The sequence below is a fragment of the Stenotrophomonas sp. 63632_Sma genome (assembly GCF_056482875.1).
The window spans coordinates 617,723-674,799 of record NZ_CM151220.1 but is presented as its reverse complement, the minus strand read 5'-3'; the positions used below and the strand labels follow the sequence as shown (position 1 = coordinate 674,799).

Here is a 57,077-nt window from a genome sequence, read left to right as displayed (position 1 = left end):
GCCCTGCTGAAGGATCATGCCGACAGTGTTGCGGTCGGCCTGCGCACCCGCTGGCTGCTGGCCCGCGCCCAGGCCCTGCAGGGCACCGGCGATGCCTTCGGCGCCGCCACCGAACGTGCACGCGCCCATGCCAGCCTGACCGGCAGTGCGCGCAGCGAGAACCAGGCCGCCATCGCCGGCCTGCTCGGCACCCTCGACGACGCCACTTTGCGCAGCCGTGCCGCCGCCCTGCCGGCCAACGACCCGCTGTACAACTTCGCCGGTCGCGCGTTGATCGCCCGCGGCCTGCCGCTGCCGCGCCCGTTCGACCGCGATGGCGCGGCTCAGTTCGACACCAGCAAGCGGCCGCCGGCGATGAGCGACGGTTACCGGCCGCCGGCCAAGCTGGCCGTGCTGCTGCCGCTCAGCGGCCGCCTGGCCACCGCCGCGCAGCCGGTTCGCGATGGCCTGTTGAGCGCCTACTACGGTGAAAGCCGCCGCCGCCCGGACATCAACTTCTTCGACACCGCCGGCACCCCGGCCGGTGCCCTCGCCGCCTACGACAAGGCCGTCGCCTCCGGTGCCGACTTCGTGGTCGGCCCGCTGGGCCGCGACGAAGTGGACGCCGTGTACGGCCGCCAGCAGCTGCAGGTACCGGTGCTGGCCCTGAACCGCGGCAAGGATGCACCGCCGGCCGGCAGCGCTGGTTTCTCGCTGGCACCGGAAGACGACGGCATCGTCGCCGCCGAGTACCTGCGTGGCCGCGAGCGCAACCGCGCGCTGGTGATCAGCAGCAACGACGACACCGGCCGCCGTTCCGCCGCCGCCTTTGCCCAGCGCTTCGCACAGCGCGGCGGCCAGGTGGTGGCCACGGTCAATGTCAGCGAAGCCGTCGGCGATGTCGGCGCGCAGGTGCGCAATGCCGGTCAGGTCGATGCCGTGTTCCTCGCCGTGCGCGCCCCGCAGGCCCGGTTGCTGGCGCCGCAGCTGGCGTTGGCCGGTGCCGGTGGCGCGACCCGCGTCGGCACCTCGCAGCTGACCGTCGGCAGCGGCAAGGTGGAAGAAGACGTGGCGCTGGACGGCATCGTCTACCCGAACGAAGCCTGGAATGTGCGCAGCGTGTCCGGCCTGCCGTCGGCCAGCCAGGTGGCCAGCGCGCTGCCCAGCGCTCGCGGCGCCGCTGGCCGTCTGTTCGCCTTCGGTGCCGATGCATGGAAGATCACCGCCTACCTGGACAAGCTGTCCAACGAAGGCGGCCTGGACGGTGCCACCGGCACCCTGTTCCTGGACAGCAACGGCAACATCCTGCGCCAGCCGGCATGGTCCACCTTCAATGGTGGCCGGCCGATGCCGATCGTCGGTGGTCGCTGAGCGCAGCCAACGTGGCTCGGCGGTGGAAGCCGCCGCCGAGCTGCATCTGCAACAGGCCGGACTGCAGCCGCGTGCGCGCAACGTGCGCTATCGCGTCGGTGAACTGGACCTGGTGATGGACGACGCCGGCACCGTGGTGTTCGTGGAAGTGCGCTATCGCGCGCGCTCCGATTTCGGTGGCGGCGCCGCTTCGGTGGATGCGCGCAAATGCCGGCGCCTGGCGCATGCCGCGCAGCTGTACCTGCAGGACAACCCGGCACTGGCCAATGCGCCCTGCCGTTTCGATGTGGTTGAAGCCAGTGGTGAACCGCCGCAGCTGCGGTGGCTGCGTGATGCGTTCCGGCTGGATGACTGCTGATGGTTACCGTCCGCTCTGGTAGAGGCCGACTTTGGTCGGCGCTTCTGTGCCAACCAAGGTTGGCACCTACCAGAGCGCAGCCTGGCCGGCACGACCACGGTGCGTGACTGATGCCTTCGATCATCACCCATGCCGCTGTGCCGTTGGCGCTCTGGTGCGCCGCTGACCGTGGCCGCATCCCTCCGCGCCTGCTGGCGGCCGGTGTGATCGCTGCGATGCTGCCCGATGCGGACGTATTGGCCTTTGCACTGCACATTCCCTATGCCGATGCCTTCGGCCATCGCGGTGCCAGCCATTCGTTGCTGTTTGCCGGCGTGCTGGCGGCATTGGCCGCGGTGTTGGCGTTCTTTGGTAGTCGCCGACCTTGGTCGGCGGTTTCGTGCCAACCAAGGTTGACACCTACCAAGGCAGGGCCAACGGTGGCATCGACCCTACAAGCGGCGGTGTTCGTCTTCGTCTGCGCCGCCAGCCACCCGCTGCTGGATGCGATGACCTCCGGCGGCCTCGGCGTCGCCCTTGCCTGGCCATGGAGCGAGCAGCGCTTCTTCGCGCCGTGGCGACCCATCCGCGTTTCTCCGTTCGCGCCGCAGTTCTTCAGCGCACGCGGCGTGGCCACCCTGCTCTCTGAACTGCGCTGGGTGTGGCTGCCACTGGCTACCGCCGTTGTTGCCTGGAAACTGATCCAACCCGCTCCCGTTGCCCCACGAGATCCGTCATGAGTCCTGCCCTGCCTGCTGCCCTGGTTGCCGAACTGTCCACCCTGCTGGGCGCGGAGGGCTGGCGCATGGATGACAGCGCGCTGGAGGCGAACGCGCAGGACAACTCGTGGCGCCACCAGCGCCCGGCGGCGGTGGCGCTGCCAGCCGACATCGAACAGGTGCAGGCTTTGGTGCGGGCCTGCCGTGCGCATGGCGTGGCCTTGGTCGCACGTGGCGCTGGTACCGGCACCACCGGCGCGGCGGTGCCGCTGCCCGGCAGTATCGTGCTGTCGTTCACCCGCATGGACCGCATCGTCGAGATCCGCGCCGGTGACCGTTGCGCGGTGGTGCAGCCGGGCGTGCTCAACGGTACCCTGCAGCAGGCACTGGCGCCGCATGGCCTGTTCTGGGCACCGGACCCTTCCAGCGCCGAGATCTGCAGCATCGGTGGCAACCTCGCCTGCAACGCCGGCGGCCCGCGCGCGGTGAAGTACGGCACCAGCCGCGACAACGTGCTGGGTCTGGTGGCGGTGACCGGCACCGGCGACGTCATCCGCTGCGGCGGCGCCTACACCAAGGACGCCACCGGCTACGACCTCACCCATCTGCTGGTAGGCAGCGAAGGCACGCTGGCATTGATCGTGGAAGCCACGCTGAAACTGACCCCGCTGCCGGTCAGCCAGGCCGGGCTGCGCGTGCTGTACCGCGATGCCGATGCCGCCGCAGCCGCGGTATCGCGATTGATGTCGCAGCCGGTAGTACCCACCCGCCTGGAGTTCATGGACGCACGTAGCCTCGAGCTGCTGCGGCTGAACGGTGCCGACGTGCCGGAGGCCGGTGCAATGCTGCTGGTGGAAGCCGATGGTGACCACGACACCCTGCCCTATCTGCTGCAGGCCCTGGCCAGCGCCGCTGAAGGCGATGGCATGATCGAACTGGATGTGGCGATGGAAGGACGCGCGCGCGACCAGCTGTGGGCCGCACGCAAGGCGTTGTCGCCTGCGCTGCGCAGCGTTGCGCCGGGCAAGATCAATGAAGACGTGGTGGTGCCGGTATCGCGCATTCCGGAGCTGGTGGCGGGCGTGCAGGCACTGGCGCGCGACTACACGCTGACCATCGTCACCTTCGGCCATGCCGGCAACGGCAACCTACACGTCAACATCCTGTATCACCCGGACGATGCCGACGAGAACGCGCGCGCACATGCCGCGCTGCCAAAGATCTTCGCGCTGACGCTGGCGCTGGGTGGCACCCTGTCGGGCGAACACGGCATTGGCCTGGCCAAGCGCGATTTCATGGCGCAGGCCTTTACCCCGGAAACGCTGGCGACGATGCGCGCGATCAAGGCCGCGCTGGACCCGGACGGCATTCTCAACCCGGGCAAGGTGCTGCCGCCGGTGTGAACGCCGCCGGGCATGCCCGGCGCTACCGGGGCGCGCTGCCTACGCTGTCGATAAGGGTCTGGCGGAAGCTGGGCAACAGCACGCGATTACCGTGCCCGCTCAGATGGTCATTGTCGAAGAACAGGGGTTCACCGTCTTCCACCGCCGAACAGGTGTCTGGCCCGCACAGCAACGGCAGCGGGTCCCACACCGTCAGCGATGGATAGCGTGCTGCCAGCTCGGCCAGCAGCGCCATCTGCGGTGCGCGCAGCCTGTCCAGGTCAGCGCGCGGCATGCTCAGACCTCCCGCGCATGCCGGGTTGTGGCGGTTGAACCAGTCCGAACAGCGGTACGCACCGGCCTTGAACAGCGGTAGCGGTGCGTCGATCACCACGTGTACGCCCAGCGTCTGCAAACGCCCAAGAACATGATCAGCCTCATCGCGCGCGGCCTGCGCATCGGTCGGGGTACGCTCGGCAAGCAATTGACGATAGACCTGCTGCGCATCCTGCTGTTGCCAGTCGAATCCGCGCAGCTCCGGCATGCGCAATGCCGCAAGCAGCACGATGTCACCAGGACGTGCCTCGCTCTCGATGGTCGACAGCGCGTCCTCAATGAAGTCCTGGCAGTCGGCCGGGCTGGCCCGCAGCAGATTGACGAAGCTGCAGCCGCCGCGATCCTGCTGGTGCACCTCCATGCCGGTCTGCCGCGCGACCATGCTGGTCATGGTGCGATACGCCGCCGCGTGCGAATCGCCAGCCACGAACAGGCGCCGCCCTTCAAGCGCCGGCGCACTCACCGGCTCCAGCGGGCGCCAGGCCGGGTAGCGGCGCGCCTGCCATGCATAGCTGTTGCGGGTGACGCTCAGCGAGACCTGCTCGTGGTACTCCACGGCGGCCCAGGCACCCGCACCACAGAGCGCCACCAGCGGCAGCGCCATCGCCAGCACCTTGGCCGGCGCCAGGCGCAGCAGTGGTGCCGCATTCCGCAGTGGACGCTCGATGAAGTGATACGACACGGCGGAGACCGCCAGCAGCAGCGCCGGATACAGCCACAGCGCGACGCCATGCAGGCCATACGTCCAGCGCAGCAGCACCAGCAGTGGCCAATGCCACAGGTACAGCGAATAGGACAGCCGGCCCAGGTGGGCCAACGGTGCGCAGCCCAGCGCGCGCGAAATGCGCGATGTACCCGGTGCCGACACGCTCGCCAACAGCATCAACGTACCGGCCACGGTGGCCAGCACGCCCGGAACCGGCATCGCCAGCTGCGGTGCGGTCACCACGCCTGCACCCAGCAGCACCAGACCGATCACTGCAACCGCATCACCGTTCTTGCCCGGCGTGCGCGCATGCATCCACTGGTAGAGCAGCGCGCCCGCGGCCAGCTCCCAGAACCGCGCAGGCAGCAGATAGAACGCTGCCGCCGGTGCCGTCTGCGCCTGCCAGCCTGCCCATGCCATGGACAGCAGGGTGAGCACCGGCAGCAACCAGCGCGACCACGGCCAGTGCTCACGCCCGCGCAGCCACACGAAGAACAGCAACGGGAAGACCAGGTAGAACTGCTCTTCCACGCCCAGCGTCCATGTATGCAGGAACGGATTGAGTTCAGCACCGGGTGAGAAATAGTCGTCCTGCTGGCCGGCCAGCACGATGTTGCTGAAGCCGACCAGCGCGGCCCAACCGGTCTGGTCGAACTGCTCATTGCGCCACGCGCGGGGGATGAACAGTGCCGACAGCACGAAGGTCGCCATCAGCATCACCAGCAGCGCCGGCAACAGACGCAGCACGCGGCGCCGGTAGAAGTCGAGCAGCATCGCGCCCAGCGACGCGTGGGTGCGCAAGGCCAGCGACTGGCTGATCACGAAGCCGGACACCACGAAGAACAGGTCTACCCCGGTGAAGCCCCCGGGCAGCCACGTCGCGTTGGTGTGGAAGACGACGACGGCCAGCACCGCCAATGCGCGCAGGCCATCGATGGCCGCATTGTGGGAACGTTCGGGAGGGAACATGCAGGCAACGGGTGGAGAACGATCCGACAGCATCACCACCGCTGCCGCAGTCATTCAATGGACGATCGCGACAGGCAAGGACATCGTTCAGGTCCGGTCATAGCCCGACGCAGTTGCAGAGTCGAGCATGGCTCGACTCTGCAGGGAATGTCGCATTCGGCAGGCAACTCCCTGTGCCGCCTGCCAGCCAAGAAATTCCAACACTTTCGAAGTTTCCAACAATTCTCATTGGCAGCGTGGGCGCTTCATGCAAATCACGTAGCGCCACCGACAACAGGTGGCACGGGCTTCCAATCCCGTTTGGTTAATGTCGTTTACGCTTGCCTGCCGGCGTCGCTCTTTCCTTGTTGGGTGGCGTCGGCAGGCAATCTGTCCGTGCATCTATGGCGGGCGGTGCGTGGGGGCCTCGCGCCCGCCGGCATTTGACGACGTTAACCACCGGTATTGGAACCACGCACCGTCCGCCACCCTCGCTGTTAAGCGGGGTGGCCTCTTGCCGCTTGCACAAGGACGCCGCCATGACCGCTTCCCCCTACCCGCACCTTTTCGCCACCCTGGGCGACGCTGCCACGCGCCTGCCGGATGACCTGGCACGCACGCTGGAAGACACCTTCGTTGCGCTGCAGAGCGGCAACAACGCTGGCACCATCACCCTGCAGGCCTGCCTGCAGCACATCCGCTAGGGCGATGCGGCTGATGGCCAGCCGTGGCCCGGCAGCAACCGTACACCCGGGCAGCGCGTGGCGTTGGCGCGCATCGACCGCGCCAATGCGGGGCTGAGTTTCCTGCTGGAACTGCTGCACGCCACCGAACGCGTACGCGTGGACGGTGAAATCGATCAGGAGATGGGCGATGGTGCGCGCGAAGGGGTGCTGCTGGCCTGCCGTGGGCTGGCCGAGTATGTGGATGTGTAGTTGCTGGCGGTATGACAACCCGCAACCGCAGCCCGCTCAATCGTAGAGCGCGGTAACCGTAATGGCCGTCTGAACCGCACCCGCGTTGACGCCACTGGTCGTGGGCAGGTAATAGCCCGCACGCAGCGTGTAGCTGGCGGTAGCACCGGTCACGGGCACTTCAATGCCGGTGTCACCCTTTTTCAGATAGACGTTGCCCGTGGCGCCGGCCAACAGGGCGACCGAAACGCCTCGTGCCGGATCAGTGCTGGCGGTGTTCTTCCAGCGCTGCGCATCACCATCGGCTGCGGTGCCGTCGAAGGACAGCGTGGCTTTGGCAACGCCGATGCAGCCCGTGAAGTTCAACGTACTTTGCTTCAGCAGGTTGTCACCCACCTTCAGCTCATCGGCCTTTACGTTGTCCAGCGTGATGGCCGGTGCCGTCAACGTACAGGTGCCGGGCAGAACGCGGCCGGAAATGGTGAGCGTGGCGGCCGCTGCACTGCCGATGGGCAATGCCAGTGCCAGAAGGGTGAATGAGGGGAACATCAAGCGTTTCATCGGGTACTCCAGAAGGTCAATGGATGGATGGGCCGGCGCCAGCCAGCTCGGGTGAGACAGCGAAGGGCTGGCAGGTGGCGTGGGCCCAGGACAGGCCATAGGCATCGGGCGCGTCAGGCAGTTGATAGGCCAGGCGGCAGCGTTGCGGCCCGTCCGGGTCAACGATCAGCGCGCCTTCGGGCTGCGCGCCACGCAACTGGATGACACCGCCCTGCCCCACCGCGCCTGCGGGCGTGCCGTCCTCGCGCTGCACACGCGCCGCAAATGGCAAGGGCTGGCCCAATGCATCGGTGGCATCGATGAACAAGGTGCGCTCGCGGCGTACTTCGAACGGTACGCGCACGACGCCACCGGCGGTGGGTGCAACACGTTGCGAGGTCTGCAGCATTTCCACCTCCAACGGCAGGCCCGAAGGATCCAGATCAATGCGGTTCCAGCGGTAGGGGCTGACGTGCGGCAACAATGCGTAACCATTGCGTGCCACACGGATATCCACACCCGTACCCACCTGTGCGCCCTCTGCGCCCGGTGCATGCACCAGCGCGAAGCCCTCGCCCGCCGGCGGCCCCATATTCAGGCCGCCTGCGTGTACCACCAACGCGCCGGAAGCACTCAGGGTCTGGCTGCTGTGCCCGGTCGCGCGGCTGTAGGCGGCGTTGACGTTGGCGTAGCGCCCCTGGTAATCCAGATAGGCACTGCTGCTGTTGCCACCCTCGCCTTGAGTGCTGGATACCGAGTAGTTCATCGCGCGCCGCTCGCCCAGGTAGCCGCTCACCCCCGCCTGCACCTGCTGCCCAGCACTGGCGTGACTGATCTGGGTGCTCGCCCTCGGCGCATTCTCGCTACGGCCCAGCGGCACTGCGAAGGTGAAGGTATAGCGTGTGTCAGGGCGGCCATTGCCCAGCCGGTAGCGGAACACCGAAATTCCGTAGTTCGCGCGCCCCACGGTGCTGCTGAAGCCGAACTGGAAATCGGTCTGGCGCTGCGCGGTATCCCAGAAAGCCACGTGTCCGCCATTGAGGAACAGCTGGCTTGCCGACCCCAGGCGCTGGGAGAGATTGGCCTGGTAGCGCTGTCGCGCGCGGCCGGCGTAGCCCCAGTCGTCGGACGCAGCACGGGCCACGTCGTTCAGGGTAAGGAATCCGCGCGTACTGTAGCGGTACGCGGCCAGACCCACGTTGGTTCCGGTACTGGCTACGTAGCGCTGGTAGTTCAGCCGCAGGCTGTTGCCGGCAACGCTGGGGCGTCCCGGCAGCTCGGCCTGCGAGTGGGTGATGTCGATGCCGACGGCACCCACAGGCGTATTCACGGCGGCACCGGCAATCGCCGCGCGATAGCCCTGCGCGATTTGAATACCCCCCAACGCGGTGAGGTGATTGCTGAGACCGCGCGCGTAGGTCCCCTCGGCGAAACGGAGATGGGCCAGACGGCCTCCGGCGTCGCGCAGCGTTCCCGCGCTCGCGCTGAACCTGGACGTACCTGCGCGCAATGCCTGTGGCACGGCGGAGAAGCTCACGTTGAACCGCTGGCTGCGCCCATCCGCCTCGGTAACCACCACTTCCAGGTCGCCACCGGAGTTGGTCGGGTACAGATCGTCGATGACGAACGGCCCGGGCGCAACGTTGACTTCATGGATGACGATGCCGTTCTGGCGGATGCTGACCACCGCGTTGCCCTCGGCGATGCCGCGCACGGCCGGAGCATAGCCACGCAGCGAGTCGGGCAGCATGCGTTCGTCGGTGTACAAACGAGCCCCCATGAACGGGACACTGTCGAACAGCTCGCCACCGGTGTTGCCCTCGCCCAGCAACAGCTGGCTGTTCAGCGCTGGCAGATCCCTTTGCAGATGGCTGCTGATGGTTCGGTAGCGGGAGCCTTGGCTGCTGTGATTGAACGAAGCGCGATGGCGCAGGCGCCAGTCGCCCATGTTGAAGCCGGCACTCACGCCTACGTAGCTGCTGTCGCGACGGGTGCTCCGGTAGTGGTTGGCGGTGTAGTTGACGAATCCAGCCGTGATTCCGGAGTCGCGGTGTTCAGCCGGCACATGGCCACGCGCACGTCGTGCCTGCATCGCCTGCGGAACGGTCAGCTGCAATTGCAGCGCACTGTCGTCGAAGTTTGCGGTGGCCCCCTCGATGGCGGTTGGCAGATCGATACAGCCGATGTCGGCCACCTGTGCGTGAAGGGCCTGGCGGTGATCCTCACGCAACTGCAGTGCATCCAGTAGGTCCGCAGGCAGGCACGGGCGCGCATGGGCTTCGCCCTCTGACGCCTTGAACGTGATGTCGCGGGTCTGGTGGAACTGTCCATTGATCCACACATCCACCCGGTGCTGGCCTTCCTCGATCGGATTGCCCTGCGCGTAGCGGCGCATATCGATGGACTGCCCGCCGATCAGGAATCCTTCGCTGAACTCGATGGCCGGAGCGGCAGCGGCTGCAAGCGGAAGCGAGATGGAGAGCACCCCTGCAATCGCGCACGGCAGATGGGAGAGGGCGAGTGCGCGGGGACGCGCGCAGGAGCGAACGGTGGTCATGACAGGGGACGCATGAAGGCGCGAAACGAGATGCGGCGCGATGGCAGGAAAAGGAAGGCGTGCGCAGGCATCAGTAGTAGTCCGCCAGCAGCGAGACCTCGCCAAGGATGCTCCCGGTGCGAAGTTCCGCAGGCGTGCGCAGATAGCGGGCGCTGAACGGCACGGACATGACCGTTCCGGTGGTGGTGCCGTAGCTCCAGGACTGCTGCATGCGCACCGGCGTACCGTCCTGCAGGACCTGCAGTGCCACGCCGGTTGTGGTGGTGCCCGGTGCGGGAGACAGAACATCGCCGGTGTTGGCCAGGTCGTGCACGTCATTCATTTCCAGCACCAGCGGGCGACCGCTGGCGCCGCAGTTGACCGCGACGTTGAAGGCCTTCTCGCCTGCAGTCTGCTGCAGATCCAGCGTGCGGGCATCGATCGGATCCAGCGTTACGGACTGGGGAGTGACCGCGCAGGTCTGGGCCTTGAAGCGCACCCCGATGTTCAGATGATGGCGTCCCACGTTGCCTGACTGCGTTGTTGCCATCGATCCGATCGAACGCTTGGGCGTGGGCTCCATCTGACCGCCCCGCGAATAGACATCCACCCAGACCAGAACCTCACCCTCGCGTCCGTTGCCCATGCGGTCCAGCGGCTCACCACGGCCATCGCGCAGGGAGTAGCCACCCGCTTGACCCTCTTCAATGGGACAGGCATCGCCTGGGGGGCATTCCATGTATGACCGCGACTCGAAACGGAACATCAGCAATGCGGATTCCGGCCCCATCGCGTACGCCGCTGTCATCGTCGAATTTGCTTCGTTGTAGACGTCGCCGACATAGGACAGCCCCAACAGACTGGGCACGATGGTGCCGTATGTCTCACCTGCCAAATCGCAGGCGAACTTCAAAGTTCCATCAACAGTGCCCATCCAGCGATGAAGATCGGGCACGAAAGCCACATCGAACTCGTGGTCGATGAACGCATCTCCGCCCAGGAGGCGGCAAGCGGCCTGAGTGTCGAATACGGCACATGACAGGAGCAGTGCGGGAAGCACCAGCGGTCGGGGGAGAGGGAATTTCATGCGGAACTCCTGCAGGGCGCCGCATCAATTGCGCATGCGCCGCTAGGGGTTGAGGGGCTTTCAAGGGCATGCACGATAGTTCGCCCCCTCCTCCGACCCCATACAACAAATTGCATTCGGCGCTAAGAGGAAATCGTTTGCAACAAGTTGCATGGTGATGCGGCTGCACGACATCGACACTGCGCATCGTTCGGTGGCCCTCGGCTGCCGGCGCCTCCCATTCCGCAACGAGAACACTTCGATGTCGATCAAGCTGAACCTGCTGGCGCTGTCCGCGCTGGCGATCATGGCCGCGCCTGCGGCCCACGCCGAACAGCTGGAAATCACCGGCGAACTGATGACCTCCACCTGCAGTGTCGGCTCCGCCGGTGGCACCATCACCGTGCCGATGGGCAAGGTGGACCTGGCGTCGGTCAATGCCGGCGCCCGTGCCGGCCAGAAGAACTTCAGCATTGCCCTGGACTGCACCGGCTCGGGTGCGGCGCAGGAAGTCGGCGTGCGCTTCGGTGGCACGCCGGATGGCAGCACCGGAAATCTGGCCCTGACTGCTGCGTCGGGCGCGAGCAATGTGGGCGTGGCGCTGTATGACGCAGCGGGCGACCACCAGAAGATCGGTGACGACCCGACCCAGTGGGTGACCATCGCCGCCGGTGGCAGTGGCCAGCTGGATTACAGCGCGTGGTACGCCTCGCCGGCCCAGAACGCTACGGCCGGCACCGCCAACGCGTCCGGCGACTTCGTGGTGCTCTACAAGTAAACGGTATCCGGCGTACGCGCGCACGGATGCGCGCGTGCACCTCCTGCATGAGGTATTCCATGAAACTCCGCCCATCGTTGTGGTTGCCGGCCCTGCTGGCCACCGCGCTTGTGCTGCCGGCGCAGGCCGCGGTCACCCTGCAAGGCACGCGCATCGTGCACGACGCCAGTAAAAGCCGCGATGTCACGGTCAAGGCCAGCAACGTGGGTGAGCAACCCGCGATGACGCAGGTCTGGATCGACGCTGGCGACAGCCATGCGCGGCCGGAGAATGTGCGCACGCCGTTCCGGTTGACGCCGTCCGAGCCGCGCTTGTTGCAGGCCAAGCAGGGACAGGCCTACCGGATCACCTATGCGCCGCGGCCCTCAGAGCCGCCGCTTCCGACTGATCGCGAGTCGGTGTTCTACTTCAACCTGCTGGATATTCCGCCCAAGCCCGCCAATGCCAGCGACAAGAACCTGCTGCAGTTCGCGGTGCGCACGCGGGTGAAGCTGTTCCATCGCCCCGCTGGTCTGCCGGGCCAGGCGCGCGATGCGCCGGGCCAGTTGCAGTGGCGTATGGCGGCAGGGGCATTGCAGGTGAGCAATCCGACTGCGTATCACGTGACGCTGGCTTCGTTGACCTTGCCCGATGGCAGTCGGGTACCGGCGGACATGATCGCGCCCGGTGCACAGGTGCTACTACCGCTGCCAGCCGGTGCACCGATTCCGGAGAGCCTGGCATTCCAGTGGCTGGATGACTACGGCACCGCGCGCGATGCCCAGGCAAAGGTCGTTCACTGATTGACGCCGGGCAATGGCTCGGCGCTACTTGATGAATGAAACACGCAACATGAAGAAGATGATGATTCCGCTTATCCGCTATGCGCAGTTCAGCGGGCGCGCCAGCCGCAGTGAGTACTGGTGGTTCCAGTTGTTCATCGTGATCGTTTCGATCCCGCTGTACGTGCTGGGCTTCTATGCCGGTTACAGCGGTTCGCAGGGTCTGGCCCTGGTATCAACCAGCCTGAGCGTGGTGATGTGGCTGGTGTTCGCCTTGCCGTGCATTGCGGCGACCATTCGCCGCCTGCACGATACCGATCGCTCGGGCTGGTGGTTGTTGCTGGCGTTCGTGCCGTTCGTCAGCCTGGTGCTGCTGGTGTTCCTGCTGCTGCCCAGCACGCCGGGCGACAACCGTTTCGGTGCGCCAGTTCCGCACGTGTAGTCGCCCCGCTTTGGTAGGCGTCGACCTTGGTCGACACGGTGTTGCCACGCGCGGCTGACACATCCGTGCCAACCAAGGTTGGCGCCTACCAGAGCAATGCCGAGGCACCTCCGCTACCGTACGGGCACGGGTGGCTGACACCTTCGTGCCAACCAAGGTTGGCACCTACCAGAGCGACACCGATGTGCCTCCGCGACCGTGGGGCACGAGCGGCTGACACGTTCATGCCAACCAAGGTTGGCACCCACCGGAGCAGTACAGCTGCGGCTACGCGAAGTGCTGGTATCCACCGTCGGCGGCTTCGCCATCCACGTGTACGCCCTGCCCTTCGGCGATGCGGCCGATGCGGGTGAGCGGCACGTCCAGCGATTCCGCCAGGTAGTGCAGCGCGTCGCGCTGGTCGGCGGCGGCGGTGAAGCACAGTTCGTAGTCGTCGCCACCGCGCAGTGCGCAGTCGCGCGCGCCATCGCGGCCGAGCAGCTCACGCAGCGCGTGGGAGATCGGCAACGAATCGGCATCGACATGTGCGGCCACGTTGCTGCGCGTAGTGATGTGACCCAGATCGGCCAGCAGGCCATCGGACACATCCACCGCCGCGTGTGCGAACGCACGCAGGCGCAGGCCCAGGGTCACACGCGGCGTCGGCCGCAGCAGACGCAGGCGCAGGCTTTCGTAGTCGGCCAGCAGCGTGGCGGTGGCGATGCTCAGCGCAGCTTGCTGCCACAGGCGCAGCGCACCGGCGGCATCGCCGAGCGTGCCGCTTACCCAGATGTCATCGCCCGCCTGCGCGCGGTCGCGACGCAGCGCCTGGCCACGTCCCACCTGGCCCATCGCGGTCACCGACAGCGACAACGGACCGCGCGTGGTGTCACCGCCGATCAACGCAATGTCGTGCTGATCGGCCAGGGCGAAGAAGCCATCGGCGAACGCATCGATCCAGTCTTCGGAGGCTTCCGGCAGCGACAACGCCAGCGTGCACCACGCCGGGCGCGCGCCCATCGCAGCCAGGTCCGACAGGTTGACCGCCAGGGTTTTCCAGCCGATGTCGAAGGCCGGGGTTTCCACCGGGAAGTGCACGCCGCTGTTGAGCGTGTCGGCAGTGACCACCAGTTGCTCATTGGCACGCGGCTGCAGCAGCGCAGCGTCGTCGCCGATGCCGAGCAGGATGTCGTCGCGCTCGAGGGTACGGGCGCGGATGCGGTCAATGAGGGCGAATTCGGCCAGGGACATGGGGCGCTCCCGCTGTTGTACGTGCCGCGCAGGGCGCGGTGGGCGGTAGTGCCGGCCGCTGGCCGGCAACCTCAGGACCCCTGCAGCTGTTGAGCCGGCGGCTACGACCACAGGTGGGTCAGTGACCCGATTCGACCTTGCGCCATTCCACGGCGGCACGATCCAGCACGCCGTTGACGTAGGTATGACCATGTTCGGAACCGAAGCGCTTGGCCGATTCGATGGCCTCGTTGATCACCACGCGGTACGGCACGTCCAAGCGGTAGCGCAGCTCGTACGCCGCCAGGCGCAGCACCGCGCGTTCGATCGCGTCCACTTCTTCGATGCCACGGTCCAGGTACGGGCCGAGCGCTTCGTCGATGTCGCGGCGGTTGTCGAGCACGCCGTGCAGCAGCGCCTCGAAGTACGCCAGGTCGGCGATTTCGCGGGCCTGCTCGTGGGCGAACTGGGCGATCAGCGACTGGGCGTTGCCGCCGGAGATCTGCCAGGCGTAGATGGCCTGCACAGCACGACGGCGGGCGCGCGAGCGCAGCACCGGATCGACGCCATCACGGCGGACGGGTTTACCGGAGGGCTTGCCCTGGGTGTTCTTGTTCATGGCAGCTGCTCCAGAAGATTGACCATTTCCAATGCGGCGAGTGCGACTTCCTCGCCCTTGTTGCCGTGGCTGCCGCCTGCGCGGGCCTCGGCGTCTTCAACGCGTTCCACCGCCAGCACGCCGTTCAGCACCGGCACGCCGAAGTCCAGCTGCACGCGCATCAGGCCTTCGGCGCAGCGATCGGCCACGTGCTCGTAGTGGCGGGTATCGCCACGGATCACGCAGCCCAGGGTAAGGATGGCGGCGTGTTCGTGGGCGGCGGCCAGGCGCGCGGCCACCAGCGGCAGTTCCCAGGCACCCGGCACGCGGATCACGTCGATGTTGGCTTCGGTGATGCCGTTGCCAGCCAGGCTCTGGCGGGCGCCAGCGACCAGCGTGTCGGTGATGCGGGCATTCCAGCGGCTGGCCAGGATGGCGAAGCGCGCCGATTCGGGAGTGCGAAGATCGCCTTCGAAGTGGCTCATATGCGGCTTGGGGGACTCGATAAGGGGGTAATTCTAGCGTGGATGGGCCCCGGTCGTGGCCGATGGGGGCCCGGGGCGTGCCGACCAACGGTCGGCACCCACCGGTGGCACGGGGTCGGCACCTGCCGGTAGTGCCGGCCGCTGGCCGGCAATCCCGGGGATGCGGTTGCCGGCCAGCGGCCGGCACTACCCATTACAGGGTGACCGTCTCCACCACTTCCAGGCCGTAGCCTGCCAGGCCGATCTGGCGACGCGGGGTGCCCAGTACGCGCAGCTTGCCCAGGCCCAGGTCGGACAGGATCTGCGCGCCAGCACCATTGCGGCGCCACTGGCTCACGTCCTTGTCCTTGCCCGGCACCACCGGCGCCGGCTGCTGGCGCAGACGCGCCAGCAGGGCCTCACCGTCGCGCGGAGCCGACAGCACCACCATCACACCGGCGCCTTCGGCATCGATGGCACGCAGGGCATCGGTGGCGGCCACGCCGAAGTCGTCACGGCGCCAGTGCAGCAGGTCGGCCAGCGGGTTTTCCACCTGCACGCGCACCAGGGTCGGCGTTTCGGCATCCGGAGTGCCGCGCACCAGGGCGAAATGCACGTCGTGGGCGATGCGGTCGCGATAGGTGACCAGCTTGAACGGGCCGAATTCGGTATCGATGTCGCGTTCATCGACGCGCTCGACGGTCTTCTCGGTGGCCAGACGGTAGGCGATCAGGTCGGCGATGGAGCCCATCTTCAGGCCGTGCTCGCGGGCGAACACTTCCAGCTCCGGGCGGCGCGCCATGCTGCCATCCGGGTTCAGGATCTCCACCAGCACGCCGGCCGGTTCCAGCCCGGCCAGCATGGCCATGTCCACGGCGGCTTCGGTGTGGCCGGCGCGGGTCAGCACGCCGCCCGGCTGGGCGATCAGCGGGAAGATATGGCCCGGCTGGTGCAGGTCCGACGGCTTGGCGTTGGGCTTCACCGCGGTGCGGATGGTATGCGCGCGGTCATGCGCCGAGATGCCGGTGGTGACGCCCTCGGCGGCCTCGATGCTGACCGTGAAATTGGTCTGGAACTGCGCGGTATTGGCCTGCACCATCGGCGCCAGGCCGAGATCGGCGGCGCGGGTGCGGTTCAGCGGCAGGCACACCAGGCCACGGCCATGGGTGACCATGAAGTTGATGTCGCTGGCCTTGACCAGCTCGGCGGCCATGATCAGGTCGCCTTCGTTCTCGCGGTCTTCGTCATCGACGATGACGACCATGCGGCCCAGGCGGATGTCTTCCAGGATCTCCGGAATCGGGGCGAAATTCATGCTGCATCTCCATGCGGGTGCTGACCGTTGGCCGGCACACTGATCAGGCGCTCCACGTATCGGGCCACCAGGTCGATTTCAAGGTTGACCGCACTGCCCACGCCTGCGGCGGAGAAGGCGGTGTTGGCCACCGTGTGCGGGATCAGGGCGACTTCAAAACCTTCATCGTCCACTTCGTTGACGGTGAGGCTGACGCCGTCCACGCAGATCGAGCCCTTCTTGGCGATGTAGCGGCGCAGCGAGGCCGGCGCTGCGAAACGCCAACGCTGGGCACGCGCGTCTTCGTGGATGGACAGCACCTGGCCGAGGCCGTCGACGTGGCCGCTGACCAGATGGCCGCCGAGGCGGTCGGTCGGGCGCATGGCGCGCTCCAGGTTGATGACGGCCCCTTCGCCCAACTGGCCCAGCGTGGTCAGGCCCAGGGTCTCGGTGGACGCATCGGCCTGGAAGCTGGCCGCGTCGAATGCGATGACGGTGAGACAGACGCCGTTGATGGCGATGCTCTCGCCCATCTGCACGTTGTCGAACGGCAGATTCCCGACGTTGAAGGTAAAGCGGACATCGCCGCCGATGGATTCGCGTGCGGCCAGACGGCCGACGCCTTCGATGATTCCAGTAAACAAGAAACGTTCTCCGCGAAAAGTGAGCGAAAAACGCCGCAAGGCAAACAGGCGGGCGCAGGGCATGAGCCCTGTGGCACCGTCTTCTTTCATCCGGACTATGACCGTCGGCTCCGGCATTGGACCGGATCTGCTGACCCCCGGCCGTGGGCCGGGGCGCTCGCGGGCTCGTGCTTGCGCACCTACCGCCGGTGGGGAATTGCACCCCGCCCTGAAGACGTTTGTGTACCGGCGAACCGGCGTGGCTAGTGTACCAGCCCGTGCTGAACGGGGTCGGATGCCACAGCTGTGACGGCCGTCGCTCGCAATTTGTAAAACTTTCATTAAAATTCTGCCCCGGACGACATGAGGTCGCCACGGGCAGCCCGCTGGGCAGGCCCGCCAAAGGACTGAAATTCACAGGAATTCCCATGCGCAAGATGCTGATCGTGGCCGCCCTGCTGGCCGCCGCCCCGCTCTCGGCTTCGGCCGACGCCCTGAGCTACACCTACGTTGAAGGCGGTTGGACGCAGGTCAAGGTTGACGACAACGCACTGGACGACCCGAAGGTCGACGGCGGCTACCTGCGTGGCTCCGTGGCCATCGCCGAACAGGTCTACGTGTTTGGTGGCTGGTCGCGCACCAGCAAGACCTATCACTACAGCGACGGTTCGCTGAAGGTTGAACTGAATCAGCCGGAGCTGGGCATCGGCTACCACATGCCGTGGACCGACCGCGTCGACTTCACCGCCGACATCGCCTGGGTGCGCCAGAACGCTGAGCTGACCGATCGTTATGACGGCTACAGCGACCGCTACAAGGACCACACCAACCTGGCCCGCGCCACCATGGGCATCCGCGGCAAGCCGTCGCGCATGACCGAAGCCTGGGCCAAGGCCGGTTACATGGACGGCGGCAACAACTACAAGGGCACCTGGGTCGGCACCATCGGTGGCCAGATCAACTTCACCAGGACCTGGGGTCTGGTGGGCGAGATCTCCGGCTACCGCGACGTCACCCAGTACTCAGCCGGCGTCCGCGCCAGCTTCTGATCCAACGATCGCTCCTCGTCGTGCGATCGAACGGGCCCCGCAAGGGGCCCGTTTTTTTGGCCGGCATACACGACCTCGTGACCCCATCGCGCCATCGAAAGTCCACGCAGATGCGCTAGGCTTGCGCGCCTCTGGAACAGGAAAACACCGTCATGAAGACCCCAACCCGTACTCTGCTGGCCAGCATGCTGCTGTGCGCCCCGCTGATCGCCACGGCCGCCCCGGCCACGCTGTCGCCCGAACAGGCGTTCGACCTGTATGCACGCACCCTGCTGGAAGACGACGCGACCGCCACGCGCGCGCTCAACGACGCACTGAAACCGGCATTCGAAGGCCAGGACGCTGTGACCCCGAACCCGGGTGCGCTGGCCAAGGCATTGGCCGAACCCTGGCAGACCGTACTGGCCAGCACCGGCGCCAAGGTCGACGCTGCAGCCACCGAAGCGCTGTATGCCAAGGCGCTGCGTGATTCGAAGTGCCGCGCGACCAAGAGCGTGATCGAAGATAACGAATACGTTGAAGACCAGAAGCTGGCGCGGATCACCTACAGCTGCCAGCTGCCCGACCTGGGCAAGGTGCGCCCGCTGTTCGCCGCCAGCCTCGCATCCGATGCCAGCCCGGCCTCGCGCAAGCAGTTCACCGATGCCTACACCCAGGCGCTGCAGAGTGGCGCGCGCGTGCCGGTCAGCGGCACCTTCACCCTGTACCCGGCCAAGGACAACGGCTACTGGTACAGCGGCAACTTCGATGACCTGGTGGGCACCGTGGCCGGTGCGCTGGCACCGTTCGAGGACTGGATGCAGGACGCGCAGGCGGCCAACGCGCCGAAGGTGACCGGCGTACCGGGCTGCGACCTGTTGCTGCAGCAGCATCGTGCCTGCGTGGCGAAGATCGCACCGGACCAGATCAGCGGCGTGGACGCCATGGCCGAGGAGCTGAAGGCCAAGGCACAGGTGCAGTCGGCCGATGAGATGACGCAGGAGTGCAAGGCACTGCGCCCGATCGCCGAGATGATGTGGACCGACGAGTGCGCGTGAGCCGCGTGTAGAGCCGAGCCCACGCTCGGCTCATTGTCGCCGACGACGAGGGCGGCCGCACTTTCAGAACCGTTGCATGGCCCTGCGTGGCCTGCATGGTCAATGCTGTTGCCCTCTTCCATCGGGGCAACCGCATGAAACACCGCACGACGTCGACCATGGTCATGTTGCTGACGCTGCTGGCGCTTGTGGCGTGCGGGCAAGCCAAAGCTCCCAAGTCCAGGATTACGACCTTCTCGGTCATCCCAGCGGTTGCCTTCGAGTCAACCCTGCTGAGCGACCGGCAGCTGGATGCGTGGATGAGCGAAGACGACGACTGTCACGCGTTCCTGATGTACCACGATCAGTGTGCCGTGTTGGTATTGCCGCATGAGTACGACGACGGGTTTACCCGTCACCAGTTGCGATTGAAGGCGAAGAAACTGCCGGGCGAGGCACTGGGCGCGTACTGCCGCAACCTGCATGCGCTGTGGAAGCAGCAGTGGAAAGGCCAGTGCCCCGTCGGCGAAGAAGACGACGAAGATGCCTGACGACAAGGGCATCGCCCCTGTTCCGCGTCATTCCCTCACGGGCGCAGCAGCAGCCTGATGTCCCCGCCGACCTGACGCTGGTCAACCACACGCAGGCGACGCTGCTGGTCCATGGCATCGATGCCGAGACCGGCCAGCAGCGGGCGGCCGTTGTCGCCCAGCAGCGTAGGCGCCTGATACAGCAGCAGTTCGTCCACCCAGCCGCCGTGCAGCAAGGCACCGGCCAGCGTCGCGCCGGCTTCGGTATGCACCTCGTTGATGCCGCGCTCGGCCAGCAATGCCAGCACCGCGCCCAGATCGAGACGGCCGTCAACACTGGGCACGCTGGCAAATTCTGCGTCAGCCGCATCCGGTGCACTCACTGCAGCATCGTGCAGGTACAGCGTCGGTGCCCCGCCCTCGCGCACGCGGCTGCATTCGAGCGAACGCAGGCGCGAATCGAGCACCACGCGCAGTGGCGGCATCACTTCGGTGTCCGCCAGGCGCACGGTCAGCATCGGGTCGTCGGCCAGCACGGTATCGGCGCCGGTCAGGATCGCGCCGGCGCGTGCCCGCCAGTGCTGCACGTCTTCGCGCGCAGCCGGGCCGGTGATCCACTTGGAACTGCCATCGGCCATCGCGGTGCGACCGTCGAGGCTGGCGGCCAGCTTCACCCGCAGCCACGGCCGGTTGCGCTCCACACGCGACAGGAAGCCCTTGTTGAGCTCACGTGCCTGCGTCGCCATCAGCCCTTCAGCGACTTCGATGCCCGCATTGCGCAGCAGATCGAAGCCACCACCATCGACCTTCGGGAACGGATCGCGCATCGCGGCAACGACGCGCGACACACCCGCTTCGATCAAGGCCAGCGCACACGGCGGTGTGCGCCCGTAGTGCGCACAAGGCTCCAGGGTGACGTAGGCGGTGGCACCGCGCGCCTCGCTTCCTGCCTCGCGCAGCGCGAACACTTCGGCGTGCGGTCCACCGGCACGCTGGTGCCAGCCCTGCCCGACCACACGTTCGCCGTGGGCGATCACGCAGCCGACCATCGGGTTTGGGCGGGTGGTGTAGGCGGCACGCTCGGCCAGACGCAGTGCGTTGGCCATGTGCAGGTGGTCGAGAACGGAGAACGGGGTGGTCATGCGGCCATGGTAGCGCCGTTGGTGCCGGTGTAGATCCACGCCATGCGTGGATGGGCGCCACTGTGCCAACCAAGGTTGGCACCCACCGAAGCAGATATCTGTGCCAACCAAGGTTGGCACCCACCGAAGCAGATATCGGTGCCAACCAAGGTTGGCATCTACCGGGGCGGTCAGCCCTTCTTCTTCTTGGTCAGGGCGATCACGTCGCCCAGCAGCTGCAGCTGTTCGGTACTGGAGGGCAGGTCGCGTTCAAGCTTCTCGATCTCCTCGCGGAAATCGGCCACGTCCTCGAAGCTGCGGTAGACCGACGCGAAGCGCACATAGCCGACATGGTCGAGCTTGCGCAGTTCGTTCATGACGAACTCACCGACCTTGATCGAGGGCACTTCGCGCTCGCCGCTGATGCGCAGCTGGTGGACCACGGCGCGTACCGCCGCTTCGATCTTGTCTTCGGCCACCGCACGCTTCTGCAGCGCGCGGTCGAAGCCAGCGCGGACCTTGCGCTGGTCGAATGCTTCACGGGTGCCATCGCTCTTGACGATGGCGGGCAGTTTCAACTCCACCGTTTCCATGGTGCTGAAGCGCTCGCCACAGGCTTCGCATTCACGCCGACGACGGATCGTCGCGCCGTCTTCGGAGACGCGCGAGTCGATGACCCGGGTATCGGCATGTTGGCAGAAGGGGCAGTGCATGGAACGCCTGGCTCAGGAAAGTACCTATTGCCACGGTCATGGCAGCGTCGCAAAGGTACCTGAGAAAGGGCCCCGCAGCAAATGCTGTCTGCGCGGAAGTGCCTGCATTTCGGCCGAACAGAGCCGCCAGCGCGGTCACGGCTGCGCGTTCAACCGGGTGCCGGCGGCGCCGAGGCCGCGGGCGCCCAACGCAGCCACGCCAGATGCCCTGCCATCACCAGCAACGGCGGGCCGAACCCGAGGAAGGCCAGGGTCGAGATCTCCCCGTGCTTGAAGGTGAAGTACAGCGTGGCGCCAACCACGCCCAGCGCGGCCAGGGTCCCCAGCGCCAGGCCGACCCAGGCGACAACCGGCGATTGGCGCAGGCCGCTGACACCGCGCCACAGGAACAGGCCGCTCAGCCACAACCACGACAGCAGGCCGATGATCCCGGCCGACGACCACAGCAGCAGGATCCTGTACTCGTCACCGGTCAGGTACTTGCCATCCCATACGACCATCAGACCCAGCACGGCACCCGTGCCTCCGGCGGCCACCGTGGGCAGGCCCACCAACAGGCCGGCAATGGCCATCCAGCGTTTGTGCAGACGCTCATCCATGCGTTCGGTTTCCTTCCCTGGGCCGCATCATCCGCGGCGTTTGATCCACACCAGCATCGCAGCCGGCACCAGCATCGACGGGCCCAGCAGCAACAAGCCGAGGCCTTCGCCGTGCACGGCGATGCCCCACCACAGCGCCAGCCCCAGCGGGGGCAAGGCGGCGAGACCGCCCGCCAGCAGCATCAACCACCAGAGGCGGTGCACGTGCAGCCCGGCACGCCCCTGCATCAGAAAACCCGCGCTCAGCCACAACCAGGCCAGGCAGCCGGCAATGCCGGCCAGGCCCCACAGCGGCATCACCGTTACCGAGGCCAGCGTGCCATGACCAAACTGGCCCAGCCCCATCAGCAGCAGCATCGTCGCCGCCGCGCCGCCCATCGCCAGGCTGGGCAGGCCGAACAGCACCGCCAGGACGGTGTAGAGGTACTTGAGGTGGCGCTCATCCATGCGCGGTTACTCCCATACCGGGGTCGGAGCCCTTCCCGGCGGGAAGGGATCCGACCCCTGCTGCGATCAGCCGTAGACCGGGTACTTGCGGCACTGCGCGCTGACAGCGTCGCGCACGCGGGCGATGACGGCGTCATCGTTCGGTGCGTCGAGCACGTCGGCGATCCAGTTGGCCAGGTCCACGCAATCCTGTTCGACGTAACCACGGGTGGTCACCGCCGGGGTGCCCAGGCGCAGGCCCGAGGTCACGAACGGCGAACGCGGATCGTTCGGCACCGAGTTCTTGTTGACGGTGATGTGGGCCTTGCCCAGCGCGGCTTCCGCGTCCTTGCCGGACACGTCCTTGCCGATCATGTCGACCAGCATCAGGTGGTTCTGGGTGCCGCCGGAGACGATCTTGTAGCCGCGCGCGATCAGCGTGTTGGCCATCGCCTGGGCGTTCTTCACCACCTGCTGCTGGTAGGCCTTGAAGCCCGGTTCCAGCGCTTCCTTGAAGGCCACGGCCTTGCCGGCGATGACGTGCATCAGCGGACCGCCCTGGATGCCCGGGAACACGATCGACTGCAGCTTCTTGACCAGGTCTTCGTCGGCGCCCTTGGCGACGATGATGCCGCCACGCGGGCCGCGCAGGGTCTTGTGGGTGGTCGAGGTGACCACGTGCGCGTGCTCCAGCGGGCTCGGGTAGACGCCAGCGGCGACCAGGCCGGCGACGTGGGCCATGTCGACGAACAGGTAGGCGCCGACCTTGTCGGCGATGGCGCGGAAGCGCGCCCAGTCGATCACCTGCGAGTAGGCGGAGAAGCCGGCCACGACCATCTTCGGCTTGTGCTCCAGGGCCAGGCGCTCGACTTCGTCGTAATCGATCAGGCCCTGGTCGTTCACACCGTACTGCACGGCGTTGAACAGCTTGCCCGAGGCGTTCACCTTGGCACCGTGGGTGAGGTGGCCGCCGTGGGCCAGGCTCATGCCGAGGATGGTGTCACCCGGCTGCAGCAGGGCGAAGTACACGGCCTGGTTGGCCTGCGAGCCGCTGTGCGGCTGCACGTTGGCGTAGTCGGCGCCGAACAGCTGCTTCAGGCGATCGATCGCCAGCTGCTCGGCGATGTCCACGTATTCGCAACCACCGTAGTAGCGCTTGCCCGGGTAGCCTTCGGCGTACTTGTTGGTCAGCTGGCTGCCCTGCGCTTCCATCACCGCCGGGCTGGTGTAGTTCTCGCTGGCGATCAGCTCGACGTGGTCTTCCTGGCGCTGGGTCTCAGCGGCGATGGCCTTGGCCAGTTCGGGATCGTAGGATTCGATGCGGACGTCACGCGGGAACATCGGGTACTCCAGCAGGCAGGGAAAAGGGGTACGGCTCAGCCCCCGATTGTAGCCCCGCACCGGGCCTGCCGGGGCCGAAACGGACGGGGCCGGCATCCCCGAAGGAATCCGGCCCCGTATGGTTTCGAGTGCGCTGTACCGGCGTACCGGTAGATCCACGCCATGCGTGGAGGTGGCTGCGGACTCAGCGGCTGCTGAGCACGTACTGGGCGATCACACCGGTGGCGATGGCCACCAGCAGCATGTTGCCGCGGTCATCGCGGATCCAGTGGTGGCCATACGGCGGGCGACGCAGGTGATAGCGCGGATAGTCGTTCACCACATAGATCGGGCCACGGTAGTAGTCGCGGTAGCGATGGCCGACCTTCCAGCCGTAGCCCGGGCCATAGGCCGGGCGGTACACCACACGCGGCGGTGCCGGGCGGTAGTAGCGGTCATGGTCGCGGTGCCACTCGCGGTGATCCTGGCGGTAGTCGCGCCGGGCCTCGCGGCGGTCGCGTTCCCAGTCACGACGGTCCTGGCGCCATTCGCGGCGGTCCTCGCGCCACTCGCGGCGGTCGTGGTCGCGGCGGTGGTCGTTGTCGGCGAAGGCCGGGGCCACGGCGCCGAGCGCCAGCACAGAGGCCACGGCGCCGGCCATTACTCGATTGATGCGCATGTCAGACCTCTGCTCGGGTGGGTGGTAAGCCCATATTGCGCACCCGATCTGAACCGTTTCCGGCTGGAAACGCTTCCCGCTACAGGACTGTGACCGGGTATTCAGGCCGCGGCCAGCCCGGCGCCCCTGCCCGGGCGCGGCCCGGAACCGGTTCCGGCTATAATTGGCGGTATTCCATTTCAGTCTGTGCCCGCTGCCGCAACGGGATGTTCCCGTGACGGGTCGGGCGCAGGGCCGCGCCTACGGAGACCGCATGTCCTCGCAATACATCTACACCATGAACCGCGTGTCCAAGGTGGTCCCGCCCAAGCGGCAGATCATCAAGGACATCTCGCTGTCCTTCTTCCCGGGCGCGAAGATCGGCCTGCTGGGCCTGAACGGCGCCGGCAAGTCCACCGTGCTGAAGATCATGGCCGGCGTGGACACCGATTTCGAGGGCGAAGCCCGCCCGCAGCCGGGCATCAAGGTCGGCTACCTGGCGCAGGAACCGGAACTGGACCCGACCAAGACCGTGCGTGAAGCGGTCGAGGAAGGCGTGGGCGAAGTGCTGCAGGCCCAGGCCGCGCTGGACGCGGTGTACCTGGCCTACGCCGAGGAAGGCGCCGACTTCGACGCGCTGGCCAAGGAACAGGAGCGCCTGGAGGCGATCCTGGCCGCTGGCGACGCGCACACCCTGGAGAACCAGCTGGACGTGGCCGCCGATGCGCTGCGCCTGCCGCCGTGGGATGCCGTGGTCGGCAAGCTGTCCGGTGGTGAAAAGCGCCGCGTAGCGCTGTGCCGCCTGCTGCTGCAGAAGCCGGACATGCTGCTGCTCGACGAACCGACCAACCACCTCGACGCCGAGTCGGTGGAATGGCTGGAACAGTTCCTGGCGCGCTACACCGGCACCGTGGTGGCGGTCACCCACGATCGCTACTTCCTGGACAACGCCGCCGAGTGGATCCTGGAACTGGACCGCGGCCGCGGCATTCCGTGGAAGGGCAACTACACCGACTGGCTGACCCAGAAGGATGAACGCCTGAAGCAGGAAGACAACCAGGAAAAGGCTCGCCAGAAGGCGATCCAGAAGGAACTGGAGTGGTCGCGCCAGAACGCCAAGGGCGGCCGCACCAAGGGCAAGGCCCGTCTGGCCCGCCTGGAAGAGCTGCAGTCGGTCGATTACCAGAAGCGCAACGAGACCAATGAAATCTTCATCCCGCCGGGCGAGCGCCTGGGCAATGCGGTGATGGAGTTCAAGAACGTCTCCAAGAAGTTCGGCGACCGCCTGCTGTTCGACAACCTGAGCTTCCTGGTGCCGGCCGGCGCCATCGTCGGCATCATCGGCCCGAACGGTGCCGGTAAGTCGACCCTGTTCAAGATGATCACCGGCCAGGAAAAGCCGGATACCGGCGAGATCGTGGTCGGCCCGACCGTGAAGCTGTCCTACGTGGACCAGAGCCGCGACGCGCTGGAAGGCAACCACAACGTCTTCCAGGAAATCGCTGGCGGCCTGGACATCCTCAACATCAACGGCATCGAGATCCAGTCGCGCGCCTACATCGGCCGCTTCAACTTCAAGGGCCAGGACCAGCAGAAGATGGTCGGTTCGCTGTCCGGTGGTGAGCGTGGCCGCCTGCACATGGCCAAGACCCTGCTGCAGGGTGGCAACGTGCTGCTGCTCGACGAACCGTCCAACGACCTGGACATCGAAACCCTGCGTGCGCTGGAAGATGCGCTGCTGGAGTTCCCGGGCAACACCTTCGTCATTTCGCATGACCGCTGGTTCCTGGATCGCATCGCGACCCACATCCTGGCGTTCGAAGGCGACTCGCACGTGGAGTTCTTCCAGGGCAACTACCGCGAGTACGAAGAAGACAAGCGCCGCCGCATGGGCGACGACGCCGCGCCGAAGCGCCTGCGCTTCAAGGCGCTGAAGTAAGGCAACAGGAAAGGCCGCGCTCGCGCGGCCTTTCTCCTTTTGCAATGTGTACCGACCATGCATGCCGGCCAGCGGCCGGCATCTACCCATGAGCGACCCCATGTCCCTGTTCGAGCGCCTGTTCCAGCTGCAGCAGCACGGCACCACCGTGCGCACCGAGCTGCTGGCCGGTGTCACCACCTTCCTGACGATGTCCTACATCGTCTTCGTCAATCCCGAGATCCTTGGCACCACCGGCATGGATGCGGGCGCGGTGTTCGTGGCCACCTGCCTGGCGGCTGCACTGGGTTCGGCGGTGATGGCGCTGGCCGCCAACTTCCCGGTCGGCATGGCGCCCGGCATGGGCCTGAACGCGTTCTTCGCTTTCACTGTGGTCGGCGCTGCCGGCCTGCCGTGGCAGCAGGCACTTGGCGCGGTGTTCATCTCCGGCCTGGTGTTCCTGGTGCTGTCGCTGACTGGTGTGCGTGCATGGCTGGTGTCGGGTATTCCTTCGTCGCTGCGCTCGGCCATCGTGGCCGGCATCGGCCTGTTCCTGGCGATCATCGCGCTGCAGAAGTCCGGCGTGATCGTCGGCAATGAAGACACGCTGGTGGCGCTGGGCCCGTTGAACACCGCGCCGCCGCTGCTGGCACTGGCCGGCTTCCTGCTGATCGCGGTACTGGAAGCGCGCCGCATCCGTGGTGCGATCCTGATCGGCATCCTGGCGGTGACCGGCGCCGGCTGGGCGCTGGGCGACGTGCAGTACCAGGGCCTGGTCTCGCTGCCGCCGAGCCTGGCGCCGACCTTCCTGCAGCTGGACCTGCCGGGCCTGCTGCACCATGACGGCGGCGCGCCGATCGCGGTGCTGCTGCAGGTGGTGCTGGTATTCGTGCTGGTGGAAGTGTTCGATGCCACCGGCACGCTGTATGGCGTGGTCGGCCGCGCCGGCCTGCTGAAGCTGCCGGGCGCGCAGAAGCGCTTCGGCCGCGCGTTGCTGGCCGACAGCACGGCGATCGTGGCCGGTTCGATGCTCGGCACCAGCAGCACCACCGCCTTCGCTGAAAGCGCCTCGGGCGTGCAGGTGGGCGGCCGTACCGGCCTGACCGCACTGGTGGTATCGGCACTGTTCCTGGCCGCGCTGCTGTTCTCGCCGCTGGCGGCGATGGTGCCCAGCTATGCCACCGCACCGGCGTTGCTGTTCGTGGCTGGCCTGATGCTGCGCGAACTGGTGGAAGTGGACTGGAGCGACCTGACCGAATCGGTGCCGGCGGCACTGTGTGCGCTGGCGATGCCGTTCACCTACTCCATCGCCAATGGCCTGGCGTTCGGCTTCATCGCCTATGCCGCGCTGAAGGCCGGTACCGGCCGTTGGCGCGAAGTGCATCCGGCGGTGTGGCTGGTGGCGGTGCTGTTTACCCTGCGCTACGCATTGGAGTAAGCGTTGGGCGGTGCCGGCCAGCGGCCGGCACTACCGGCGGTGGTTCACCTGCCGCGCACGGTGCTTTGGGATGATGCGGGCATGCCACCGCCAGTCCTTCCTGCTGATCCGTCCTCGCCGTTGCGCCGCCGGCTGCTGCGTGCGGCAGTACTGGCGCCGTTGGCCGGTACGCTCGCCACCCTGCCCGGCTGCTCGCTGCCGGTGCAGGTGGATGGCACCTTCCTGCAGCCCTGGCGCAGCCACCTGCAGTGGGGCCAGGCCGACTGGCAGCGATCCTTGAAGCTTGCACGTACGCTGGGCTGCCGGCAGCTGGTGCTGCAGTGGACCGGCATCATCGGTGGCAGCGACGGCGACTGGTCACTGCCCGACAGCAGCCTGCAGCAGCTGTTCACCGCCGCCAGCGGGAACGACATCCGCATCCGCGTCGGCCTGCCCTTCCAGCAACGCTGGTGGCAGGCCATCGGCGCCGACGATGCCACGCTGCAGGCCTTCCTGGCCGACAGCCTGGCGCATGCACGCCGCTGGTTGGCACAGGCGCCCTGGGCGCAGCAGCCGGCCTTCGGGGGCTGGTACCTGCCCTACGAGCTGGAGCAGTACCACTGGGCCGATCCGGCCCGCCATCACTGGCTGGCGCAGTGGTTGCACGGCCTGGTGCAGGCCGCTGGCGCACGCGGCGGTGACTGTGCGATCTCCTGTTACTTCAGCCGCCTGCAGACCAATGGCAACCTGGTCACGCTGTGGCAGGCGGTACTCGCGCACGCGGCCGTGCGGCCCATGGTGCAGGACGGCGTGGGGGTGGCCGGCGCCGGCAACGTGCAGCAGCTGCAACCGCTGCTCGATCATCTCCATGCCAACGGCATCGGTTTCGATGCGATCGTTGAACTGTTCCGCGAACTGCCCGGCGGCCCCGCCGACGGCAGCGGATTCAAGGGCGAAACGGCCGATGCCGCACGCATCCAGCGGCAGTTGGCATGGGCACGCGACAGCGGCGCACAGCACGTGCTGGTCTATGCATTGGAGCCATGGCTGACCCAGGACACACCGCAGGCCGCAGCGCTGCGGCGACGCTGGGGCCTGCCTCAGTAGTAGAGGATGGCGGTGGCGAACAGGCCCTTGGCACGCTGCGTATCACCACCGCCGATGGCGATGCGGTACTGCACGGTCAGGTCCAGGTAGGAACGCGGCGTGTTGTAGTGGTCCTCGCGGAACCAGTAACGCACGCCCACGCCTGGCCCTGCGCCAAGTGACCAGCTGCGCTGCGTATCGTTGAGCGCGAACGACTGCGCCGGGAACGGCGGATAACGGATGTCGCGCACGCGCGAGCGCTGGTCCAGCCAATCGGCGCCAACCACGACATAGGGTGTGACCACCCAGTGCGTCTGCCCGGCACCGAAACGGAAGCTGCGCCCGGCGCGCAGTTCACCGGCAGCGAACCACTGTTCGCGATGCAGGCGCCCGTTGGCCTCGCCAAGGCGCCGCACCGGCGTGCCGTTGGCATCGAGCGCGTCGAGGGTGAAGGTGGCACCGTTGTCGTCCCAGGTATATCCCCCCTGCGCATAGCCACTGACCATCCACCACTGGTTCACATCGGTGCGCAGATCGGTGCCGTGGTAATAACCGTAGGTCAGGTAGGACATCCATCCAGCGGAACCGCTGGCCAAGCGGTAGCGCGCCAGCGTGCTGGCTTCCAGTGGCCGGTTCAGGGCCAGCTGCAGGCGGCACTGCACCGCTGCCGATGCGGGGTAGACCTCGCCCTGGCGGGTGGCGCTGCCGAGGAACTGGCGGCGCTCGATGCCGGCGCTCAGACCGGTCTGGCCAAACGCGTAGCGCAACCCGAACGAGGCGATGGTGGACGGCCAGCCGGTGGTCGAGCGCGAATGACTGAGGCGCTCGGCGCGTGCACGCGCATCCGGCGTTGATTCGCCGGTGCACGGATCCACCGCACGGATCGACTCGTAGGTGCCGCCCTCGTCGTACAGCGTGTTGAGCAGGCGTGCGTAGAGCTCCAGCGTGCCATGCTGGTCGTTGAAGGCCGGGGGCCGCCAGAACGCCTCCAGCGTACTGAACACCGAATCGCCGGGCGTACTGATCGCCGCACCGCCGACATTGGTTGCGGCCTGGCGCGCCCCCCGGAAACCGGCCGAGGCGATCACGCCCCACTCGCGTGAATAGTTGGCGATGGCATTGCGCACGTTGTAGCGCTGATGCTCATCCAGCGGCAGCTCACCGACGTCGGCGCGGTCGATGGCGCTACGCAGCAGGGTCACCGCCTGTGGATGATCGCCGTTGGCTGCGCTGGCGTAGGCCTGGTCGAGCACCACGCTTTTCGGTGCCTTGCCGGTGGCCTCGGCGGCACGGAAGTCGGCCAGTGCCTGCGCCGGTTCGTGCGCCTTCTGGTTGAGGTAGCCGCGCTGCATCAGCGCCTCCGCATCGTCAGGACGCTGTGCCAGTGCCGCATCCAGGCGCTGCCGTGCTTCGTCCTGCTGTGCGCGGTTGCCCGCTGCCAGCGTGGTGGTCAGCAGGGCTTGCAGGTTCGCGTCGTCCGGTGCGAGTTGCACGGCCTGCCGCGCCTCACCGATGGCATCGGCGTAGTCCTCGCGCGCGTAGGCAGCGTAGGCGCGCTGTGCGGCACCGCCATCGCCCTGCAGGTCGGCCGGCGTCAGCTCGCAGACGTTACCGGTATCACCGGACTGGCAATGCTGGACGGGTGCCGGGTAGGTCTGGGCGCTGATGCGGGGAAGCGCGCGACTGGAACGGATCGCCCGGGCGCGTTGCTCGATGCCCTGCTGCAGCAACTGCTGCGCGCGTGCATCGCCCGCATCCGTCGGCAATGCCGACTGCAAGGGTGCCAGCAGCGCCGCGGCGCGCGTGCGGTCGGCACTGGCCAGCGCCGCATCCACCGCCAGCAGACGCACGTTGTGTTGCTGCGTTGTCGACCCCGGCGCAGCGAGTGCGGCGTCGAAATCTTCATTGGCCCGCAACGTGCTGCCCTGGCGCTGGCGCAGGTAACCGCGCATGACCCGTGCATTGAGGTCGTTGGCATCTACCTGCAATGCCTGATCAGCACTGTGCTCAGCGTCGGCCAGCTGATCGCCCTGCAGCTGCGCGGTGATCAATAGCAGCCGGTATGAAGCCACGTCGGGGGCCAGTTCCACGGCAGCGTGTGCCTGCTCAATGGCGGCGGCATCCTCGCCTCCGGACAGCGATTGATAGGCCTGCTGGGCCTGCAGCAGGGCGCGTTGGCGACCCAGTGCCACGCGCCGCGTGCGCAGCGCCTCGGCATTCGGTGCACCCAGCTGCAGCGCGGTGCCGATGGCGGCGTCGGCCTGTTCGGGCTGTTGCTGTGCCTCCAGTGCTGCCACCCATAGCAGGGCCCATGCGCCCTGTTTCGGCTGCTTCCGGAACGCCTGCTCGGCCTTGCTGGCCGCCTCTCCCATCCGCCCGGCGTCATAGGCCGCGTACGCCTCGGTGGCCAGCGCGTAGGCCTGCTGCCTGCTGCGGTGTGCGGCGCTGCCGACCGGACGAGATGGGGATGTCGTGCGCGCACCTTCGCCTCCGGTTGCCGCGCTACGTGCAGCGGTGGCAGCCGCCAGCGCCGGCAAGGCCGGATCCTTCATCCCCGCGTCCAGCGCACGCCGCGCCTGCTGCTGCGCTTCTGCACCACGCCCGAGTTTCTGCAGCGCATAGATCTGCAGCAGGCGCAGCCGCACCACGTCCGGGCGCAGCCGGATCGCTTCAGTGGACTGCTGGTACGCCGCTCGGTAGTCACCACGCTCATAGGCGGCAAACGCCTGTTCGGCGATGCGGTAGGCCGCACCGGACAATGGCAGCGGCGCATCGGCCTGTGCCAGTACCGGTGCGGTGGCTGTAGCCAGCGCGACAGCAATGACGGTGGACAGCAGCGTGGTCTTCATGCCGGCAAGGCTCCTGGAGGCCGCGACTGCAGCGTGGCCGCACGCCGGCGCTGTTCCTGCATGGCCTGGGCCACGGCCTCCTCGGTGGTGATGCCCTGCTTGACCAGGTAATCGCCGATGCGGCCGTCGCGCTGCGGCATGTAGTCATCCAGTGCGATCTCGAAGCGCGCGTGGTCGATCAGGCGCATTTCTACCAGCAGGTCGCCCAGCAGCGGCACGTTGTCCAGGTGCCACTGCCGGTCGCCGCCGATCAGGCGCAGGCCCGCGTTGATTTCGCTTTCGCGGGCGATGCTCTGTTCGACGTGCTCACTGCGGGTTTCCTGCTTCAGCAGCGCCAACGCCTCTTCGGGCAATGGGCTGGCGACGGCCAGCCGCAGGGTGCCTTGCTCACGCGGTGGCAGCGGCAGCATGCGCCATTGCACGCAGGCATCGGCACTGACCGGGAACTGGCAGGCGCGCAGGTAGTCCACGTCGATGACCGCGCGTGGCAGGTCGCCCTGGAAGGCGATCGCCTCGGCCAGCGTTTCATCATCCAGCCAGCCCTGGGTGAGCAGGATGCGGCCCAACGGCTGCTGGCGGCCTGCCTGCTGCTGATCCAGCGCCTGCTGCAGGCGTTCGGGTTCCACCGCCTGCCAGGTGGTCAACAGCTCACCGAGCTGCTTGCGGGTCTGCACCAGCTGTGCCGCATCCGGGAAGTCGTGCATGGTCTTGTCCCAGACCATGCGCTTGCCGAACAGCAGGTAGGCCAGGAACACCTTCCACGCGCGCGCGGTGGCCATGAAATTGATCATGTTGCCGACCACCATGCGAGGGATCGACATCAGCGCATGCTCCCAGCCATACAGCCGGTTGACGAAGTAGAAGCGCTGCACGACGCGGGTGGCCAGCGCCGCCGTGGTCAGCAGCGCCACGTTCATCTGCCAGGTACCGGCCTGGAACACGCTGGGAAACTGCATCGTCCACAGCCCGGTCATCTTCAACAGCCAGAACAGCAGCAGCTGCAGGAAGATGACGTAGGCGATGATGCTGACGAACGAGGTGATGATGCCCTTGCGGTCGCGCGCCAGCAGGTACTTGGTGGCCAGCGAGCCGCGCCAGCCCAGCGACTCCCAGCTCTGCAGGCCGATGCCCAGCACCCACCGCGCCTTCTGCCGGTACGATGCGCGGAAGTTGTCGGGGAAGTACTCGCGCACGCACAGCGCCATTTGCTGGGTGCGCTCGCGTACCGGGCCCCAGCCGAACCAGGACGGGCGACGCACGCGGAACTGCACCGGGAAGCGCGCGAAGATCGACTGCATCCCCATCGCCGCCAGCCGCGCACCGACGTCGTAGTCCTCGGTGAGGCTGTCGGTGTTGAAGGGCTGGTTGTCGGTCTGCGCGCTCAGTGCCAGCAGCGCGCGCCGCGAGAAGCAGGTGCCGACGCCCGCCGACGGCACCATGCCGGAAACACTTTCACGCACCACCAGATCCTTGGCATGCCATTCGGCGAACTCGTCCATGTAGACGCCGGCCACCAGTTCGTACCACTCGCGGTCCAGCGAGGTGACCGGCAACTGGATCATGTCCTTGCGCGGCAGCAGGTAGTTGTAGAAGCGCAGTTCCATCGGGTGCAGCACGTCCTCGCTGTCGTGCAGGATCACCCCGGCGAACTCGATGTCGTGGCGTTTCTCGTAATCGAAGATGGCCAGGATCAGCCAGTTCAGGCAGTCGGCCTTGCTGGTCGGCCCGTCATGCGGCACTTCCACGCGGCGCAGGCGCTTGTAGCGGCGGCGCATGCGCTCCACTTCGTCGATGGTCTGCTGGTCGTTGGGATAGGTGCCGACGAACACGACGTACTCGCGGTAGTCGAGTACGTTGATCATGTTCTCCACCATCTGCGCGATGACGTCGTACTCCATCCACGCCGGCACCATGATCGCCAGCGGCTGTTGCGGCCGCTGCAGCAGGTCTTCCTGGGTCAGTGGCCGGTACGCCTCGCGACGCTTGATGGTGAGCGCCCGCCAGCTCTCGCGCACCCAGTACCAGACATCGATGAACAGGTCATCGAGGCTGGAGATCAGGATCAGCACGGCCACCGCAGCCGCCGTGGTTTCCAAGGCAGCGTAGTAGTTGGCCAGCTGGATGTTCCAGAACAGACCGTCCACGGTGGATCAGTGCCCTGTGTTGGCGGACTTGCGGCGGCGCACCTGGGTAACGCGGGCGGCCAGCAGCGCGAACACGATCACGCCGACCAGCAGCAGCAACCAGACCATGTGCCGTTCCCACTTCGATTGCGGATTGCCGTCCTGCGCGATACGCGTGCCATAGGGATCCTGGCGGTCGAATTCGCGCACGGCCTCACTGCCGTCGAGCACGGCGAGATCACCGCGCAGCAGCCGGAACGGTGCGCCGAACGGCGGTGCCTGTGCGCCCAGGTCGCTGTACAGCACGCCGAGCTGTCCGCCGGCGGTGCCGACCTGCACCACCGCGGCACGATCCAACCCGCTGACATCCAGCAGCGGCTGCGGCTCCCCGCCGAGCAGCAGATGACCGTCCTTCAGGCCGGCCACATCGACACCCGATGGCGCCACACCGAACGCCAGCCACGGCGCACCCGGGCTGACCGCCGCACCGGCATCGACCACCTTCAGTTCCGACGCCTCCGGCGAGGCACCCACTGCACTGGCCACCGCAATCACCTTGCGCAGCGATGCCGGTGCATCCTGCAGCCACGTGGCCGGCACGAACACCTGGTTGCCGCGCGACAGCTGACTGCTGGCGCCGACGAAATCACTGCCCAGCGACCGCTTGGCCAGGGTCAGGTGGCTGCTGGGCAGGATCGAGACCGGATAGGCGGTGGCCGGATCGTGGCAATAAGGTCGTGCCGGCTGGCGCAGGAAGCTGACGCGGATCTCGTTGCGCGCCGACAGCGCGTAGGCCGGCACCTTGGCCACCAGCCGTTGCGGCTGGCCATTGGCCGACAGCACCTTACCGCCCAGCAGGTAATCGTTGAAATGGATCGTGGCCACCGCGCCCTGCCCGGCGGCGTTGGGCGCCGCCGAGACATCGATCACCACTTCCTCGGGCAGGCGCCCATCGGCCGACAGCGTGCCGAGGTCGAAGGTGGCACTGCGGTCCGCGCGGGTTACCACATCCATCGTACCGGCGATGTTGCCGAGCCGGCTCAGCAGCACCTGGTCTCCGTCCAGCTTCGGTGTTCCCGCCGCGCTGACCTGCAGGCTGCGGCCCAGCGCATAGCTGCGCCACTGTTCGGCGAACAACCCGGCGACCTTGCCCGCCGCCGCCGGGTCGACCACCAGCGTCGGACGGCCAGCAACGGCGACCACGCTGACCGATGCGTTGGCCGTGGGCTTTTCCAGGCCGCCCATATCGGTACCGCGCCACGCGGCGAAGGCAGCGCCCGCATCGGCACCCGTAGCCGCAACCTGTACGGCCAGCGCGTCCAGTGCCGCGCGTACGCCGGCCCGCAGCGCATCGCTGCCGATCATCACGTCAGCGGCCAAGGGTCCGCTGTCACGCAGCGACAGCAGCGCCCCCACTTCGGCCAGGTCCTTGATCGCATGCGTGCGCTCGCCCGCAGCCAGCGCGGCATAGGCTGGCACGCCCTGCAGGCTGGCCGGGATGCTGATGCCGGCCAGGTCGACACTGTCACCGACCTTGGGCAGCGCCACCACCTGCACCTGCTTGCCACCGCCCTGCAACGCGGTACCGATGCGCCAGGCGGCGTCGTAGGCGGGCGCCTGCAGCGCCTTGCCGTCCACCAGCAGGCGCACCTGCGGTGGCAGCGCGCCCCAGGCCTTGGCCACGGTGTCCACGGCGCGGCCGTCGAAGCGGTAGCTGAAACGCGAGTCCGGCGACAGCCGCAAAACGTTGGCCGGCGCGCTCTGGTCGGCACATTGGTAGTCGGAGACGATCGACCACCAGCCGACGCCGACCCGCACGAAGCCGTTCTGGCGAGGTTCGCCATCAATGGCCAGCAGCTGGCTGGCGTCGCCCTGCGCATCGGTGATCGAGCGCGCGGCGATCGGATCGCCATCGACCGACCACAGGCCGGAAGTGCGCCCGGCGTGGCCGCGCACATAGCGCCCGTCCAGCTGCAGCTGCGCATCGCGGGTGGCGACGCCGGCCGGCACCGGCAGGTAGACCTCGCGCTGGCTCTCCTGCCCGCTCAGCACCAGCGGTTGGCGGAAACCGAGTTCACGCAGGGTCATCTGCCGGCTGACCGTGCTGTCGCCGCTCCATTCGGCGAATTGGCCGGCGACGCTGTCGGCGGCATGGGCACTGGCAACCACGCCCGACAGGACGAACGCGGCGGCGGATGCAAACAGGGGAGAGCGGCCGGTCTGGGTCATGGCGTCACTTCGCGTGGATGGGGGTGGGCGGCACCGCTGTTGCGGAGGCCGGGCGAGAATTCGGGAAGGGGCGTGCCACGCAGGGCGGCGACGATGCGCGCGCTGGCACGGCCATCGCCGTAGGGGCTGGCGTCGGGATCGAAGCGGGTCGGATTCGGTGGTTGGGCCAGTGCTGCGTTGACCGCCTCGACAATGCGCGAGGGCGTGGTGCCGACCAGCGTCACCACACCGGCCTCGACCGCCTCCGGGCGTTCGGTGACGTCGCGCATGACCAGCACGGGCTTGGCCAGCGCAGGCGCTTCTTCCTGCACGCCACCGGAGTCGGTGAGGATGACGTCGGCGCGCTGCATCAGGCGCACGAAGCGCAGGTAGTCCTGCGGCGGCACCAGGTGCACGTTGTCGAGATGGCCGAGGTGGGCGTTGACCGGGCCCTACACGTTCGGGTTGAGATGCACCGGGTACAGCACCTGCAGGTCCGGCCGCCGCGCCAGTTCGGCCAGTGCACGGCAGATGTCCTCGAAGCCCTGCCCGAAGCTCTCACGGCGGTGGCCGGTGACCAGCAGCAGGCGACGATCGGGGTCAAGCATGTGGAAGGGTTCGTCAGCCCGCGCACGCAGCGCCGGGTCGGCATCCAGCCGCTCTACGGTCTGCTGCAGGGCATCGATGACGGTATTGCCGGTGACCAGGATCTGCCCGCCCAGGTGTTCACCGGCCAGGTTGGCGCGCGAGCTGGGCGTGGGCGCGTACAGCTGGTGGCCGACCACATCGATCACCCGCCGGTTCATTTCCTCCGGCCACGGCCGGTTGATGTCGCCGGTGCGCAGGCCGGCCTCGACGTGACCGATCGGAATGCGGTGGTGGAACGCGGCCAGTGCGGCGGTCATCGCCGTGGTGGTATCGCCGTGCACCAGTACCCGGTCCGGACGAACCTGCGTGTAGAGCGCGTCAAGCCGTTCGAACAGCTTGGAACACAGGCCATTGAGGGTCTGGTTGGGCACCATGACATCGAGGTCATGGTCGGCGGTGATCGCGAACAGCGACATCACCTGGTCCAGCATCGCCCGGTGCTGGCCGGTGATACAGACCACCGATTCGATGTCCGCAGCCTCCGCCAAGGCCCTTACCAGCGGCCCCATCTTGATCGCTTCCGGTCGCGTGCCGAACACCGACAGGACCTTCATCGCAGCGCTCCGAAAGGCCGGCGCGAGGGAATGCCAGGAGCTGTAGCCACGTCTGGATCCTTTCGGCGTTCCCGTCCAACACCCGCAGGCAGGAGACGGTCACCTCATGAGGAAACTCCAAAATCGCGACGTACATCACATTCGAATGATGGTACGTGCGTCGTGGCATTGATCTTCATCGTTGGAAGATCAAGACGCAGTCAACGCCGCCCGTGGAACGGGCGACGTTGCGGTGGAACGCAGCAGTGGCGCGGCCTGCGGCCGCCTTACTCGTACTGGATGGTGAAGGTGGCCTGGCCGTTTGCGACACCTGCACCCACCGTGCCGGCCTGGGTCTGCACATAGCGGGCACGCAGCGGCAGCGCCATGACACTGGTACCCGGCACGGTGGTGCCGACGTTGACGGTCTGGCCGAAACGCACTTCGCGCTCGGTGCTGCCATCGCGCTGGACCATCTGGATGCCGATACGGGTGGCGCTGTTGGTGGCCGCACTCAGCTTCAGCACGCCGGGCATGTTCGAGCTGTCCTGGTCGGCGTCGAGGCGGATGCCGATCTTGCTCTGGTAGGCAGCAACGTTGCTGCCCTGGCAGTTCAGGCGGATCTCGAAATCGCGATCGACAGCCTTGGAACCGACACCGGAGAAGGTGGTGTTGGGCACGCTGCCGAAATCGACAGCAATGTTGCGGCTGCCGGCCTGCACTTCACAGGTCGGGCTGACCACGGTGGTGCCCGAGCCCCTGAAGGTGGAGGTCAGCACCGGGCGGCTGGGGCCATCACCATCGAAGTAGTAGGTGGTGAAGCGACCGTTCGGTGCGATCACGCCCGAACCGGTCTGCGCGGCGGTCTTGATCAGCTGGATGCGGAACTGGCCACCGATCAGCGAGATCGTGGAGTTGGCCGCGAAATTGATGGTATGTGGGTAATAGGCCTGGATCGCGCCGGAGTCGCGGAACAGGCGGATGCCCACACCGGCCACGCCGGTCTCATAGACGTTGGCAAAGCCGGCCACCGGTCGCTTCTGCGGCGCGTTGACGTACTCGCCTGTCGAGTAGCCGCTATACCAGTAGTCACAGCGGGCAACGCTGTTCTGCTGGTTGATCGGCACGCTGATTTCCTTGATCACGCCACCCACCGGTGTACTGGGCAGGATCACGATCTGACCCATGTCCATCTGCACGTCCTGTGCAACGAAGCCGTTGATCTGGATGCGGCAGGCCGCACTGGCCTGCTGCGCCAGCAGCACACCACCCAGCAGGGCCAACGCGGCCAATGCCTTGCGGCCACGGGAAGAAATCATCGGCATGCTGCCTCCAGCGGGATGAAGCCGGTCTTGGACGCGTCGGCGCCCGCCGGTACCTGGTAATCAATGGTGCAGCGCTGATCGGCACCTGCGCCCCACTCGACCTGCAACTGGCCCTGGTTCTTCTCGCTGCGCACGTACAGGCGGCCGCCCTGGCTGACCATGCCCACCGGCTGGCCCTGCTCGTCCTTGACCTGCGCACCGAACGGCATGGTGCGGCCATCGGGGTTGCGCACCTGGATCAGCAGCGCGTTGCCCTTGCGGGTATCGAAGCGCAGGTAGCTGATGGCTCCGGCGAACGGCGCGATCGACTGGCTGGTGCTTTCCAGCTCGACGTCGTGGGCCATGCCCTGCGGGTCGAGGGTGACGGTATTGAGGCGGTACGGCGACACGTACGGGACCACCGCGTAGCCGCGGCCGTCGACGCGCAGGCCCGGGGCGTTGCTGACAATCGCATCGCGTGCGCCCGGCGCTTCCACCAGCACCATGGTGTCGCCACGCTGCGGGGTGAAGGTGAAGCCGCCCGGATGCACGACCACGCTGCCGTTGGCACCGACCGACGCCTGGCGGAAATCGCGCGAGTGGCTGTAGGTCGCGTTCAACGCGCTGTAGCGGCTGCGGTATTCCGCACTGCCCACCGCGGTGGTGCCACCTTCGCGGGAGTCGGACAGCGCCACACCGTAGCTGAAGTTGTTGTCGATGCCGGTCGAACCGGTGATGCCAACGCGGCTGTTGTCGTAGCCACCGCGCTCGCGCACGCCGAGGTCGGCGCTGAACGACACCGGGTGCGAACCCCGGCCCAGCGGCACGCTCATCGACAGCAGGTACTGGGTATCGGAACGGCCGAGCACGCCCTCTTCGGTGCGCAGCGCCGAGAAGCCGTAGTTCACCGAACGCCAGGCGTTGTTGTAGCCCACCTGATACTGCTTGGAGGTGCCGGGGCGGTCGTAGAAGTCACGCACCGAGCCGGTCACGTACAGCGCGCCGCCGCGACGGCCCAGCGGCTGGTTCAGCGTTACCTGGAACTGGCTGCGCTGACGGCCACGGGTGGTCGGATCGATGCCGCGCTTGTCCGAATCACGGCCATACAGCGCGTCCTGCAGGCTGTAGAAGCCTTCGGTCGAATAGCGGTAGGCGGCCAGGGTCAGGTTGGTCCCGGTCTCGCCGATCATGTTGCTGTAGCTCAAGCGCACGCTGGCACCGGTGTGGTTGCCGTAGTGGTCGAACGTCGTACGTGCGTGGGTGACGTCGGCGGCGAACGCGCCAACCGGCGTGGACAGGCCGACGCCGTACAGCAGCGACAGGTAGCCGTCGCTCAGTGCACTGCCGCCGTACAGCGTCAGCTGGTTGCCGATACCGCGCTGGTAGGTGCCCTGCACCAGCCACGGCTCATCGGCCAGCAGCTTGTTGCGCACCTGGCCGGCGGTCAACGAGTAACGCGACACGCCTTCGCGCAGCATCTGCGGCACCGAACCGAACGGCACCTTGAATTCGCGGCGGCGGCCATCGGCCTCGATCACGCTCACTTCCAGGTCGCCGCCGTAGCCGGTCGGGTACAGGTCGTCGATGACGAAGCTGCCCGGCGACACGGTGGAGGAGTAGATCAGCTGCTCGTTCTGGCGCACTTCGATGCGTGCGTTGGTCTCGGCGATGCCGCGCACGACCGGCGCGTAACCGCGCAGCGAATCGGGCAGCATGCGGTCGTCGCTGGCCAGGCTGGCACCGCGGTAACCGATCGAGTCGAACAGTTCACCTGTGGTGTAGGCCTCACCGATGGTGAGCATGCCGCGCACCTGCGGGATGCCGCGCTGTGCATAGGTGGCGATGCTCTGCCAATGGCGGCCATCGCCCTCGGACCAGGTCAGGTTCGAATCGTGGCGGAACTGCCAGCCACCCAGGTTCAGGCCGGCGTTGAGGCCGAGGTAGGCACTGCGGTTGCGCTGGCCACCTTCGACACGGCTGTCGCTGTCGATGGCATTGAAGCTGTAGCCGACGAAGCCGGCATTGATGCCGCGGTCCCACAGCGCCGGGTTGACGTAGCCGCGTGCCTCACGGCGCAGGAACACCTGCGGGATGCTCAGGTCGTAGCGCAGGTTGCCGCTGTCATAGACGCCATAGGCATTGGCCATGCGCTGCTGGACCGGCACGCAGCTGGTCTTGTCGGTCGGCACGGACGGATCCTGCTGCAGCAGCACGGCTTCGCTGTCCACGCCCATTTCTTCCAGCATCGGCAGCGGCAGGCAGGCGTCGACACGGCCCTGCGCATCGGCCTTGAACTGCAGATCGCGACGGCCCTGCCAGGCACCGTTGACGTAGACGTCGACACGGTAGTTGCCGGCCACCATCGGGTTGCCGTTGCTGAAGGCCGCCAGATCGACCTGCTTGGCCTGGCCAGACAGGAAGCTGGAGTTGAACTGGGCCGATTCCGGTGCACGCGCATTGGCCGCACCACTCTGCGCCATCAGCGCCTGTTCGCCGAGATTGGCCGGGGCAGCCAGCGCCCATCCTGGGCAGGCCACGCCAGCAACCAACAGGCAAAGCGCCTGATGGATCGACAATGTCAATCTGTTTCCGATCACACTGACATTCCTTCAATTCGCCGCACAGCGGCGGTGGCGGGATGCGCAGGCCCAAGGCCGGCGCGGCGCGTTCAGCCCCCGGTGCTGCCGAGGCGGATGGTGTGTTCCACCCGGCCGCCGTAGTCGTTGATGGTGATGAAGCGGACCTGGTCGGTGCCCGCCGGTGCGGCGAACTCCAGGCTCTGCTTCGGCGCGACCATCGCGCCCTTGTCCTCGACGGCCTTTTCACTGCTGCCGGTCACGGCATGTACTTCGGCCAGAGTGACGTGGAAGGGGCTCGGGTTTTCCACCCGCAGACGGTCGCCCGTGCGGGTCCAGCGCAGCGCTGCCGGCGCGTCGTTGGCGACGCCCTTCAGGCCCTGCGGCCGGTAGAAAAGCTTCAGGCGCGAACGGAACGCGACCTGCAGGTAATTCTGTTCGCCGCTGTCGGCGTTGTCCGGGGACGGCGGAACATCCAGCACGTTGAGCCAGAACACCGACTCGCGGTCGGTCGGCAGCTGCGCGCCGGAGAAGATCAGTCGCAGCGCCTGGCTGCGGCCCGGCTCGACGCGCGCGATCGGCGGCGTCAGCACGAACGGGGCATCGCTGGTATCGGCGGTCTGGTTGGCGTCGCCGCTGTCGATCCAGGCCTGCACCAGCGCCGGCGAATCGCCCACGTTGTCGACCTGCACGGTGACTTCGCGCGCCTGCGCCGGATAGATCACTCGCGTGCCATTGACCACCACGCCGGCCAGAGCGTTCTGGCAGAAGGGCAGCGTGAACGCTGCCAGCAGCAGCGCCCGGGGAAAGAATGCTTTCATCGGAAGTACTACGCTCGAGGTATGTGGCCAGGGGCCGCGAGGCACTGGCCGGCGCGTACGCCGGCCAGTGCGGGTACGACTACGATCAGTTGTAGATGATCGTGTACTTGACGCTGCTGGTGACGTCGCCCGGGGTGGCGGCGGCAGTGGCGTAGTACTCAGCGTAGTAGTTCAGATCGGCCGAGCCGTCGGTGCCGACGGTGACCCACTGCGAGTTGGTCTGGGCCTGGCCAGCGCCTGCAGCCTTGATCGGCAGGACCTGGTTGTTCGAACCCAGCAGCTGCAGCTGCACGTTGGTGGCAGCGTTGGCCGAAGCCTGGTTCAGCAGGCGGCCGGTGTTGAAGTCAACGGTCGAACCCGGCTCGAAGTAGGTCGCGACGTTGCCGGCGCTGCACTTGGTCAGGTTGATGGCGAACGGGGTGCGACCGGCAACGTTACCGGCGGCGGCCAGGGTGTTCTTGGACACGGTCGGCAGGTTGACGGAGAAGTCCTTGCCGCCCGGGGTCGAGATGGTGCAGGTCTTGTCGGTCACCTTGCCGTTGAAGGTGATGGTGCCGTCGGCGGCGTTGGCGGCCAGCGGAGCGGCGGCCAGCATCAGAGCGGCGATGATATTGATCTTGTGCATTCGCTTTTACCTAACCCTACTGAAGAGATGAGAAGTAGAGGAGGAAGCAAGGAGCACTGCCGGGCTATCAAGACCCATCCTTGCGTCTCACCTGTGGCCGGACTCGGACATACCTTCCCCTGAATCCGTGACGCAAGTATAGGCACAACTGTGATGAAAGTCTCATTATTTTTCTGAACGCCAATTCATTGACGCCTCAAATGTGACGTGGTAGGCGAAATGAGAGCCCGGCGGGCGTGGGGGATTTGACGGCAAGGCGATCAGGTCACAAACGACCCTGCATGACGCTTCCCGTGGCGCGTTCGGCATGCGCGAAAACAGGCTTTTTTCAGGTGGAAATCGCCTTATTTGATGCGCATCACTCTTTCTTGGTGATGGCCCTAGCAGATTCGGATTTGTCCTATTAAAGACGGATCGAACCTGTCGCTAACTAGGACACACCGAACCAGAGAACGTGTCATGAGGAACTCCATTCTGCTGTGTGTGGCCCTGATGTCCGTCAGTGCGCTGGCCCAGGCCAGCAGCGGCAGCATCCGTTTCAGCGGCCGTATCGCCGAGCCGGGCTGCACGACGAACCTGTCCCAGGGTGAGCTGAGCCTGGCCGCCTGCCCGCCCTCGGCCAAGGGCTCGACGGTGGCCGTGACGGCGCTGGCCGATGGTCAGGCCGCGACGCTGCGCGACGGCAAGCGCCAGGGCCAGAAGCTGTCGGTGTCGGCCAGCGCGATGCGCGCCGGCGATATCGCCTTCTCCGAGCGTTACAGCGTGCAGGCTTCGAAGCAGCAGCCGCTGCAGGGCGCCTACCTGGTGGTGGTCGACTACCTGTAAGCCGACGTGTTTACGCCGGCGGCAGCTCGAACACCTGGCGCAGATAGGCCAGGTAGCCCGGGTCGTCGCACATGCTCTTGCCCGGCGAATCGCTGAGCTTGGCCACCGGCTGGCCGTTGCAGCGGACCATCTTGATGACGATGTTGAGCGGCGTTGGCCCCAGATCATTGGTCAGGTGGGTGCCGACGCCGAAGGCGACCTGGCAGCGACCACGGAAGTAGTCGTACAGGCGCATCACCTTGGCGATGTCGAGCCCATCGCTGAACACCAGCACCTTGCTGCGTGCATCCACCCGGCGCTGCTGGAAGTGCGCCAGCATGCGGTCGCCCCAGTCGAACGGATCGCCGGAGTCATGGCGGACGCCGTCGAACAGCTTGCAGAAGTACATGTCGAAGTCGCGCAGGAACGCATCCAGGCCGACCACGTCGGACAGCGCGATGCCGAGGTCGCCGCGATACTCGCGTGCCCACGACTCCAGTGCCGCCACCTGCGAATCGCGCAGGCGCGGGCCCAGCGCCTGGAACGCCTGCAGGTACTCATGGGCCATGGTGCCGTGCGGGGTCATGCCGTACAGGCGGGCGAAGTGCACGTTGCTGGTGCCGACCAGCTGCGGGCCGAGCGCATCGCGCAGCAGCGGCAGCAGACGGGCATGCCAGTCACGCGAGTAGCGGCGGCGGCTGCCGTAGTCGGCGATGCGGCACTGCTCGAACCCCGGGGTATCACGCAGCAGCGCGGCCTTGGCCTGCAGGCGGCGCTCGCCCTCGGCGAAGTCGGCGGTGGTGGTGTTGCGGAACCAGACTTCGTTGATGATCGCCAGCAGCGGCACTTCGAACAGGATGGTGTGCAGCCAGGGGCCGGTGATGTCCAGTTCGATCTCGCCGGGCACGGTCTCCGACGCGCGCAGCTGGATGTACTTGCGGTCGAGGTGGAACAGGCCGAGGAAATCGGCGAAGTCCGGCTTCACGAAGCGCAGGCCACGCATGTAGTCCAGCTCCGCGTCGCTGAAACGCAGGCTGCACAGGTGGTCGATCTCTTCGTCGATCTGGTCGATGTAATGGGCCAGGTCGATGCCGGGCGTGCGGCACTTGAACCGGTACTGCACCTGGGCGCCGGGGTGCTGGTGGAGCACCGCCTGCATCATGGTGAACTTGTACAGGTCGGTGTCGAGCAGGGACTGGATGATAGGCATGGGGCGGATTATGCGCCCGGCAGGGTGAACCGGGGTGCCTGCGGCCACACTCAGCTCACGGGAAACAACATTGGTAGATCCACGCCATGCGTGGATGCTCTTGCGGCGCTACAGCGCCCTGCGCAGCAGCTTCGGCACCAGCATCAGCGCGTGCGCCCAGATCGCGCCCCACACCGCTACCCGCACCGGCAGCGAACGCTGCCTGGCCTCGAACTTCTGGAAATAGCGCCACAGGCCCTTGTGCTTGTGCCATTCAACGAAGAACGGCCGCGAGCGGCTGGAGACGCCACGAACGTGGGTGACCTGCAGGTCATTGGCGATCGCCACCACTGCTCCGGCTTCGCGTGCACGCCGGCACAGGTCCAGGTCTTCGGCATGCAGGCGATAGTCGGCGTCCCAACCTCCGATGCAGTCGAACAATGCACGCGGCATCATCAGCAGCGCACCGGACAGCGCCGGCACCCGCTGCAGCGCCTGCTGCGGGTCACGCGGCACCGCCAGCTTCGAGCCCTTGCCCGGCGAGCGCAGCATCATCAGGAAATCCGGGTCGCGGCGGCGCACGGCTTCGTCGGCATGGCCCTGCTCGTCCACCTGCTCGACACCGAGCAGGCAGTCGCCCAGTCCTTCCGCGCGGCTGCGCAGTGCGGCCAACGTCTCCGGTTCGACCATCAGGTCCGGGTTGATGAAGGCCAGCCATGGGCTGTGCGAATCGGCCACGCCCTGGTTGTTGGCGGCGGCAAAGCCGGGATTGTCCGGATTGCCGACGAAACGCACGCGCGGGTCGTGGCTGGCATGGCGCTGCACGATATCCAGCGTGCCATCCATCGAGCCATTGTCGATCACCCGGATCTCGGCCACGTCCTGCGCCTGGCGCAGACGCGAGAGGCAGGCGTCGATGGTGCTGCCGCTCTGGTAGGTGACGACGATGGCGGCAATGGCAACATTCAAGCAGGAGGCTCCGGCGCGGAAGACGAGACGAACAGGTCACCCTGTTCCTTCGGCATTATCGCCTGCCGCATGCGCTGCTGCAGATCGGCACGCAGGCCATGCAACGGATCGTGCATGAGGAAGTCAGCCAACCGTGGCACCCACCCCGGCCAGCGCGCGGCCAGGGCCTCGAGATCGCCATCACGGCTGACCGCCTCCCCTGCCCGGCTGACGAAGGCGGTCTCGCACAGCACGTTGCGCCATCCCAGGCCAGCCATGCGCAGGCTCAGGTCCACCAGTGCCGCGTTCCAGCCGGCGTAGCTGTCCACGTCCAGGCCGCCGGCGCGGCGACGCGCGTTGCCGCGCACCAGTACCGCGTGGGTGACCGCCGAGGGCAGCTCCGGATGCAGCACCGGCAGCGTGGCACAGGTGTGTGCCAGCAGCGCCGGGTCCTCCGGTTCGGGATTGATTTCGCCCAGCCGCGGCCATGCAGCGGTTTCGCCGGCATTGCACCACGGGGTTGCGGTGGCGATGGCGGCGTCGCGGGCGAAGGCATCCTGCAGCTGCTGCAGCCAGCCCGGCGCGGGCACGCTGTCCGGCGCCAGCACCGCCACGTCCATGCCCTCGCAGGCGCGCAGCATCTCATCCAGATGGGCGACCTCGCCCAACGGCCGCGCGCGGCGGGTGTATTCGGCCTGCAATGGCGTATGCGCCAACCAATGCTCCACCACCGCCTGCGCACGCGGGCCGGTCTGCGCGTCATCGGCCAGCCAGACCGCGGTTCCCGGCGCAGTGCCGGCATCCAGCGCGGCCAGGCAGCGGTCGAGTGCGGCATCGTCCACGCACAGCGGCAACAACACGATCGCCCCCATCCCGCCTCCGTGGTTGTCGGTAGCCACAGCCTAGCACTGGAGGGTATCGGCCGGGTTGCACCCGGCACCTGCAGAGGCCAGAGCCAGAGCCGAAGCAACAGCCGGAGCAAAAGCTGGGTTCCTGGGGGATGGCGGGGTGGGTCCGGTTGCGGGGGACGCTGCAAGTACGTCCATGTAAGCTCGGTCGCCGCATCCATGCGGCTCACGCCCCCACAACCGGACCCACCCCGCCTTCGACAGATCTCTGCGATCTGCAGTAGATCCACGCCATGCGTGGATGAATCTCCATCGGAATCGAATATTTCGAATTGGAATCGAAAAGCATTCACGCATGGCGTGGATCCAGCGTGTCGACCAAGGTCGACACCTACCAACAGCCGCGGGAATCTATCAGAGGTGGGGCGGTGTGGGTTGGCAGGACCGTTGGCGCCATGGATGGCGCCATCGAGCCCCCAGGGACGGGTTTACGGCGTGTCCTGACAACCCACACCGCCCCGCCATCCCCCAGAAACCCGCTGTTGCTGTTGCTGTTGCTTCGGCTCTCGCCTCTGCGGGTGCCGGGCGCAGCCCGGCCGTAAACCCCTTACTTCTTTGCGCGCGGCTGGTTCAGCGGTTCCATCGCGCGGAAGCGCTGGCTGTACTCGTCGGTCAGGGTGCGTGCCTCCTGCCCGTTGCGCACGATGCTCGGCGTCAGCAGCACGATCACCTCTGAACGGCGGCTGGTGCGGCTCTTCTGCCCGAACAGTGCGCCCACCACCGGAATCCGGCTCAAGCCGGGGATGCCGCTGCTGCCATCGGTGCCCGTGTCGGTGATCAGGCCGGCCAGCATGATGGTGTCGCCGCTCTGCACCGCCGCTTCGGTCGACAGCTTCTTGGTGGAAATCCGCGGGTTGCAGTTGCGCTCCTGCGGGTTGCAGTTCTCCGGCACGTTCGAGGCGCTGCTCACTTCCTGCACGATGTCGAGGAATACCGTGCCGTCGCGGGTGACGCGCGGGCGCACCTTCAGGATCACGCCGGTGTCGATGTACTGCACCGAGCTGTAGCTGCTGGTGCCGATACCGGTGTTCACCGTGGTGGTATTGATCGGCACCTTGTCACCCACGTTGAGCGTGGCCTCGGCGTTGTTGCGCACGAACACCGAGGGGGTCTGCAGCAGGCGCACATCGGTGACCTTGTCCAGCGCGCTCACCACCGCCGCGCCATTGTGGCCGGTGAATGCCCAGCCAAGGCCTTCGCCACCGGTCGCGGCACCGGCAAAGCTGCTCCAGGAGCCGCCGGCGGCGGCCGGCAGGGTCACGCCGGCCAATGCGCCGGTCAGCGCGCGCCCGGCCACCGCGTTGTCGAAGAACCAGTTCACGCCGTACTTCAGGTCCCCCTCCAGTGCGACCTCGGCCACCTGCGCTTCGATATGCACCTGCAGCGGCATCACGTCCAGCTTCTCGATCACTTCGCGGATCGAGCGCCAGGCCTGCGGGGTCGAGCGCACCAGCAGGGTGTTGGTTTCCTCCACCGCCGACACGCCCACGCGATCGCCTTCCACTTCCAGGCTGACGCTGACATTGCCGGACTGGCGCTGCGGCAGGTTCATGCTGCCGTTGCCGGTGCCACTGGAACCAGTGCCCGGCGTCGAACCGAAATTGCTGCTGTTGTTGCTGTCCATGCCACGGTCACCGTCGCTGCCCAGCTGCGACGGCATTGCACCCGGTGCCAGCGAGGCCGGGCTGGAGCCGCCGCGGTTGCCGCTGCTGGCGAAGGCTTCACTGAGGCGTTCGGCCAGATCGCGCGCCTTGATGTAGCGCAGCTCATAGGAGAACAGGCGGGCGCTGCCACCGGCGGTGTCGATGCGGTCCAGCCACTGCTGGATCTGGTCCAGGTAACGCACCTGCGGGGTGATCACCAGCACCGCGTTGGCGTTTTCCAGCGGCAGGAAGCGGAACATGCCGGCGCTGGGCGTCTTGCTCTCCTCGCCGAACACCTTCTCCAGGTCGGCGGCCACCTGCTCGGCCTTGCCGGACTGGATCGGGAACACGCCCACCGACATGCCCGACAGCCAGTCAACGTCGAAGATCTCGACGGTGCGCATGTAGTTTTCCAGCTCGGCGCGGGTACCGCCCAGGGTGATCACGTTGCGGCCGCTGTCGACGTTGACGATGGCGTTGGGGCGCGCGTACGGCTCCAGCACCTTCTTCATTTCAGTTGCGGAGATGAACTGCAGCGGGACCACCCGTACCTCGAAGCCACGCGCGCTGGCTGCCGGCGCCGTGCTCGGCGCGACAGTGCCGGCCAATGCCTGATCGGCGGCGACGATGTTGTAGCGGCCGCCGCTGTAGACCATGCGGGCATTGTTCCAGCCCAGCACCATCTCCAGCAGGTTCAACGCCTGCGCCGGCGACACCGGCTTGGGCGTGGCCAGGGTGACTGTGCCCTGCACCCCCGGTGCGATCACGTAGTTCTGGCCCAGCATGTCACCGAGGATGGCCTTGACCACCGCATGCACCGATTCGCCTTCGAAATTGAAGGTTGCTTCACCGGTGCTGGCGCCATGCAGTGCCGGAGCCGGTGCGCGTGCTGCTTCGCGGTTGATCATGGTGCCGGTGCCACGGCGGATCACCGCCTGCGGAGCGCCCTGGGCGTCACGGGCAGCATCAGCGGCGACTTCGGCCGCCTGGCCGGCCTCGGCAGTGGGCGACAGATTGCCCTTGCGCTGCACATGCGGTGCGGACACGGTGCTGCAGCCGACCAGCAGCGCGAGGGCAAAGGACCAGGGAAGGAAACGCAGGCTCATGCATTCACTCTATCGGTTGGTGCCATCGCCCGGGGGCGGCGACGGTTGTTGCTGCTGTTGTTGTTGCTGCAGCTGGCGGCGACGGGCCTGGATGCGTTCGCGGATGGCCTGCATCTGCGCTTCGCTGGGGCCGTTGTTGTTGGCAGGCGGTGTGGCGGCCGCCGCAGCCGAGGATGCCGGCGCACTGCCAGCAGGCGACGGCGATGCGGTTGCCGCAGCCGGCGGCGGTGCCGGCGGAGCGCCTGCCGGGGGCGGCACAACGATCGCACCGGCCGGTGGCGCACCGTTGGCGCCGCGCAGCACGGTCGGTGGTTCACCCCCCTGCCCGTTGAATACCGCCAGTTCCAGCACCTGGTTGCCACCGGGGCCGATCACGGTGGCCTGACGCGGCTGCAGTGCGACCAGCTGCCAGCCGTCGACGGCTTCACCGTTGAGGCGCAGGCGCAGCGAGCGGTTCTGTTCGGTGGTGAAGGTGGCCATGCCGAAGTCGCCGGTCAGCAGCACGCCGGTCAGGCGCAGCGCGGCGCTGGCGGCGGGCTCGCTGCCGCCGAGCAGGTAGGGCTTCGGCCTGCGGTCCTCGGCGAACAGCGGTCGCTCGCCGATCGCGCTGTAGCTGTCGGCGCTGGCCATGCGTTCTGCGGCCAACGGCGGCAGCACCGGCAACGAAGGCACCGCATCGGCATCACCGTCCGCACCTGGCAGCTGGCTGCCCAGACCGAAGCCGGTGGCCAGCCAGACCGCCGCCGCCCAGCCGGCCAGTGCCAGCAGGAAGCCGGTGCGCAGGCTGATCTGCTCAAGCTTCATCGGCCACCTCCTGCCCTTCTTCCGGCGCAGCCGGTGCGGCGGCCGGTGCAGGTGTGGCCGAAGGCGGTTGCGGCGCCGCGCCCGGTTCGGCTGCAGGTGCCGGCGCAGCGCCATCGGCCGCAGCACCGGGCAGCAGGTAACCGGCCAGTTCGAACGACACGTCCAGGCCGAGCCCGGACTCGTTGGGCGACTGCTGGAAGCGCTGCGCGATCAGGTTGAGGTTGTCGACGAACAGGCGCGGGCTGCCGGTTTCCAGGCTGTGCAGCACCGTGGCCAGCTCGGCCACACCGCAACGCAGGCGCACCTGCATGGCCACGCGCACGAATTCGGCGTCACGGCGGTTGTCGGTCAGTGGCGTGCGGTTGCTGATGGTGCAGCTGCGGTTGCCCGGGCTGGCCATCGCCACCGCATCCTGCAGCTTCGCGCCCAGCGCAGCGGCCGCAGCTTCGGCGGTGGCTTCGCGCAGGAAGCCCGGCCGCTGCTGCAGTGCCTCGCGGGTGGCGCGCAGGCGCTGTTCGATCTGCGGCTGCTGCTGCAGCTGCGCCTGCACGCGCTGCTCGCGCTCGCGCAGGGCGGCCACGTCGGCGTCGATTTCGCGCAGTGGCTGGGTGAACCAGGGGTGCACCAGCAGCAGGTAGGCCAGGCCCAGCACTGCCAGCAGCAGCGCCAGTGCCAGCCAGCGGTCACGGCGTGCGCTTGGCATCGGCATCGGCCGCCTCCCGGGTCGGGGCCGCAGCCGGCAACGGCTGCAGTTCGGCGGTCATGGTGAAGCGGTCACGGCCACTGGCGGCGCCATCGGCCTGCAGTACGCCGGTCAGATTGACCTTGCGCCACTGCGGTGCGTCCTGCAGCAGCTGCACCAGCTGCGAGGCCTCGCGGCTCAGGCCGATCAGCTGCAGGTTGTTGTTCTCGATGGCCAGCTTTTCCAGGTAGGTGCCCTCCGGCAGGCGCCGGGTCAGTTCATTCCAGATTTCCACCGTTCCGGCGCGCTGGCTGCGCTGCTTTTCCAGGAACGCGGCACCATCGATCAGCGCCTGCAGCTGCGCGCGTTCGCTGGCGACACCACGCGCACTGCGCGCACTGCGCTCGACCTGCGCACGCAGTTCGTCGGCGACGGCGCGGCGGTTGTCGAGCAGCTGCAGGGCCGCCAGCACCAGCATCACCAGCGCGGCCACGGCCAGCAGCACATTCCAGCGCCGCGTCGGGTCTGCCCGCAGCTGGCGCTGCCCCGGTGGCAGCAGATTCACCTGCAGGGGTTCACCCTCGGTGTCGATGGCATCGACACCGGCCAGTGCATCGGCCCATTCGCCTACGCTGGCCCGCCACGCCTCAAGCTGGCGCAGTGGCCAGGCGATCAGTTCGACCTGCAGCTGGCCCTCGGCGGCGCCCCCGAGTTCACGCACGTCATAGCTGACCTGGCTGGATTCGAACGGTGTCTGGCGGTCGATCTCGAAACCAACCACGGCGCGCAGCCGGTCGGCCGCAGCCGCAGGCAGGCGCAGATGACGACGCAGTACCTCGCTGGCCGGCAGCAGCCACACCCGCGGCAGGCTGCGCAGTCGCGGTTCCAGCACGCGGTCCAGTTCGGCCGGCGACAGCGGCCATGGCACGCTGGCAACTGCTTCGCGGCGTTCTCCGGCCTCTCGCCAGACCTGCAGCTGCTCACCCTGGCGCTGCAGCAGCAGGCGCGCCTGTGCCCAGCCCAGTGCCCACTGCCAACGTGCCGGCACCCAGGCCAGCAGCGATTGCCGCCACCAGCGCAGGAAACGGCCGGCGCCAGGGCCGATCCGGCCCTGCACCTGCCGCACACTGTCCCGCCATGCCGTCATCTTGCTGTCATTCCCTGCTCCCAGCGAAGCACTGTGTAGGACCGCCCGGGAACCCCGCCCGAGCCATTGCGTACCACTGCCTGCAACACCGACCGGCGTCCACTGCCGTCGGTTGCACGAGACTCGATACTATAGGTGCCGCTGCTGCTGGCAAGCGTTGTCGCACCGCCAGCGGTATCTGCGTCACGCTCCTGCTGTGCGCGCTGCGCCAGCACGGTATCCGCATCCAGGCCCAGTGCGGTCAGCACCGGCGCGCTGGCGAACTGGGGATCCGGGCGTGCCTGGCGGCTGTACAGGGTCAGGTGCGGCAGCATGGCCTTGTACAGCGGGCCGCGCATTCCCAGTACCCGCTGCAGTTCACCGAGCGTCTCGAAACGCTTGTTGCGTGGGCCATACGGCAACCCCGCCGCCGCATAGTCCGGGGCTTCGGCACCGCCGCCCGGCTGCAGCAGGCTGTCTTCATCACGCCAGTCGACAATGGCACCGGCCAGCTGCCGGGCTGCCCCTTCGTCTTCGCCGAGCGCCTTGAGGAACGCGGTCAGCAAGGTCACGTCGGCCAGGTTCAGGTTGATCTTGCCGTTCTCGTCCAGCACCTTGATTTCGATGCTGGCGTCATCGAACTGCCAGCGGTAGGTTCGGCCATCAGCGCGCCAGGGCGCCCGCAGCGGATCGGCGGACAGGCGCAGCAGCGCGTACTCCAGGCCGGCGCGCGCCCGTTCCTGGCCGCGTGCATCGTCATCCAGCACCCGCTGCTGCAGATGCTCGACCCGTGCGCTCAACGCGAACGCACCGACCAGCGCGGTCATCAATGCGATCAACCACAGCACCAGTACCAGTGCCGCACCGTGTTGCCGGTTCATCGCGCGCCTCCGCTGCCACCGTTACGCGGCGCCACCACCAGCGTCGGCCAGGGCGCGCCCCTGGCCGGGACGATCCTGATCTCCACCAGCATCGGCAGGCGGCGGGTATCGTCCCAGCGCGGCATCCAGTCGCTCACCTGGCCGGTACTGGCATCGATGCCGCGATAGCGCAGTTGTACCGACTTCAGGTTTTCCACCAGCACTTCCGGCGGGCGCGGCGGGTTCTCGGCGATGCGCTCGCCTTCCTGCAGCAGCACCAGGTCCAGCAGCAGGCGCTGCTGGCCATCGCGGCCGTCCACCTGCAGCGCGTGCAGGTAGGGTCCGCCGCGGCCGAGGTAGCCCGGCAGATCGGCGGCGAACAACATGCGCTGCTCTTCGCCCTGGAAGAAGATCGGTTCGCGGGTGGGATCGGGTACTTCCAGCGGCGTGCGCAGCGCACCGGCCAGCTGCCGCCGCAACAGCGCCTGCACCGCGCGCATGCGCTCACTCTCGGCCGCGATCTGCTCGCCACGCTGACTGACCGCCATTGCCGAACGGACGCTGGCGAACGCCAGCGCCAGGCCACCGGCCAGCAGCACCGTGGCCAGCATCACTTCAATCAGCGTGAAACCCGCGGCGCGGCGCTTCATCGCGCGCTCTCCAGGTCCGGCGGCAGCAGGCGCAGGCTGCGCCAGCGCAGCTGCTCGCGTTCGCTGTCGCCCCAACGCACCTGCAGCTGCAGTTCGGCCAGCCAGGGGGCACCGGCCGACTGTGACTGCACGGCGTTGCCGGCACGTGGCTCCACCCACGGCTGCACCTGCAGCTCCCAGTGGTAGCGTCCCTGTTCCCAGTCGCCCTGCTGGCTACCCACCTGCAGTGGCGTGGCGACACCGGTTTCGGCCAGCAGCGACTGCGCATGCAGTATCGCGCGCGTGCGCAGCTCGGCCTCGCGCACCTGCCTGGCACCACCGGACAGACTGCCCAGCAGCAGGGTCAGCGCCAGCCCGAGCAGGGCAAAGGCGATGATCACTTCCAGCAGGGTGAAGCCGCGAACGTGCCGCTTCATTGTGCCCGCCAGGGGCCGGAGCGGACCTCACCGGTCAGCCAGCCCACGTCGATGCGCCATTCGGCATCGTCACGCTGCAGCCGGATGCGGCCACCGCTGGAGCCACCATCGGGATGGAACTCGATCACGCCCTGCCCTGGCGCGGTGGCCAGCTGCGCGGCGCCTTCGAACTGCACCTGCAGCTGTGCCGGCACGTCACCATGGCGCTGGTTGGCGCCTTCCCAGCGCCGCTTTGCCGGTTCGATGACAAAGCGTTGCGGCTCGCCGCGGGCGATCGCCTGCGCGCGTACCACCCGCAGCTGGTTGGCGATGTCCTTGCCGGCGCTGCGCAGCTGCATGCCGGCGAAGCCGCGCGACAGGCCGGCGGCGGTAATCAGGCCGATCGCTGCGATCAGCGCGATCACCAGCAGCATTTCCAGCAGCGACAGGCCCGCTGCGCGCCTGCCGTGCAGGCGCGGGCGAGGCAGCCGGCGCGGCAGGAAATACGTCATGCAGGATTACGGCTGGTAGCGGATGTCGGCATCGACGCTGCTGCCGCCGGCCTTGCCATCCTTGCCGAGGCTGATCAGCTCGTACGGCTGGCCTTCGCCCGGCGCACGGTACTCCAGCGCGTGGCCCCACGGGTCGTTCAGGTCAGCCGGCTTGGCATACGGCCCCAGCCAGCCACCGACACCCGCCGGTGCGGTCACCAGATCGTTGAGCGAGCCGGGCAGCTTGCCGGTATCGATCTGGTAGTTGTCGACCTTGGACGCAACGGTCTGCACCTGCGCCTTGGCGATGTTGGCCTTGCCGCGATCAGCGCCGCCCAGCACGCGGCTGGCGACCAGGGTCAGCACCGCACCGATCAGCACGATGACGATGATGATTTCCAGCAGGCTCATGCCCGACTGGTTGCGCGCGGCGGTGAAGGAAAGGCGGATCGGTCGACGGGAAGCAATCATGGTCGGTCCTTTCAGTTGCGGAGTGTCGGGGTTGCGTAGGGATCCATCGTCAACCGATGGCATTGGTCAGGTCGTACAGCGGTACCAGCACGGCAACGATCACCGCACCGACCACCGAGGCCAGCACCAGGGTGATCGCCGGCACCATCGCCGCCAGCAGGCGGTCGATGCGCCGGGCGCTGTCCTGTTCGAAGGTATCGGCCGCTTTCAGCAGCATGGTATCGAGTGCACCGGATTCCTCGCCGACCTGGATCATCTGCAGCGCCAGGCGCGGGAAACGCTTGCCGCGCGACAGCGCCAGCGACAGGCCGGTACCGTTTTTCACTTCATCCGCGGCGGCTTCCACATCGGCGGCCAGCGCGCGGTTGCCCAGCACGTTGCGGGCGATGCCCAAGGCACCCAGCAGCGGCACGCCATTGCGCAGCAGCGTGCCCAGCGTGCGGGCCAGCCGCGCGGTTTCCAGTTCGCCGAGCAGGCGGCCGATGCCGCGACGCTGCAGCAGCCAGCCATCCAGCGCCAGCCGGAAGGCTGGTTGCCGCGCCTTGCGTTCGAAGAACAGCGCGAGTATCCCTGGCACCACCAGCAGCAACACCCACCAGTCGCGCACGAACAGACCCAGCTGCAGCACCGCGTTGGTGAACCACGGCAGCGCCACATCCAGGCTTTCGTACATCTGCGCGAACTGCGGCACCACGTAGCCGAGCAGGAACAGCAGCGCGCCGCCCACCACCACCAGCAGGATGGCCGGGTACACCAGCGCGTTGATCACCTTGCCCTGCAACGCGCGGCTGCGTTCGAGGTAGTCGGCCAGGCGCTGCAGGGTTTCGTGCAGGCTGCCGCCGGCTTCACCGGCCCGCACCATGTTCACGTACAGGCGCGAGAACAACCCATGCTGGCGCTCCAGTGCGGTCGACAACGGCGCGCCACCGCGCACCACATCGCGGATGTCGGTGATCGCGCGGCGCGAGCGTTCGTCTTCGGGCAACCCGAGCAGGATCGACAGCGCGCGATCCAGCGGCTGGCCTGCACCGAGCAGTGTCGCCAGCTGCTGGGTGAACTGCAGCAATGCCGCGCCCTGCAGCGGCCGTTGGCGGAACAGGTTGCGCCAGGTACTGCCACCGATCGCACCGCCATCGGCCAGCTGGGTCTCCATCGGCAGATGGCCCTGGTCCTGCAGGCGCGCGACCAGCTCGGCCTCGCTTGCCGCTTCCATCTGCCCGTCGAAGATCTCGCCGTGCGGATTCAGTGCCTTGTAACGGTAGGTCGGCATGTCAGCCCCGGCGTCCTGCGCGCATCAGCTTTCCTCGGTGACACGCAGGACTTCCTCGATGGTCGTCTGACCACTGAGGGCCTTGGACAGACCATCTTCGTACATCGTGCGCATGCCGGCTTCGCGGGCAATGCGTTCGATCTCGCCCATGCCGTCGCGGCGCATCACCGCGCGCCGCAGCGCGTCGTTCATCACCAGAAATTCCATGATGGTGGTCCGGCCGAGGTAACCGGTCGGCGCCAGCGCGGAGGGCTTCGGGCGGTACAGGTGGATCGGTCCTTCCGGCTGCAGGCGGCGCAGCTCGAAGCGTTCGATCTCTTCCGGCGAGGCTTCATAGCGCTCGGCATGGGTCGGCTCCAGCCGACGCACCAGGCGCTGGGCCAGGATGCCGTTGATGGTGGAGGTGAGCAGGTAGTCTTCCACGCCCATGTCGAGCAGGCGCGTGATGCCGCCGGCTGCGTTGTTGGTATGCAGGGTGGACAGCACCAGGTGGCCGGTCAGCGCCGACTGGATCGCGATGCGCGCGGTTTCCAGGTCGCGCATTTCGCCGATCATGATGATGTCCGGGTCCTGGCGCACGATGCTGCGCAGGGCGTTGGCGAAGTCGAGCCCGATCTGCGGCTTGGCCTGGATCTGGTTGATGCCTTCGATCTGGTATTCCACCGGGTCTTCGACCGTGATGATCTTGACGTCGGCAGTGTTCAGCTGGCTCAGCGCGGTGTACAGCGTGGTGGTCTTGCCTGAACCGGTCGGGCCGGTCACCAGCAGGATGCCGTGCGGCTGTTCCAGCACCTTGCGGAACTGCGGCAGGAAGGCGTCAGTGAAACCGAGACGATGGAAATCGAACACCACCGTTTCGCGGTCCAGCAATCGCATCACCACGCTTTCGCCGTGCGCGGTCGGCACCGTGCTCACGCGCAGGTCCAGCTCCTTGCCCTGCACGCGCAGCATGATGCGGCCGTCCTGCGGCAGGCGGCGCTCGGCGATGTTGAGCCGGGCCATGATCTTGATGCGGCTGATCACCGCAGCAGTGAGGTTGGCCGGCGGGCTTTCGCCTTCCACCAGCACGCCATCGACGCGGTAACGCACCTTCAACCGGCTTTCGAACGGTTCGACATGGATGTCCGAAGCGCGCAGCTCCACTGCACGCTGGATCACCAGGTTGACCAGGCGGATCACCGGCGCTT

50 protein-coding genes, 2 pseudogenes and 1 riboswitch (2 of these 53 running past the window's edge) are annotated in these 57,077 nt (G+C 67.1%); of the genes and pseudogenes, 15 read left to right on the top strand and 37 right to left on the bottom strand.

The window, feature by feature from the left end; genetic code table 11:
- The 4 genes from ACZK45_RS03010 to ACZK45_RS02995 form a co-directional block, all read left to right on the top strand.
- On the top strand, nt 1-1,350 hold the 3' portion of the coding sequence (locus ACZK45_RS03010) for a penicillin-binding protein activator (protein ID WP_125895337.1). Its footprint begins 372 nt before the window's first position; 1,350 of the gene's 1,722 nt are visible here — the last part of the coding sequence; its start codon lies beyond the left edge, outside the window; its stop codon occupies nt 1,348-1,350.
- Nucleotides 1,340-1,708 carry a YraN family protein gene (locus ACZK45_RS03005; RefSeq protein WP_478445438.1) on the top strand — a complete coding sequence of 123 codons (369 nt, stop codon included), beginning with the start codon at nt 1,340-1,342 and terminating at the stop codon, nt 1,706-1,708. Before ACZK45_RS03010 ends, ACZK45_RS03005 begins: the two co-directional genes overlap by 11 nt.
- Nucleotides 1,709-1,818: 110 nt before the next feature.
- Nucleotides 1,819-2,427, top strand: a complete 609-nt coding sequence (locus ACZK45_RS03000) for a metal-dependent hydrolase (protein WP_125895335.1) — start codon at nt 1,819-1,821, stop codon at nt 2,425-2,427.
- A complete protein-coding gene (locus ACZK45_RS02995) occupies nt 2,424-3,809 on the top strand; it encodes an FAD-binding oxidoreductase (RefSeq protein WP_125895334.1) in 1,386 nt (461 codons plus the stop codon). Before ACZK45_RS03000 ends, ACZK45_RS02995 begins: the two co-directional genes overlap by 4 nt.
- Nucleotides 3,810-3,831: 22 nt before the next feature.
- Here ACZK45_RS02995 and ACZK45_RS02990 read toward each other — a convergent pair whose 3' ends face one another.
- The gene (locus ACZK45_RS02990; RefSeq protein ID WP_478445437.1) at nt 3,832-5,853 is read right to left on the bottom strand and encodes an acyltransferase family protein; all 2,022 of its coding nucleotides are present in this window, start codon (nt 5,851-5,853) and stop codon (nt 3,832-3,834) included.
- A 464-nt stretch (nt 5,854-6,317) separates the two neighbouring features.
- Between ACZK45_RS02990 and ACZK45_RS02985 the strand changes: the two are divergent.
- Nucleotides 6,318-6,713 (top strand): annotated as a pseudogene (locus tag ACZK45_RS02985) (hypothetical protein).
- A 36-nt stretch (nt 6,714-6,749) separates the two neighbouring features.
- On the opposite strand, the gene ACZK45_RS02980 reads toward ACZK45_RS02985, so the two are convergent.
- From ACZK45_RS02980 to ACZK45_RS02970, 3 genes are all read right to left on the bottom strand, one after another.
- The gene (locus ACZK45_RS02980; RefSeq protein ID WP_346487037.1) at nt 6,750-7,253 is read right to left on the bottom strand and encodes a fimbrial protein; all 504 of its coding nucleotides are present in this window, start codon (nt 7,251-7,253) and stop codon (nt 6,750-6,752) included.
- A 16-nt stretch (nt 7,254-7,269) separates the two neighbouring features.
- On the bottom strand, nt 7,270-9,717 hold the full coding sequence (locus ACZK45_RS02975) for a fimbria/pilus outer membrane usher protein (RefSeq protein WP_478445436.1): 2,448 nt from the start codon (nt 9,715-9,717) through the stop codon (nt 7,270-7,272).
- Nucleotides 9,718-9,859: 142 nt separating this feature from the next.
- Complete coding sequence (locus ACZK45_RS02970; RefSeq protein WP_125895946.1) at nt 9,860-10,855, bottom strand: fimbrial protein; 996 nt, start codon at nt 10,853-10,855, stop codon at nt 9,860-9,862.
- 241 nt (nt 10,856-11,096) lie between these two features.
- On the opposite strand from ACZK45_RS02970, the gene ACZK45_RS02965 reads away from it, so the two are divergent.
- Genes ACZK45_RS02965 through ACZK45_RS02955 form a run of 3 tightly spaced genes read left to right on the top strand, consistent with a single transcriptional unit; the run spans nt 11,097 to nt 12,815 of the window.
- On the top strand, nt 11,097-11,612 hold the full coding sequence (locus ACZK45_RS02965; protein ID WP_478445435.1) for a fimbrial protein: 516 nt from the start codon (nt 11,097-11,099) through the stop codon (nt 11,610-11,612).
- Between the two features lie 59 nt (nt 11,613-11,671).
- Entirely contained in the window at nt 11,672-12,394 is a 723-nt protein-coding gene (locus ACZK45_RS02960; protein ID WP_125895944.1) for a fimbrial biogenesis chaperone, read from the top strand.
- 49 nt (nt 12,395-12,443) lie between these two features.
- Nucleotides 12,444-12,815 carry a DUF805 domain-containing protein gene (locus ACZK45_RS02955; RefSeq protein WP_125895943.1) on the top strand — a complete coding sequence of 124 codons (372 nt, stop codon included), beginning with the start codon at nt 12,444-12,446 and terminating at the stop codon, nt 12,813-12,815.
- 267 nt (nt 12,816-13,082) lie between these two features.
- On the opposite strand, the gene thiL is transcribed toward ACZK45_RS02955, so the two are convergent.
- The 5 genes from thiL to ACZK45_RS02930 form a co-directional block, all read right to left on the bottom strand.
- Complete coding sequence (gene thiL, locus ACZK45_RS02950) at nt 13,083-14,045, bottom strand: thiamine-phosphate kinase (protein ID WP_346487044.1); 963 nt, start codon at nt 14,043-14,045, stop codon at nt 13,083-13,085.
- A 118-nt stretch (nt 14,046-14,163) separates the two neighbouring features.
- Nucleotides 14,164-14,643 (bottom strand): transcription antitermination factor NusB, encoded by a 480-nt coding sequence (gene nusB / locus ACZK45_RS02945; protein WP_005408062.1) that lies wholly within the window; start codon nt 14,641-14,643, stop codon nt 14,164-14,166.
- Nucleotides 14,640-15,107 (bottom strand): 6,7-dimethyl-8-ribityllumazine synthase, encoded by a 468-nt coding sequence (gene ribH, locus ACZK45_RS02940; RefSeq protein ID WP_005408061.1) that lies wholly within the window; start codon nt 15,105-15,107, stop codon nt 14,640-14,642. Before ribH ends, nusB begins: the two co-directional genes overlap by 4 nt.
- 193 nt (nt 15,108-15,300) lie before the next feature.
- Nucleotides 15,301-16,401, bottom strand: coding sequence for a 3,4-dihydroxy-2-butanone-4-phosphate synthase (gene ribB / locus ACZK45_RS02935; RefSeq protein ID WP_125894905.1), 1,101 nt, complete (start codon nt 16,399-16,401; stop codon nt 15,301-15,303).
- Nucleotides 16,398-17,024 (bottom strand): riboflavin synthase, encoded by a 627-nt coding sequence (locus ACZK45_RS02930; RefSeq protein ID WP_478445434.1) that lies wholly within the window; start codon nt 17,022-17,024, stop codon nt 16,398-16,400. The genes ribB and ACZK45_RS02930 overlap by 4 nt, the downstream gene beginning before the upstream one ends.
- A 74-nt stretch (nt 17,025-17,098) precedes the next feature.
- Nucleotides 17,099-17,244, bottom strand: a riboswitch (FMN riboswitch).
- A gap of 187 nt (nt 17,245-17,431) precedes the next feature.
- Here ACZK45_RS02930 and ACZK45_RS02925 point away from each other — a divergent pair.
- The 3 genes from ACZK45_RS02925 (at nt 17,432) to ACZK45_RS02915 (ending at nt 19,619) form a co-directional block, all read left to right on the top strand.
- Entirely contained in the window at nt 17,432-18,052 is a 621-nt protein-coding gene (locus tag ACZK45_RS02925) for a hypothetical protein (RefSeq protein WP_032128042.1), read from the top strand.
- A gap of 152 nt (nt 18,053-18,204) precedes the next feature.
- Nucleotides 18,205-19,089, top strand: coding sequence for a hypothetical protein (locus ACZK45_RS02920; protein ID WP_032128043.1), 885 nt, complete (start codon nt 18,205-18,207; stop codon nt 19,087-19,089).
- A gap of 134 nt (nt 19,090-19,223) precedes the next feature.
- Nucleotides 19,224-19,619 (top strand): hypothetical protein, encoded by a 396-nt coding sequence (locus ACZK45_RS02915; protein WP_164079804.1) that lies wholly within the window; start codon nt 19,224-19,226, stop codon nt 19,617-19,619.
- Between the two features lie 35 nt (nt 19,620-19,654).
- Here ACZK45_RS02915 and ribD read toward each other — a convergent pair whose 3' ends face one another.
- The 6 genes from ribD to ACZK45_RS02885 all read right to left on the bottom strand — a co-directional run bounded on the left by ribD (nt 19,655) and on the right by ACZK45_RS02885 (nt 24,456).
- Nucleotides 19,655-20,740: a bifunctional diaminohydroxyphosphoribosylaminopyrimidine deaminase/5-amino-6-(5-phosphoribosylamino)uracil reductase RibD gene (ribD, locus tag ACZK45_RS02910; RefSeq protein WP_478445433.1), complete on the bottom strand. Its 1,086-nt coding sequence runs from the start codon at nt 20,738-20,740 to the stop codon at nt 19,655-19,657.
- 170 nt (nt 20,741-20,910) lie between these two features.
- Entirely contained in the window at nt 20,911-21,432 is a 522-nt protein-coding gene (gene nrdR, locus ACZK45_RS02905; RefSeq protein ID WP_004143350.1) for a transcriptional regulator NrdR, read from the bottom strand.
- 149 nt (nt 21,433-21,581) lie between these two features.
- Nucleotides 21,582-22,031 (bottom strand): hypothetical protein, encoded by a 450-nt coding sequence (locus tag ACZK45_RS02900; RefSeq protein ID WP_180838553.1) that lies wholly within the window; start codon nt 22,029-22,031, stop codon nt 21,582-21,584.
- Nucleotides 22,032-22,058: 27 nt separating this feature from the next.
- Complete coding sequence (locus ACZK45_RS02895; RefSeq protein WP_346486306.1) at nt 22,059-22,478, bottom strand: hypothetical protein; 420 nt, start codon at nt 22,476-22,478, stop codon at nt 22,059-22,061.
- A 66-nt stretch (nt 22,479-22,544) separates the two neighbouring features.
- A complete protein-coding gene (gene glyA, locus ACZK45_RS02890; RefSeq protein WP_010481990.1) occupies nt 22,545-23,798 on the bottom strand; it encodes a serine hydroxymethyltransferase in 1,254 nt (417 codons plus the stop codon).
- A 184-nt stretch (nt 23,799-23,982) separates the two neighbouring features.
- Nucleotides 23,983-24,456 (bottom strand): RcnB family protein, encoded by a 474-nt coding sequence (locus ACZK45_RS02885; RefSeq protein ID WP_125894918.1) that lies wholly within the window; start codon nt 24,454-24,456, stop codon nt 23,983-23,985.
- A gap of 253 nt (nt 24,457-24,709) precedes the next feature.
- Here ACZK45_RS02885 and ettA point away from each other — a divergent pair, with 253 nt between their 5' ends.
- The 3 genes from ettA (at nt 24,710) to ACZK45_RS02870 (ending at nt 28,877) form a co-directional block, all read left to right on the top strand.
- On the top strand, nt 24,710-26,374 hold the full coding sequence (ettA, locus tag ACZK45_RS02880) for an energy-dependent translational throttle protein EttA (RefSeq protein WP_005412220.1): 1,665 nt from the start codon (nt 24,710-24,712) through the stop codon (nt 26,372-26,374).
- 100 nt (nt 26,375-26,474) lie between these two features.
- The gene (locus ACZK45_RS02875; RefSeq protein ID WP_005408048.1) at nt 26,475-27,791 is read left to right on the top strand and encodes an NCS2 family permease; all 1,317 of its coding nucleotides are present in this window, start codon (nt 26,475-26,477) and stop codon (nt 27,789-27,791) included.
- Nucleotides 27,792-27,872: 81 nt separating this feature from the next.
- Nucleotides 27,873-28,877 (top strand): DUF4434 domain-containing protein, encoded by a 1,005-nt coding sequence (locus ACZK45_RS02870; protein ID WP_478445432.1) that lies wholly within the window; start codon nt 27,873-27,875, stop codon nt 28,875-28,877.
- Here the strand turns inward: ACZK45_RS02870 and ACZK45_RS02865 are convergent.
- From ACZK45_RS02865 to ACZK45_RS02830, 8 genes and pseudogenes are all read right to left on the bottom strand, one after another.
- Complete coding sequence (locus ACZK45_RS02865; protein ID WP_478445431.1) at nt 28,871-31,705, bottom strand: NfrA family protein; 2,835 nt, start codon at nt 31,703-31,705, stop codon at nt 28,871-28,873. The two genes, ACZK45_RS02870 and ACZK45_RS02865, sit on opposite strands and share 7 nt — an antisense overlap.
- Nucleotides 31,702-33,849 (bottom strand): glycosyl transferase family protein, encoded by a 2,148-nt coding sequence (locus tag ACZK45_RS02860; protein WP_478445430.1) that lies wholly within the window; start codon nt 33,847-33,849, stop codon nt 31,702-31,704. Before ACZK45_RS02860 ends, ACZK45_RS02865 begins: the two co-directional genes overlap by 4 nt.
- A gap of 6 nt (nt 33,850-33,855) precedes the next feature.
- Nucleotides 33,856-36,057, bottom strand: coding sequence for a hypothetical protein (locus ACZK45_RS02855; RefSeq protein ID WP_478445429.1), 2,202 nt, complete (start codon nt 36,055-36,057; stop codon nt 33,856-33,858).
- A pseudogene (wecB, locus tag ACZK45_RS02850) lies at nt 36,054-37,238 on the bottom strand (non-hydrolyzing UDP-N-acetylglucosamine 2-epimerase). The gene ACZK45_RS02855 and the pseudogene wecB overlap by 4 nt, the downstream one beginning before the upstream one ends.
- Before the next feature lie 266 nt (nt 37,239-37,504).
- On the bottom strand, nt 37,505-38,542 hold the full coding sequence (locus ACZK45_RS02845; protein WP_478445428.1) for a fimbrial protein: 1,038 nt from the start codon (nt 38,540-38,542) through the stop codon (nt 37,505-37,507).
- Entirely contained in the window at nt 38,533-41,097 is a 2,565-nt protein-coding gene (locus ACZK45_RS02840) for a fimbria/pilus outer membrane usher protein (RefSeq protein WP_478445865.1), read from the bottom strand. Before ACZK45_RS02840 ends, ACZK45_RS02845 begins: the two co-directional genes overlap by 10 nt.
- A 92-nt stretch (nt 41,098-41,189) precedes the next feature.
- On the bottom strand, nt 41,190-41,918 hold the full coding sequence (locus ACZK45_RS02835; RefSeq protein WP_032128056.1) for a fimbrial biogenesis chaperone: 729 nt from the start codon (nt 41,916-41,918) through the stop codon (nt 41,190-41,192).
- Nucleotides 41,919-42,003: 85 nt separating this feature from the next.
- Nucleotides 42,004-42,543, bottom strand: a complete 540-nt coding sequence (locus ACZK45_RS02830; protein ID WP_032128057.1) for a fimbrial protein — start codon at nt 42,541-42,543, stop codon at nt 42,004-42,006.
- Nucleotides 42,544-43,002: 459 nt separating this feature from the next.
- On the opposite strand from ACZK45_RS02830, the gene ACZK45_RS02825 reads away from it, so the two are divergent.
- Nucleotides 43,003-43,368: a hypothetical protein gene (locus ACZK45_RS02825; protein ID WP_014645902.1), complete on the top strand. Its 366-nt coding sequence runs from the start codon at nt 43,003-43,005 to the stop codon at nt 43,366-43,368.
- A gap of 10 nt (nt 43,369-43,378) precedes the next feature.
- On the opposite strand, the gene pncB is transcribed toward ACZK45_RS02825, so the two are convergent.
- From pncB to gspE, 14 genes are all read right to left on the bottom strand, one after another.
- Nucleotides 43,379-44,557, bottom strand: a complete 1,179-nt coding sequence (gene pncB, locus ACZK45_RS02820) for a nicotinate phosphoribosyltransferase (RefSeq protein WP_125894930.1) — start codon at nt 44,555-44,557, stop codon at nt 43,379-43,381.
- A gap of 108 nt (nt 44,558-44,665) precedes the next feature.
- Complete coding sequence (locus ACZK45_RS02815; protein WP_478445427.1) at nt 44,666-45,505, bottom strand: glycosyltransferase family 2 protein; 840 nt, start codon at nt 45,503-45,505, stop codon at nt 44,666-44,668.
- Nucleotides 45,502-46,356 carry a glycosyltransferase family 2 protein gene (locus ACZK45_RS02810; protein WP_032128059.1) on the bottom strand — a complete coding sequence of 285 codons (855 nt, stop codon included), beginning with the start codon at nt 46,354-46,356 and terminating at the stop codon, nt 45,502-45,504. Before ACZK45_RS02810 ends, ACZK45_RS02815 begins: the two co-directional genes overlap by 4 nt.
- Before the next feature lie 583 nt (nt 46,357-46,939).
- Complete coding sequence (gspD, locus tag ACZK45_RS02805; protein WP_478445426.1) at nt 46,940-49,141, bottom strand: type II secretion system secretin GspD; 2,202 nt, start codon at nt 49,139-49,141, stop codon at nt 46,940-46,942.
- Between the two features lie 9 nt (nt 49,142-49,150).
- Nucleotides 49,151-49,945 carry a hypothetical protein gene (locus tag ACZK45_RS02800; protein WP_032130126.1) on the bottom strand — a complete coding sequence of 265 codons (795 nt, stop codon included), beginning with the start codon at nt 49,943-49,945 and terminating at the stop codon, nt 49,151-49,153.
- Nucleotides 49,935-50,654, bottom strand: coding sequence for a type II secretion system protein GspM (gspM, locus tag ACZK45_RS02795; RefSeq protein WP_032130127.1), 720 nt, complete (start codon nt 50,652-50,654; stop codon nt 49,935-49,937). The genes ACZK45_RS02800 and gspM overlap by 11 nt, the downstream gene beginning before the upstream one ends.
- A complete protein-coding gene (locus ACZK45_RS02790) occupies nt 50,629-51,774 on the bottom strand; it encodes a PilN domain-containing protein (protein WP_478445425.1) in 1,146 nt (381 codons plus the stop codon). Before ACZK45_RS02790 ends, gspM begins: the two co-directional genes overlap by 26 nt.
- Nucleotides 51,771-52,634: a type II secretion system minor pseudopilin gene (locus ACZK45_RS02785; RefSeq protein WP_032130129.1), complete on the bottom strand. Its 864-nt coding sequence runs from the start codon at nt 52,632-52,634 to the stop codon at nt 51,771-51,773. Before ACZK45_RS02785 ends, ACZK45_RS02790 begins: the two co-directional genes overlap by 4 nt.
- Nucleotides 52,631-53,263, bottom strand: coding sequence for a type II secretion system protein J (locus tag ACZK45_RS02780; RefSeq protein ID WP_180838638.1), 633 nt, complete (start codon nt 53,261-53,263; stop codon nt 52,631-52,633). The genes ACZK45_RS02785 and ACZK45_RS02780 overlap by 4 nt, the downstream gene beginning before the upstream one ends.
- Nucleotides 53,260-53,679, bottom strand: coding sequence for a type II secretion system protein XpsI (xpsI, locus tag ACZK45_RS02775; protein WP_032130131.1), 420 nt, complete (start codon nt 53,677-53,679; stop codon nt 53,260-53,262). The genes ACZK45_RS02780 and xpsI overlap by 4 nt, the downstream gene beginning before the upstream one ends.
- Nucleotides 53,676-54,170: a type II secretion system protein XpsH gene (gene xpsH / locus ACZK45_RS02770; RefSeq protein WP_032130132.1), complete on the bottom strand. Its 495-nt coding sequence runs from the start codon at nt 54,168-54,170 to the stop codon at nt 53,676-53,678. The genes xpsI and xpsH overlap by 4 nt, the downstream gene beginning before the upstream one ends.
- A gap of 6 nt (nt 54,171-54,176) precedes the next feature.
- Nucleotides 54,177-54,620, bottom strand: coding sequence for a type II secretion system major pseudopilin GspG (gene gspG / locus ACZK45_RS02765; RefSeq protein WP_004142831.1), 444 nt, complete (start codon nt 54,618-54,620; stop codon nt 54,177-54,179).
- A 49-nt stretch (nt 54,621-54,669) separates the two neighbouring features.
- Nucleotides 54,670-55,890 carry a type II secretion system protein XpsF gene (gene xpsF, locus ACZK45_RS02760; RefSeq protein ID WP_032130133.1) on the bottom strand — a complete coding sequence of 407 codons (1,221 nt, stop codon included), beginning with the start codon at nt 55,888-55,890 and terminating at the stop codon, nt 54,670-54,672.
- Between the two features lie 24 nt (nt 55,891-55,914).
- On the bottom strand, nt 55,915-57,077 hold the 3' portion of the coding sequence (gspE, locus tag ACZK45_RS02755; protein ID WP_197611143.1) for a type II secretion system ATPase GspE. The gene runs 562 nt beyond the window's last position; only the last 1,163 of its 1,725 coding nucleotides appear in the window; the start codon falls outside the window, past its right edge — the gene reads right to left on this strand; its stop codon occupies nt 55,915-55,917.

Coding starts and splice junctions, on each gene's coding strand:
- ACZK45_RS03000 (WP_125895335.1), top strand. CDS start 1,819: ATGCCTTCGATCATCACCCATGCCGCTGTGCCGTTGGCGCTCTGGTGC.
- ACZK45_RS02995 (WP_125895334.1), top strand. CDS start 2,424: ATGAGTCCTGCCCTGCCTGCTGCCCTGGTTGCCGAACTGTCCACCCTG.
- ACZK45_RS02990 (WP_478445437.1), bottom strand. CDS start 5,853: ATGACTGCGGCAGCGGTGGTGATGCTGTCGGATCGTTCTCCACCCGTT.
- ACZK45_RS02980 (WP_346487037.1), bottom strand. CDS start 7,253: ATGAAACGCTTGATGTTCCCCTCATTCACCCTTCTGGCACTGGCATTG.
- ACZK45_RS02970 (WP_125895946.1), bottom strand. CDS start 10,855: ATGAAATTCCCTCTCCCCCGACCGCTGGTGCTTCCCGCACTGCTCCTG.
- ACZK45_RS02965 (WP_478445435.1), top strand. CDS start 11,097: ATGTCGATCAAGCTGAACCTGCTGGCGCTGTCCGCGCTGGCGATCATG.
- ACZK45_RS02960 (WP_125895944.1), top strand. CDS start 11,672: ATGAAACTCCGCCCATCGTTGTGGTTGCCGGCCCTGCTGGCCACCGCG.
- ACZK45_RS02955 (WP_125895943.1), top strand. CDS start 12,444: ATGAAGAAGATGATGATTCCGCTTATCCGCTATGCGCAGTTCAGCGGG.
- thiL (WP_346487044.1), bottom strand. CDS start 14,045: ATGTCCCTGGCCGAATTCGCCCTCATTGACCGCATCCGCGCCCGTACC.
- nusB (WP_005408062.1), bottom strand. CDS start 14,643: ATGAACAAGAACACCCAGGGCAAGCCCTCCGGTAAACCCGTCCGCCGT.
- ribH (WP_005408061.1), bottom strand. CDS start 15,107: ATGAGCCACTTCGAAGGCGATCTTCGCACTCCCGAATCGGCGCGCTTC.
- ribB (WP_125894905.1), bottom strand. CDS start 16,401: ATGAATTTCGCCCCGATTCCGGAGATCCTGGAAGACATCCGCCTGGGC.
- ACZK45_RS02925 (WP_032128042.1), top strand. CDS start 17,432: ATGCGCAAGATGCTGATCGTGGCCGCCCTGCTGGCCGCCGCCCCGCTC.
- ACZK45_RS02920 (WP_032128043.1), top strand. CDS start 18,205: ATGAAGACCCCAACCCGTACTCTGCTGGCCAGCATGCTGCTGTGCGCC.
- ACZK45_RS02915 (WP_164079804.1), top strand. CDS start 19,224: ATGAAACACCGCACGACGTCGACCATGGTCATGTTGCTGACGCTGCTG.
- ribD (WP_478445433.1), bottom strand. CDS start 20,740: ATGACCACCCCGTTCTCCGTTCTCGACCACCTGCACATGGCCAACGCA.
- nrdR (WP_004143350.1), bottom strand. CDS start 21,432: ATGCACTGCCCCTTCTGCCAACATGCCGATACCCGGGTCATCGACTCG.
- ACZK45_RS02900 (WP_180838553.1), bottom strand. CDS start 22,031: ATGGATGAGCGTCTGCACAAACGCTGGATGGCCATTGCCGGCCTGTTG.
- ACZK45_RS02895 (WP_346486306.1), bottom strand. CDS start 22,478: ATGGATGAGCGCCACCTCAAGTACCTCTACACCGTCCTGGCGGTGCTG.
- glyA (WP_010481990.1), bottom strand. CDS start 23,798: ATGTTCCCGCGTGACGTCCGCATCGAATCCTACGATCCCGAACTGGCC.
- ACZK45_RS02885 (WP_125894918.1), bottom strand. CDS start 24,456: ATGCGCATCAATCGAGTAATGGCCGGCGCCGTGGCCTCTGTGCTGGCG.
- ettA (WP_005412220.1), top strand. CDS start 24,710: ATGTCCTCGCAATACATCTACACCATGAACCGCGTGTCCAAGGTGGTC.
- ACZK45_RS02875 (WP_005408048.1), top strand. CDS start 26,475: ATGTCCCTGTTCGAGCGCCTGTTCCAGCTGCAGCAGCACGGCACCACC.
- ACZK45_RS02870 (WP_478445432.1), top strand. CDS start 27,873: ATGCCACCGCCAGTCCTTCCTGCTGATCCGTCCTCGCCGTTGCGCCGC.
- ACZK45_RS02865 (WP_478445431.1), bottom strand. CDS start 31,705: ATGAAGACCACGCTGCTGTCCACCGTCATTGCTGTCGCGCTGGCTACA.
- ACZK45_RS02855 (WP_478445429.1), bottom strand. CDS start 36,057: ATGACCCAGACCGGCCGCTCTCCCCTGTTTGCATCCGCCGCCGCGTTC.
- ACZK45_RS02845 (WP_478445428.1), bottom strand. CDS start 38,542: ATGCCGATGATTTCTTCCCGTGGCCGCAAGGCATTGGCCGCGTTGGCC.
- ACZK45_RS02835 (WP_032128056.1), bottom strand. CDS start 41,918: ATGAAAGCATTCTTTCCCCGGGCGCTGCTGCTGGCAGCGTTCACGCTG.
- ACZK45_RS02830 (WP_032128057.1), bottom strand. CDS start 42,543: ATGCACAAGATCAATATCATCGCCGCTCTGATGCTGGCCGCCGCTCCG.
- ACZK45_RS02825 (WP_014645902.1), top strand. CDS start 43,003: ATGAGGAACTCCATTCTGCTGTGTGTGGCCCTGATGTCCGTCAGTGCG.
- pncB (WP_125894930.1), bottom strand. CDS start 44,557: ATGCCTATCATCCAGTCCCTGCTCGACACCGACCTGTACAAGTTCACC.
- ACZK45_RS02810 (WP_032128059.1), bottom strand. CDS start 46,356: ATGGGGGCGATCGTGTTGTTGCCGCTGTGCGTGGACGATGCCGCACTC.
- gspD (WP_478445426.1), bottom strand. CDS start 49,141: ATGAGCCTGCGTTTCCTTCCCTGGTCCTTTGCCCTCGCGCTGCTGGTC.
- ACZK45_RS02800 (WP_032130126.1), bottom strand. CDS start 49,945: ATGAAGCTTGAGCAGATCAGCCTGCGCACCGGCTTCCTGCTGGCACTG.
- gspM (WP_032130127.1), bottom strand. CDS start 50,654: ATGCCGATGCCAAGCGCACGCCGTGACCGCTGGCTGGCACTGGCGCTG.
- ACZK45_RS02790 (WP_478445425.1), bottom strand. CDS start 51,774: ATGACGGCATGGCGGGACAGTGTGCGGCAGGTGCAGGGCCGGATCGGC.
- ACZK45_RS02785 (WP_032130129.1), bottom strand. CDS start 52,634: ATGAACCGGCAACACGGTGCGGCACTGGTACTGGTGCTGTGGTTGATC.
- ACZK45_RS02780 (WP_180838638.1), bottom strand. CDS start 53,263: ATGAAGCGCCGCGCCGCGGGTTTCACGCTGATTGAAGTGATGCTGGCC.
- xpsI (WP_032130131.1), bottom strand. CDS start 53,679: ATGAAGCGGCACGTTCGCGGCTTCACCCTGCTGGAAGTGATCATCGCC.
- xpsH (WP_032130132.1), bottom strand. CDS start 54,170: ATGACGTATTTCCTGCCGCGCCGGCTGCCTCGCCCGCGCCTGCACGGC.
- gspG (WP_004142831.1), bottom strand. CDS start 54,620: ATGATTGCTTCCCGTCGACCGATCCGCCTTTCCTTCACCGCCGCGCGC.
- xpsF (WP_032130133.1), bottom strand. CDS start 55,890: ATGCCGACCTACCGTTACAAGGCACTGAATCCGCACGGCGAGATCTTC.